The organism is Streptomyces sp. NPDC058457, from assembly GCF_042720695.1.
Lineage (GTDB): Bacteria > Actinomycetota > Actinomycetes > Streptomycetales > Streptomycetaceae > Streptomyces.
The window spans coordinates 1-56118 of sequence record NZ_JBHXLU010000016.1 but is presented as its reverse complement, the minus strand read 5'-3'; the positions used below and the strand labels follow the sequence as shown (position 1 = coordinate 56118).

Genomic DNA, 56118 nt, shown 5'->3' with positions numbered 1-56118 from the left:
GGCGCGGGGCGGGAACCGTGTCCCGCACCTCGGGGTAGTGGCAGGCGGTGAGGTGGCCGGGCTTGTTGCCATCGGCCTGGACCAGCGGCGGGGCCTCCGTCGCGCACTTCTCCGTCGCCTTCCAGCAACGGGTGCGGAAGCGGCAGCCGGACGGCGGGTTGATCGGCGACGGCACGTCTCCGACCAGGCGGATCCGCTCGCGCGGTGCCTCCTCCACCGTTGCCTCGGGCACGGCGGACAGCAGGGCCCGCGTGTAGGGGTGGCGCGGGTTGTCGTACAGGTCGTCGCGGTCGGCGATCTCGACGATCTTACCGAGGTACATCACCGCGACGCGCTGTGAGAAGTGCCGCACGATCGCCAGGTCGTGGGCGATGAAGACGAACGCGATGCCCAGTTCCTTCTGGACCTTCTGGAGCAGGTTCACGACCTGGGCCTGGATGGAGACGTCCAGGGCCGAGACCGGTTCGTCGGCGACGATCAGCTTCGGCTCCAGGGCCAGGGCGCGGGCCACCCCGATGCGCTGGCGCTGGCCGCCGGAGAACTCGTGCGGGAAGCGGTTGAAGTGCTCCGGGTTCAGGCCGACGATCTCCAGCAGCTCACGGACGCGCTTCTCGCGGCCGCCGGCCGGGTTGATGTCGTTGATCTCCATCGGGCCCGCGACGATCTTGCCGACCGTCTGCCGCGGGTTCAACGAGGCGTACGGGTCCTGGAAGATCATCTGGATCTCGGAGCGGATCGGCGCCAGCTGCCGACGGTTGGCGTGCGTGATGTCCTGGCCGCGGTAGGAGATCTTGCCGCCCGTCGGCTCCAGCAGACGGGTGATCAGGCGGCCGGTCGTCGACTTGCCGCAGCCGGACTCACCGACCAGGCCCAGGCTCTCGCCCTCGGCGACCTGGAAGTCGAGGCCGTCCACCGCCTGCACCGCGCCGACGGTCCGCCTGATCGGGAAACCGCCCTTGATCGGGAAGTGCTTGGTCAGCCCGGAGACGTCCAGGAGGGGGTTGGTGTTGCTCATGGTCGTGAAGTCCCGTCTCGTGTCCGTCAGTTGTGGCCGGCGGTGGCCGCGTAGTCGGCGAAGAGTTCCTCGCGCCGGCCCAGTTCCAGGTGGCAGGCGGAGCCGCGTCCCTCGATCAGTTCGAGGACCGGACTCTCGCTGGAGCACCTTCCGCCCGGGACCTTGTCCGCGAACGCGCAGCGCGGGTGGAAACGGCAGCCGGTGGGCGGGTTGAGCAGCGACGGCGGCGAGCCGGGGATCGGGGACAACGGAACGTCGACCGGTCCGTCCAGGCTCGGCATGGAGTTGAGCAGACCGAGGGTGTACGGGTGCTGCGGAGAGCCCAGGACCTCCTTCTTGGTGCCGCGCTCCACGCACCGGCCGCCGTACATCACCAGCACGTCGTCCGCGATGTCGGCGATGACACCGAGGTCGTGGGTGATGAAGACGATCGCGGTGCCGAACTCCTGCTGGAGGTCCTTGAGGAGGTCCATGATCTGGGCCTGGACCGTTACGTCGAGCGCCGTGGTGGGCTCGTCGGCGATCAGGAGTTCGGGGTCGCAGACCAGGGCCATGGCGATCATCGCGCGCTGGCGCATACCGCCGGAGAACTGGTGCGGGTAGTCGTCCACCCGGACGTCCGGCTGCGGGATGCCGACACGCTTCAGCATCTCGATCGCCCGCTCCCGCGACTCCTTCTTGGAGGCGCCGGTGTGCTTGCGGTACACCTCGGAGATCTGCGTGCCGATGGTGTGGTACGGCGACAGCGAGGCCAGCGCGTCCTGGAAGATCATCGACATCTTGTTGCCGCGCAGCTTCTCCAGCTCCCGCTCGGAGGCCGTGAGCAGCTCCTTGCCGTCGAGCAGGATCTCGCCGTCGATCGCCGTACGGTCGCGGTCGTGGAGGCCCAGGATCGTCAGGTTGGTGACGGACTTGCCGGAGCCCGACTCGCCGACGATGCCGAGCGTCTGGCCCTTGGCGAGGTCGAAGGAGAGCCCGTCGACGGCCTTGACGATGCCGTCCTCGGTGGAGAAGTGGACTTTGAGGTCCTTGACAGAGAGGAACGGCTGCTGATCGGTGCTCGTCACGGGGACGCTCCTGGGGGTGATGCGGGGGGTAGGGGTTAGGGGCGGAGGTCAGGCGAGCCGGATCCGCGGGTCGATGAAGGCGTAGGCGGCGTCGACGATGATGTTGAAGAACACGATCGCGGCCGCGGACAGCACCGTGACGCCGAGCAGCATCGGCAGGTCGCTCTGGTTGACGGAGGTCACCGCGAGGCGGCCGATGCCCTGGAGGCTGAAGACCTGCTCGGTGATGATCGCGCCGCCGATCAGCGTGCCCAGGTCGATGCCGAACACGGTGACGATCGGGCCCATCGCACCGCGCCAGGCGAAGCGCAGGAACACGTTCGCACGTGAGAGCCCCTTGGCGCGGGCGGTGCGGACGTAGTCCTCACTGAGCTGCTCGACAAGCTGGGAGCGGGCCATACGGGTGTAGTTGGCGGTGAAGATGATCGACAGCACGATCCAGGGCAGCAGCAGGCCGGAGAACCACGAGACGGGGTTGTCGGTCAGCGGCGTGTACGAGGGCTGGTCGAGGATGCCCGTCTTGAAGGTCAGGAAGTACAGCGCGATGTAGCCGACGAAGTAGATCTGCAGCGAGGAGCCGAGCAGCGAGGTCGAGGTCGCGAGCTTGTCCAGGAACTTGCCCTGCTTGAGCGCCGCGATCATGCCGGTGCCGACACCGAAGGTCAGGAAGATGACGGCCGAGCCGAAGGCGAGCGAGAGGGTCAGCGGCAGCCGGTCCATGATCGTGCCGAAGACGGGCTCGTTGTTGGCGAAGGAGTAGCCGAGGCACGGCGCGTTGCAGTGCCCGAAGCCGCTGTAGTCACGCCCGACGAAGATGCCCTTGAGCCAGTACCAGTACTGGACCGGTATCGGATGGTCGATGCCCAGGTTGTGCCGGATCTGCGCCAGCGAGGCCGGCGTGCAGTTCTTGCCGCAGGACATCATGGCCGGGTCACGCGGGACGGCGTAGAAGAGCCAGAACGTGATGGCGCTGATGATCAGCAGAATGACCAGCGCGCCGATCGTACGGCGGACAAGGAAGCGGAACATGGGGTCAGGACTTTCCGGACGGGGCGCCGTTGCCGGGGCGTGAGGGGTGTGGAGCCGGTGGGGGGCGGCCCGGGTGGGGCCGCCCCTGATGCCGTGTGGCGCCTACGCCTTGGCGTAGAGCCTCGTGAGCGCGATACCGGTGTTTCCGGCGTCGTAGACGAAGCCGCCGACCTTCGAACCGTGCATCCAGTTGCGGATGGCGTGGTAGTCCGGGACACAGGCCGCGAGCTCCATGACCTGCTTGTCGATGGCGCCCCAGGCCTTGTTGGCCTCGTCCGCGTCGGTGATCAGGGAGGCCGCCGCGATGGCCTTGTCGACGCTGGCGTTCTTCAGCTGGGCGTAGTTGCTGCGGCCGTCACCGATGTTGTCGCCGTCCCAGCAGGGGTAGAAGACCGAGTAGCCGCCCGGCCAGTCCGGGCTCCAGCCGGCCGCGAACAGGTCGTACTGGTTGTCGATCTTGCCGATCTGGGTGTAGAAGGTCGACTTGTCGATCTGCTTGTTGACGACCGTGAAGCCGGCGGCCTCCAGCGCGTTCTTGATCGCGACGGCCTGCTTCACCGCGTTGTCGGACGTCTGGTAGGCGATGACCAGCTTCTGCCCGAGCTTGCCGGCCTCCTTGAGGAGGGCCTTGGCCTTGACCGGGTCGCCGCCGGGCTTCGTCTTCTTGCCGTAGAGGTCGAATTCCGTGTAACCGGGCGTCACCGGGGAGAAGATCGTGGTGGCGATCTCGCTGGTGGACGCGCCGCCGCGGATGGTCTGCAGCTGCTGGTTCGGCCAGGCGTAGTTGATGGCCTGGCGGACCTTGACGTCCGTGATCCGGGTGGTGTTGATCGGCCAGTAGTAGGTGACCGTGTCGACCGCGGTGAGCACCTGTTCCTTGAGCTTCGCGTTGGTGAGGACCGTGGCGATGCGCTCGGGGGCGACCTCGTTGAAGATCGACATCGTGTACTGGTCGTTGCCCTTGTCCGCTATGTAGCGGTCGGTCGAGGCCAGCAGTTCGAAGCCGAACTGGAAGAGGTACTTGTCCGGGTAGGCGTTGCGGATCGGGTCCGTCGCCGCGTCCCAGTGCTCGTTGCGGGTGTACGTCAGGGACTTGCCGACGTCGCGGGCGGAGATCTTGTACGGGCCGCAGGAGAACGGCTGCTTGTCGTACTTCTCCTTGGTGTCCTTCGACTTCTTCACGAAGGAGTACGCGCGCTCGGCGAGCGTGAAGTTGAAGTCACCGCGGGCCTGGTTGAGGCGGAAGGTGATGGTCTTGCCGTCGATCTCGATGGAGTCGAGGTGCTTGCCCTCGTAGGGGCCCTTGTACTTGTCGCCGCCGACCAGGAACTGCTGGACGTAGCGCGGGCCCTCGGTGACGAAGGAGGCGAAGAGGCGCTCGAAGGTGTGGCGGACGTCGTCCATGGAGAGGTCGGAGCCGTCCTCCCACTTGACGCCGTCCTTGATCGTGAACGACCAGGTCTTGCCGCCGTCCTTGGCCGTGCCCGCGTCCGTGGCCACGTCGCCGACCAGGGTGGCGCCGCCCTTGGAGTCGAGCTTGTAGCCGGTCAGGCCACGCATGATCGGCGTGGTGATGAGGATCTCGGTGGAGACGTAGATCTGCGCCGGGTCCAGGTGGTCCATGTCGAACTGGTCGAGCCCGTAGATCGTCCCGCCCTTGACCGCGCCGGTGACCTCGGGGGCAGGGCCCGTCGAGTCGGCCTTCGTGCCGACCGCGATCTTGCTCTGCTTGGCCTTGCTGACCGAGGGGACCTTGTTGGTCGCCGACTTGTTGCCGCCGCCGCCACACGCGGTCAGCACCGTGCTCGATGCGGCCACCACGCCAGTGGCGATCATGAAGTTTCTACGGGAAAAAGACACAGTAACCCTGCCTTATGGGTGGGACGGGACCAGCCGGACTACTTTGACCGGACCGGCAGATGAGAGATGGGTCAGCGCTTGGACTTCGGGTCGAGCGCGTCGCGCGCCGAGTCGCCGAGCAGGTTGAACGCCAGGACGAAGATCACCATGGCCAGGCCCGGGAAGAGCATGAAGGTGAAGTCCTGGGTGTAGAACTGGGCGCCCCGCTGGATCATGACACCCCAGTCGGGGGTCGGGTCGATCATGCCGACACCGAGGAAGGCGAAGCCCGCCTCCGCGGTCACGTAGGCCGGGAGCATGAGCGTGGACTGGATGAGGATCGGGGTCCACAGGTTGGGAAGGAGTTCCTTGAACACGATGCGCGCCGGTGACGCCCCGGTCACCTTGGCGGCCTCGACGAACTCCCGCTCGCGCAGGCCGAGTACCTGGCCGCGCAGCAGACGGGCGATCGACGCCCAGCCGAAGAAGGACATCATGATGATGAGCGTGGTGGCCCGCAGCCAGGTCGGGATGTTGTCGTCGGCGGCGACGAACAGCCCGAACACCACCGGCATGAAGGCGATGATGAACAGCGTCGAGGGGATCGACAGCACGATGTCGATGATCCGGCCGACGATGTAGTCCGTCTTGCCGCCCACGTAGCCCGCGGTCACGCCGACCACGACGCCGACGACGGTGGTGATCAGGGTGGCGGCCAGGGCGATGCCCAACGAGGTCCGGATGCCGTAGATCAGGAAGGTGAAGACGTCACGGCCCAGCTGCGGCTCGATGCCGAACCAGAACTGCGAGCTCATGCCACCGTTCGCGCCCGCCGGGTACGAGAAGGGGTCCAGCAGGCTCGGGTCCTGGCTCGCGTACGTCGTGTACGGATCCTTCCCGTACAGCTTGGAGATCAACGGCGCGGCCAGCGCGATCGCGAAGAAGAAGATCACGATGATTGCCGATATGACGCCCGTACGGTCGCGTTTGAAGCGGCGCCACGCGAGCTGTCCCGGGGACCTGCTCTCGCCGGCCTTCGAGTCGGGAGAAGTGATCGACTTCTCGGCGCTCTCGGCGGTCACCTCGAGCGGGCCCGCGGATGGAGTTGGGGGGGTCATGGTGCTCCTGGCCCAAGGGAGGGTCTGATGACTCCGCAGGGCACACTCCCCTACGGGCTACGCCGGACTTTTTCAACGTAATTCATTCAAGGTCAATAAATTCTCGGTTGGCTTGGGTTTCTCTTTACTGTCTTTGCCTGGGCTTGACTATTCCGTAGCTACGCGGGTAGCGCCTCGTAATCGCACCGTGCTTTAGTTCGGGCGAACTGCGCTAAACGGGCAAGGAGTTCGTTATGCGGACGCCTGGGTGCCGAAATGCGTACATCGCCGGGTCGCAATCCAACGTTTCGGCATCGTTGCGCGGAGATCCATTGCATCGCCCCCACAAGATCCTCAAGAGGGTCCCGGAGGGGCGTCTGCAATCGGGTGACGTGTCCCCCTAAAGGTCGGCATGGGGTCCTCGGGGGGCCTCCGTTCGGGGTGGTGGGTGGGTGATATCGGGCTGTTGGGTCGATATTGACCGATAGCGGATCATCCACGGATCAAGCGATCCCGACGGACCGGGCGATCCCGACGGATCAACGGATCTGGACGGATCAACGGATCTCGACGGATCACCTTTCACGGAGGAGGCACGCCATGCGTTCAGCCACGCACGCCCGAGGGGCGGCCTGTGCGGTGGTGGTGGCGCTCGCCGCCACGGCCTGCGGGGGCGGCGGCAGTGGCGGGGGCGGCGGAGGCGAGAGCGGCGTGCTCAGCTCTTCCTGGGGCGACCCGCAGAACCCCCTGGAGCCGTCCAACACCAACGAGGTCCAGGGCGGCAAGGTCCTCGACATGATCTTCCGGGGTCTGAAGAAGTACGACCCGAAGACCGGCAAGGCCACGGACATGCTCGCCCAGAAGATCGACACGAGCGACTCGCAGAACTTCACGATCACGCTCAAGGACGGCTGGACCTTCTCCAACGGCGAGAAGGTGACCGCCAAGTCGTTCGTCGACGCCTGGAACTACGGAGCGAGCCTCAAGAACAACCAGAAGAACGCCTACTTCTTCGGCTACATCCAGGGCTACGACAAGGTCCACCCGGACAGCGGCTCGCAGAGCGCCGACACGCTCTCCGGTCTGAAGGTCGTCGACGACAGCACCTTCACCGTCGCGCTCAACCAGAAGTTCTCCAGCTTCCCCGACACCCTCGGCTACGCGGCCTTCGCCCCGCTGCCGCAGTCCTTCTTCACCGACCACGCCGGCTGGCTGAAGCAACCGGTCGGCGACGGGCCGTACCGCATCGAGTCGTACACCAAGGGCTCGCAGATGGCCCTGAAGAAGTGGGACGGCTATCCCGGTGCCGACAAGGCGCAGAACGCCGGGGTGACCCTCAAGGTCTACACGGACAGCGACACCGCCTACACCGACCTCATCGCCGGAAACCTCGACCTCGTCGACGACGTTCCCGCCTCGCAGCTCAAGAACGTCAAGAACGACCTCGGTGACCGCTACATCAACACCCCGGCCGGCATCATCCAGACGCTCGCCTTCCCCTATTACGACAGCGCCTGGAACAAGAGCGGCTCTGAGAAGGTCCGCACCGGCCTCTCCATGGCCATCAACCGGAAGCAGATCACCGACACCATCTTCCAGAACACCCGCACCCCGGCCACCGACTGGACCTCGCCGGTGCTGGGCACGGCGGGCGGCTTCAAGGAGGGGCTGTGCGGGAGCGCCTGCGACTACGACCCCGCCCAGGCCAAGAAGCTCATCCAGGAGGGCGGGGGACTGCCCGGCGGACAGCTCAAGATCACATACAACGCCGACACCGGCTCGCACAGGATGTGGGTGGACGCCGTGTGCAACTCCATCAACAACGCGCTCGGCAACGACAAGGCGTGTGTAGGGAATCCGATCGGTACTTTCGCCGACTTCCGGAACCAGATCGGGCAGCACAAGATGACCGGACCGTTCCGCGCGGGCTGGCAGATGGACTACCCGCTCATCCAGAACTTCCTCCAGCCGCTCTACTACACGAACGCCTCCTCCAACGACGGCAAGTGGTCCGACAAGGACTTCGACAAACTCGTCGACCAGGCGAACGCCCAGACCGACACCGCCAAGGCCGTGTCCACCTTCCAGCAGGCCGAAGGGGTCGTCCGCGACAACATGGCCGCCATTCCGCTCTGGTACCAGAACGGCAGCGCCGGCTACTCCGAGCGGCTGTCGAACGTGGCCCTCAACCCGTTCAGCGTCCCCGTCTACAACGAGATCAAGGTCAGCTGAACCGGCATGGGGCGCTATGTCGTCCGGCGGCTGCTCCAGATGATCCCGGTGTTCGTCGGGGCCACGCTGCTGATCTTCCTCATGGTCAACGTGATGGGCGACCCGATCGCCGGCCTGTGCGGTGAGCGGGCCTGCGATCCGGCGACCGCCGCCCAGCTGAAGAAGGAGTTCGGACTCGACAAGCCGGTGTGGCAGCAATACCTCACGTATATGGGGAACGTCTTCACCGGGGACTTCGGTACGGCGTTCAACGGGCAGCCGGTCACCGAGCTGATGTCCACCGCGTTCCCCGTCACCATCCGGCTGACCGTCGTGGCGATCCTCTTCGAGATCGTCATCGGCATCACGCTGGGGGTGGTGACCGGACTGCGGCGCGGGCGGCCCGTCGATACGGGGGTGCTGCTGGCCACCCTGGTCGTCATCTCCGTACCGACCTTCGTGACCGGCCTGCTGCTCCAGCTGCTCCTGGGCGTGGAATGGGGCTGGATCAAACCCTCCGTCTCCCCGGACGCCACCTTCGGCGAGCTGATCGTGCCGGGGCTGGTGCTCGCCTCCGTGTCGCTCGCCTACGTCACCCGGCTGACCCGCACCTCCATCGCCGAGAACAAACGGAGCGACTACGTCCGTACGGCCATTGCCAAAGGCCTGCCCCGCAGCCGGGTCATCACCCGGCACCTGCTGCGCAACTCCCTCATCCCCGTCGTCACCTTCATCGGCACCGACATCGGCGCGCTCATGGGCGGCGCGATCGTCACCGAGCGGATCTTCAACATCCACGGCGTCGGCTACCAGCTCTACCAGGGGATCCTGCGACAGAACACGCAGACGGTGGTGGGCTTCGTGACCGTGCTGGTCCTGGTCTTCCTGGTGGCCAACCTCCTGGTGGACCTGCTCTACGCCGTACTCGACCCGAGGATCCGCTATGCCTGAGCAGCCGTTCGAGCCCGACCGGGCGATCGCGGGGACCGGGGCGGGCGGGGCGATGGACCTGGCGGCGAGCGAGGCGCAGACGCTGGAGCAGTATCCGTCAGCCGCCTCCGGCGGACGGGCACCGGGCGGACCGCTGGGCACGGGGCCGGCGGCCAAGCCGCGCTCGCTCTGGTCCGACGCCTGGCGGGACCTGCGCCGCAACCCCGTCTTCCTCGTCTCCGCCCTCGTCATCCTCTTCCTCGTCGTCATCTCCCTGTGGCCGTCCCTGATCGCCTCCGGCAGCCCCCTCAAGTGCGACCTGGCCAAGGCCCAGGAAGGCTCCCAGCCGGGCGCTCCCTTCGGTTACGACGGACAGGGCTGCAACGTCTACACGCGGACCGTCTACGGGGCCCGTACGTCCGTCACGGTGGGCGTCTGTGCCACCCTCGGGGTCGCGCTGCTCGGGTCGGTCCTCGGCGGGCTCGCCGGGTTCTTCGGCGGGTTCTGGGACTCGGTGCTCTCCCGGATCACCGACGTCTTCTTCGCGATCCCGGTCGTCCTCGGCGGTCTCGTCCTCCTCTCGGTGGTGACGAGCAATACGGTCTGGCCGGTCATCGGGTTCATGGTGCTGCTCGGCTGGCCGCAGATCTCCCGGATCGCCCGCGGCTCGGTGATCACCGCCAAGCAGAACGACTACGTCCAGGCCGCCCGCGCCCTCGGCGCCTCCAACTCCCGCATCCTGCTGCGGCACATCGCGCCCAACGCGGTGGCGCCCGTGATCGTCGTCGCGACCATCGCGCTCGGTACGTACATCGCGCTGGAGGCGACCCTGTCGTACCTCGGCGTGGGCCTGAAGCCGCCCAGCGTCTCCTGGGGCATCGACATCTCCGCCGCCTCGCCCTACATCCGCAACGCCCCGCACGCGCTGCTGTGGCCCTCCGGGGCGCTCGCGCTCACCGTCCTGGCCTTCATCATGCTCGGCGACGCGGTGCGCGACGCCCTCGACCCGAAGCTGAGGTGAGCGCCGCCGTGCTGCTCGAAGTGCGCGACCTGCACGTGGAGTTCCGGACGCGCGACGGGATCGCGAAGGCGGTCAACGGCGTCTCGTACGCCGTGGGCGAGGGGGAGACCCTGGCCGTGCTGGGCGAGTCGGGGTCCGGCAAGTCGGTGACCGCCCAGGCCGTGATGGGGATCCTCGACATGCCGCCCGGGCGGATCGGCGGCGGCGAGATCCTCTTCCGGGGGCGCGACCTGCTGAAGCTGAAGGAAGAGGAGAGGCGGAAGATCCGGGGCGCCGAGATGGCGATGATCTTCCAGGACGCGTTGTCGGCGCTGAACCCGGTGCTGAGCGTGGGCGACCAGCTCGCCGAGATGTTCGTCGTGCACCGCGGGATGTCGAAGAAGGACGCGCGGGCCAAGGCCGTCGAGCTGATGGACCGGGTGCGGATCCCGGGCGCCGCCCAGCGGGTGCGGGACTATCCGCACCAGTTCTCCGGGGGCATGCGCCAGCGCATCATGATCGCCATGGCGCTGGCTCTGGAACCGGCGCTCATCATCGCCGACGAGCCGACGACGGCGTTGGACGTGACGGTTCAGGCCCAGGTCATGGACCTGCTCGCCGAGTTGCAGCGCGAGTACCGCATGGGGCTGATCCTGATCACCCACGACCTGGGCGTGGTCGCGGACGTCGCCGACCGGATCGCCGTCATGTACGCGGGGCGGATCGTCGAGTCCGCGCCCGTGCACGACATCTACAAGGCGCCGGCGCACCCGTACACGCGTGGACTGCTCGACTCCATCCCGCGCCTCGACCAGAAGGGCCAGGAGCTCTACGCCATCAAGGGCCTGCCGCCCAACCTCATGAACATCCCTCCCGGCTGCGCCTTCAACCCGCGTTGCCCCATGGCCCAGGACGTGTGCCGCACCGACGAACCACCGCTGTACGAGGTGGACCGGCACCGGGGCAGCGCCTGCCACTTCTGGAGGGAGTGCCTCAATGGTTGACCCGGTGGTTGAGCCGATCCTGGAAGTGAGTGGACTGGTCAAGCACTACCCCCTGACCCAGGGCATCTTGATCAAGAAACAGATCGGTGCGGTCAAGGCCGTTGACGGTGTTGACTTCACGCTCAACAAAGGAGAGACCCTCGGCATCGTCGGGGAGTCCGGCTGCGGCAAGTCAACAGTTGCCAAGATGCTCGTCAATCTTGAGCGGCCGACGGCCGGGTTGATCAAGTACAAGGGCGAGGACATCACCAGGCTGGGCGGCCGTGCGCTCAGGGCGGTCCGCCGCAACATCCAGATGGTCTTCCAGGACCCGTACACCTCCCTCAACCCCCGGATGACCGTCGGCGACATCATCGGGGAGCCGTACGAGATCCACCCCGAGGCGGCTCCCAAGGGCGACCGGCGCAGACGGGTCCAGGAGCTGCTGGACGTCGTGGGGCTCAACCCCGAGTACATCAACCGGTATCCGCACCAGTTCTCCGGCGGCCAGCGGCAGCGCATCGGCATCGCACGGGGGCTGGCGCTGCGCCCCGAGGTGATCGTCGCCGACGAACCGGTGTCCGCGCTCGACGTCTCGGTGCAGGCCCAGGTGATCAACCTGCTGGACCGGCTCCAGAACGACTTCGACCTGTCGTACGTCTTCATCGCCCACGACCTGTCGATCGTGCGGCACATCTCGGACCGGGTCGGGGTGATGTACCTCGGGCGGATCGTGGAGATCGGCAAGGACGAGGAGATCTACGACCACCCGACCCACCCCTACACCCAGGCGCTGCTCTCCGCGGTGCCGGTACCGGACCCGGAGGCGCGGGAGCACCGGGAGCGGATCATCCTGAGCGGGGACGTCCCCTCGCCGACGAACATTCCGTCGGGGTGCCGGTTCCGCACGCGGTGCTGGAAGGCCCAGGAGCGGTGCGCGCTGGAGGTGCCGTTGCTCGCGGTGCCCGCGGTCTTCCGGCTTGCGCCGGGGCCGGCGGCGCATGACTCGGCCTGTCACTTCGCGGAGGAGAAGCAGGTGGTGCCGCCGGAGGAGCCGGCCGGGTAGGCGTCGGACGATCTTGCCGACGGGGGTGCATAGCGGGATGAACCGGGGTCAATCGCGTTAACACACAGGCAACTTCGCCGACCCGGTCTCGATATACGGACGCGGCACGCTTAACAGCGTACGGCCGTGCGGGTGCCGTAAACGGGCCGGAGCGCGCCATGTCGCTCCGGCCCGTTGCCCCTTTTTGCGCCTAAACCGGCGCCGCTCTCGCGGACCTGGCTGGTGCTTCGTCGTGGTTCCTCAATTATTGGTTGCGGTGCTCCGTGGAGCGCTGTCGCTCAGCCCAGTCCGAGAGCGCGCCGGAGGAAGTCCAGCTGGAGCAGCAGCAGGTTCTCCGCCACCTGTTCCTGTGGGGTCATGTGGGTCACGCCCGACAGGGGGAGCACCTCGTGCGGGCGGCCCGCTGCCAGCAGGGCGCTGGACAGGCGCAGTGAGTGGGCCACCACCACGTTGTCGTCCGCCAGTCCGTGGATGATCATCATCGGGCGGTGGGGTTCGGCCGCGTCTACCAGGCCGGTGTCGTCGATCACCGAGTTGCGGCGGTAGACCTCCGGCTGTTCGGCCGGGTGGCCGAGGTAGCGCTCCTGGTAGTGGGTGTCGTACAGGCGCAGGTCGGTCACCGGGGCGCCCACCACCGCCGCGTGGAAGACGTCCGGGCGGCGCAGGGCCGCGAGGGCGGCGAGGTAGCCGCCGAAGGACCAGCCGCGGATCGCCACCTTGGTCAGGTCGAGGGGGAAGTCGGCGGCGAGCGCCTGGAGCGCGTCGACCTGGTCCTGGAGGACGATCGCCGCGATGTCGTCCTTGATGGACTTCTCCCAAGCCGGGGAGTGGCCGGGCGTGCCCCGCCCGTCGGCGACGATCACCGCGAAGCCCTGGTCGGCGAACCACTGCGAGGTGAGGTGGGCGTTGTGGGCGGCGACCACGCGCTGGCCGTGCGGACCCCCGTACGGGTCGAGCAAAACCGGAAGGGGAGTGTCCCCGCGGTAGTCCTGTGGCATAAGCACGGCGCACGGAATTCGGCGTGCGCCCCCCACGGTGAGCGTCACGCGCGGGGACAAACCGGGGTCTTCGGCGTATGACGTGACAGTCGCCAGGTGCTTTCCCTCGCGCAGCACCTGGACCCGGGCGCCCGGACTGTCCAGGGTGGCGGAGACCAGTACGGTCACGCCCCCGGCGCGCACCGCCGTGTGCACGCCGGGCTCCTGCGACACGCGCTCCACGCCGAGCTCGTTCACGCGGTAGACGTGCACCTCGCCGATCTCGGGGGACTCCGACTCCTCGCCGGCGGACGCGGAAACCAGCACGTCATCGGCGGTCACGTCGAGAACCGCCCGGATGTGCAACTGGGGTCCCGTGAGCGGCCGTTCACCCACCGCGAGCACCCGGGCACCGCCCTCGTCGGCGATCCGGACCAGCTGTCCCGAGGGGCTCCAGCAGGGCACCCCACCGAACAGTTCAAGCCATGTTGGATCTTCGTCGGCGTGCACCATCCGGGTCGCCCCCGACCCCGGGTCCACGGCCAGGAACAGCTGGCTGCGCTGGTCGCGCGCCTGTACGAGGAGCAGTGGTGCACCCGCCTCTGACCAGTGCACATGTGCCAGGTACGGGTAGCGTGCCCGATCCCAGGAGACCTCCGTGCGCTCCCCGTCCAGGCCGTGGACGAACAGGCGTACGTCCGCGTTCTCGGTGCCCGCCGCCGGGTAGGCGACATGATGTGGCTCACGCTCCGGGTGGGCGGGGTCGGCGATCCACCACCGCCGTACCGGCGTGTCGTCCACGCGCGCCACGAGCAGCCGGTCGGACTGCGGCGACCACCAGAAGCCGCGCGAGCGCCCCATCTCCTCGGCCGCGATGAACTCGGCCAATCCGTAGGTGACCTGTTCCGACTCCGGCTCGGCGAGCGCCCGGTCGCCCTCGCCCTCGGCGCCCACCACGCGCAGGGCGCCCTCCGCGACGTACGCGACATGACGGCCGTCGGGGGACGGGCGCGGGTCGATCACCGGCCCGGGGACTCGGAGTTCGCGTGCCGTGCCGACCCTGAGCTCGGCCGTGAAAAGCCGCCCTGACAAGGCGAAAGACGCCAGCTCCAGGGCTGTGTCGGTGGCGTAGCCGACGATGCCGGCGCCGCCCTCGCGGCTGCGTTCGCGACGGGCCCGCTCCTGGGGCGAGAGGTGCTCGTCGGCACCGCCGAGCAGGGTGCGCGGGTCCGCCGCGAGGCGCTCCTCGCCACTCGGTACGTCGAGAATCCAGAGGGAGTTGGCGCGGTCCGTGCCGGAGCCGGAGCGCAGAAACGCCACGCGGGAGCCGTCGGGGGCCACAGTGAACGCGCGCGGCGCGCCGAGCGTGAAACGCTGGGTGCGGGCGTGCCGGCGGGGGAATGAGACAGCCTCGGTCGTCATCCCCCGACCATATTGGCCATGCGCCCCCTTGTGCGGCCGTGCGCCGAGCGATGCGCGAGCACGCATAGTTATGATCACTACCGCTGAGTGGGTATGAACCCGCTGGCATGCGCATGGATTTGCTGTACCGATCTACAACCTGATCTACAACCCCCATAGTCCGAACCCCCCGCGTCCCTGGGATCTTTGGAGGTGAGCCGCCGTGGCACTCTCGATTTCGGCGGTGGTGCTGCTGGCGATCATCGTCTTCTTGTTGATCAAGAAGTCAGGTCTGAAAGGCGGTCATGCGGTCGTCTGCATGCTGCTCGGTTTCTATCTCGCCTCCTCGACCATCGCGCCGACGATCAGCGATCTGACGACGAACGTCGCCAGCATGATCGGCAGCATCAAGTTCTGACCCCGATCGCTTTTCGCACCGGTCGACCGGGGCTGCGCGGCACTGTCGGTGTCGTTTCGTAGGGTGGGCACATGACGGAACTGCCCGCCCCCAGCCTTCGGCCGGGGGGACCCCCATCGCGCTTCGCGCGCCGTCTGTTGCTCGTGCACGCGCACCCGGACGACGAGTCGATCAACAACGGCGCCACCATGGCCCACTACGCGGCCCAGGGCGCCCATGTGACGCTGGTCACCTGCACCCTCGGCGAGGGCGGCGAGGTCATCCCGCCCGAGCTGCGGCATCTCACCGGCCCCGCCCTGGGCGAGTACCGGCTGGGCGAGCTCGCCACCGCCATGCGCGAGCTCGGTGTCGAGGACTTCCGGCTGCTCGGCGGCCCCGGCCGCTACCGCGACTCCGGAATGATGGGCCTGCCCGACAACGACGCACCCGACTGCTTCTGGCAGGCCGACCTCGACGAGGCCGCCGGGCATCTGGCCGAGGTGATCCTGGAGACCCGCCCCCACGTCCTCGTCACCTACGACGACAACGGCGGGTACGGCCACCCGGACCACATCCAGGCCCACCGCGTCGCGATGAGAGCCGTCGAACTGGCCGCCGAGGCCGGCCACCGCATCCCCAAGGTCTACTGGAACCGCGTTCCGCGTGCGGTCGCCGAGGCCGCCTTCGCCCGGCTCCAGGAGGACCTGCCGGGGCTGCCCTTCGGCAAGTCCGCCGCCGTCGACGACGTACCAGGCGTGGTCGACGACCGCCGTGTCACCACCGAGATCGACGGCGCCGCGTACGCCGGTGCAAAGGCCGCCGCGATGGCCGCCCACGCCACCCAGGTCGAGGTGGCACCGCACGGCGCCCGTTACTTCGCGCTCTCCAACGAGCTCGCGCAGCCCGTGTTCACCACGGAGTTCTACGAGTTGGTGGGCGGCGAGCCCGGCGCCGCGCGCGAGACCGACCTGTTCGCGGGCCTGGGGGAGGCGTCATGAGTTCCGGTGGCCGCGGGTCGACACTCGCGCAACCTCTGCAGGCGCCCTCGGCCGGTCGGGTCGCGGCTCTCCTCGGGCTGGTCGTGCTCGGGGCCGTGGTCGGCGCCGCCGGGGCCCTCGTCCAGGCCGGCTGGTTCCCTGGCGGGCTGCTGCTCGCCCTGGCCGGCGCCGCCGGGCTCTTCCTCGGCGGGGCCCGGGCCATGCTGAGCCGCTCGGGGGCCGTCGCCCCCGCGTTCGGGTGGGTCGTCGCCGTCATCTTCCTCACCGCCAGTCGGCCGGAAGGCGACTTCCTGTTCGGCGCGGGAGTCGGCTCGTACCTCTTCCTGCTCGGCGGCATGGCGCTGGCTGTGATCTGCGCCACAGTAGGTTTGGGGCGGCAACCTCAGGCGGACGATGCCCGACTTGGCAAGTGACCTACCACTTCGCCGTGGGGCGCCCGTGGGAGTCCGGTGTGGGTTTCCCCAGCGGTCATGGGATAAGCGTCAGAAGTGGCCAGTATGGTGGTGCGCGCCGCCGAGCCGCCCCAGCAAGGTCGTCACAGGCGGTGGAGCCAACCGGGAGAACCTGCCTTGAGTCGTGAAACTGACACTCCGTCCTCCGGGCCCAACGGGCGCGGAGGATCCGCATACCCCTCGGGCACGCCGCCGTACGGGACCCCCATGGCTTCCGACGACGGTACGGACGCGGCCCGTTCGGCCGCTCAGCCGGAGGAGCGCAAGACCGAGACCACGCTGACGACGCGGATCCGGATCAACATCCCCGGCTCCCGGCCGATTCCGCCCGTGGTCGTCCGTACTCCCGTCGCGGACGTCGACGGCGGCGCTTCCGGTGCCGCCGGCACGGGCGGCACCAGCGAGGAGACGGGCACGCACGCGCTGCCGACGGGCGCCGCCATGTCCACCGGCACCGTCGAGCCGCCCGCCGCCGAACCGGCGCCCGCTCCCGCCGCCGAGGAGAAGGCCAGCGACTGGTTCGCGCCGCGCAAGTCCGGCCCGGCCAAGGGCGGTCCGCGCGGCGGTGCCACCAACGGCGGCGGAGCGCCCGGCGGTTCCCCCGCCGCGGCACCGAACGGCCCGGCGACCCAGGGCGGTGCGCGTCCGGGCGGCGGCCGTCCCGGCGGTGTCGTCGGCTCCATGAGCGTGCCGGGCACGTCCCGGCCCGGCGCGACCAACGGCGCGGGGCTGCCCACCGGCGCGACCGGCGGCCCGGTGGCCCCCGGGCACGGTGGCGGCACCGGCTCCTTCGACGTGACCGAGGCGCTCGCCGCGGGCCCCCTCGGCGGCTCCCGGGGCGGCGCCAAGGGCGGCGGCGACGCCCGCCGCGACGACCTGCCGTACTTCTCCGACAACGGCGGGCAGAACGGCGCCCAGGCCGGTCCCGGCGCGCCGGGCGGCGGTCCGGCCGGTCCCGGTGGCCCCAGCGGCTTCAACGGGCCGGGCGGCCCCGGCGGCCCCGGCGGACCGCAGGGCCCGGCGGGCCCCACCGGCGGCCCGGTCACCGGGAACGGCCCGTTCGTCCCGCCGGTCAACGGCGGAGAGTCCTTTGGCGGCCCGGCCGGCCCGGGCGGAATGGGCGGCCCGGGCGGCGAGGCATTCAACGGCGGTGAGCCGTTCGGCACCCCGGGCGGTCCCGCGGGCCCCGGCGGCGGCCCCGCTCGCCCCGGTGGCCCCGGTGGCCCTCGCGCCCGTACCGGCCAGGCCCGGCCCGGCGCCCGCACCGCCCCCGGCGGTCCCGGCCTGCCCGGCGGCGGTCTGAGCGACGACACCGCGATCCTCACCCCGCAGAAGTTCGCCCCCGAACCGGGCATGCCCGGCTACGGCACCCCGGCGGACAACGTCTCCGGACACACCGTAACCAGCGGCATCCCGGTCGTGCCGCCGGGCGCCAACTCCCCGTTCGCGCCGGGCGCGCCCACCGACGGGCCGCTTCCGCACACGCCTCCGAAGCTGCCCGAGCCGGTCTCGCCGCCCCCGGCCAAGGGCAAGGGCAAGGCGAAGGCCAAGAAGAAGCGCGGCAAGCTGCCGCTGCTCGGCGGTGTCGTGGTGGTCGCAGGCCTCGGCGTCTACGGCGCCGGGCTGCTCATGAACCACTCCGACGTGCCCAAGGGCACCACCGTGCTCGGCGTCGACATCGGCGGCGGCACCCGCGACGACGCGGTCAAGAAGCTCGACGAGGCGTTCGGCAACCGGGTGAACAAGCCGCTGAAGCTGTCGGTCGACGGCAAGACGGTGTCCCTCCAGCCGGACCAGGCGGGCCTGCAGTTCGACATGCAGTCCACGGTGGAGGCGGCCGCCAAGAGCGACTACAACCCCGTCTCCGTGATCGGCTCCCTGTTCGGCCAGAAGCGGGTCGTCGCCCCCGACATGCCGGTCGACGAGGAGAAGCTCCAGGCCGCCCTCAAGGGCCTCGGCGGCAGCTCCGGCTCGGTCACCGAGGGCACGATCAAGTTCACCTCCGGCAAGGCCGTCGCGGTCTACGGCAAGGCGGGCAAGGGCATCGACGCGGCCGCCTCCACGAACGCGGTCAAGCAGGCGTACGAGACGATGGTCGAGACCGACACGTCCTCGGCGGTGAACGTGCCGACGACCACCGTGCAGCCGTCCGTCTCCAACGCCGAGGTCGACCGCGAGATGAAGGCGTTCGCGAAGCCGGCGATGTCGGCGTTCGTCACGGTGAAGACGGACACCGGCGTCCAGCTGCAGTTCAGCCCGCAGAACTCCCTGTGGAAGTTCCTCCGGGTCAAGGTCGTCGACGGCAAGCTCGTCGACAGCCCCGACCTGGACGCGCTCAAGGGGCTCTACGGCAACACCTTCGACAGCGTCAAGATCGCCCGCGCCAGCGGCGAGAAGACGGCCGTCACCCCGCAGGACGTCTACGTCGCCCTGCGCCAGGCCCTGCTGAGCAAGACCAACCGGGTCGGCGTCATCGACACCAACCCGAACTGACCGGTGACGAAGGGGCGCCCGGTGCTCACCGGGCGCCCCTTCGCGCTTGTCACGCGCTGCTCATGACATCTGTCATGCGGCTCTCCGGACGGTCGGCACTGCCCCCGGCCAGGGGCCCGCCGCCAGCATGGAGGCATGACAACGACAGCGGCGACGACGGCCACCGGAACCCCGGTGGTGGTCGGGTTCGACCAAGTGAGCAAGACCTACGGGAACGTGCGGGCCGTCGACGGGCTCTCGCTGCGGCTGCACCCGGGGGAGACCGTGGCCCTGCTCGGGCCCAACGGCGCGGGCAAGTCGACCACGCTCGACCTGCTGCTCGGCCTCAAGCAGGCCGACACCGGCGCGGTGAGCGTGTTCGGTCTGAGCCCGCGCGAGGCCATCGTCGCCGGACGCGTGGGCGCGATGCTGCAGAGCGGCGGCCTGATGGACGAGGTCACCGTCCGGGAACTGGTCAAGCTCGCCTGCGACCTGCACCCCAAGCCGTACAAGGTCACCGACGTCCTCGCCCGCGCGGGTGTCTCGCAGATCGCCGACCGAAAGGTCAACAAGCTCTCCGGCGGCCAGTCCCAGCGCGTCCGCTTCGCCCTCGCCACCGCCGGTGACAGCGACCTGATCGTCCTGGACGAGCCCACCACCGGCATGGACGTCTCCGCCCGCCAGGCGTTCTGGGCCACCATGCGCGAACAGGCCGACCAGGGGCGGACCGTCCTGTTCGCCACGCACTACCTGGAGGAGGCCGACGCCATCGCGGACCGGGTGCTGGTGCTGCACCGCGGCCGGCTCCTCGCCGACGGGACGGCCGCGGAGATCAAGGCGAAGGCCGGGGCGAGAAGGATCTCCTTCGACCTGGAGGGCGAGATCGACGAGGCCCCGCTGCGGGCACTGCCCTTCCTGACGGCCGTCGACATCTCCGGCCAGACGATCCGCATCCAGTCCGCCGACGCCGACGCCACCGTCCACGCCCTCTACGGCCTGGGTCTCTACCCCCGCAACCTCGAAGTCGCCGGGCTCGGCCTGGAGCAGGCGTTCGTCGCCATCACGGAGGCCGAAGAGGCCAAGGAGGCCACCCGATCATGAACGCCCTGATCAAGCTGGAGCTCGCCCGCGCCCTGCGCAACCGCAAGTTCCTGTTCTTCTCGGTGATCTACCCCACGACCATCTTCCTGCTGGTCGCGAGCCAGGGCGGCACCAACGACACCGTCGACAACTCGGGACTGTCCGTCGCCGCGTACGTGATGGTCTCCATGGCCTCCTTCGGCGCCCTCACCGCCGTCCTGATGGGCAACAGCGAGCGCATCGCGAAGGAGCGGGAGAGCGGCTGGGTACGGCAGCTGCGGCTGACCACACTGCCCGGGCGCGGCTACGTCCTCGCCAAGACCGCCAGCGCCGCCGTGGTGAGCCTGCCCTCCATCGTGGTCGTCTTCCTGGTCGCCGCCTCGGTCAAGCACGTACGCCTGGACGCCTGGCAGTGGTTCGCTCTGACCGGCGCGATCTGGGCCGGCAGCCTGGTCTTCGCCGCGCTCGGCGTCGCCATCGGCTACCTCGCCTCCGGGGACGCGGTCCGCCCGATCACGATGATCACCTACTTCGGCCTGTCGATCCTCGGCGGCCTGTGGTGGCCGTCCTCCTCCTTCCCGACCTGGCTCCAGGACATCGCGAAGTGGCTGCCCACGCACGCGTACGCTGCACTCGGGCGGGCCATCGAGCAGAGCCGGGCCCCGCACGCCCAGGACATCGCCATCCTCGTCGTCTTCTTCGCCCTCTTCGTCGGCGGCGCGGCCTGGCTGTACCGGAAGGACACGCTGAAGGCGTGAGCACGATGACGGAAGACCTGCGGTCCGAGGACGAAGCCCGGGCGGACCGGCTGGTGCGGATCGGCCGGCCGCCCCGCACCCGGAGCGAGGCGATGCGCAAGCTGGTGTGGGTCCTGCCCTGGCTGGTCTTCCTGGCCTCCCCGGCACAGGACCTGGCCTCCGGCCATCACACCACCGCGGCCACGGCGGCCGGCTGGGCGGGCCTGACGGCCTTCGTAGGGACCTACCTGACCATCGTCTTCCGCTCCATGGGCCGGCCCTACCGCGGCTGGATCGTCACCGCCGCGATCGTCGTGGAGGGGGCGCTCGCGGTCACGCTGGCCTTCAGTCTCGGCGGCTCCTGGTTCGGCCTGTTCGTGTACGTCTCCGTGATGTGCGGGGTGACCTTCCCGCTGCGGATCGCCTACTGGACGATCCCGCTGACCACCGCCGCCATGGTGCTGGCCGGCTGGTACGTCCACGACATGGACGAGGCGTGGGGCCTGTTCCTGGTGGTGCTGCTGGTCGGCTTCTCCATGACCGGCATCCGGCAACTCGTCGCCACCACCATCGAGTTGCGCAAGGCCCGCGCCACCGTCGCCCAACTGGCCGCCAACGAGGAGCGCTTGCGCCTCGCGCGTGACCTGCACGACCTGCTGGGCCATTCGCTCTCCCTGATCACCCTGAAGAGCGAGCTGGCCGGCCGGATGCTCCCCGACCACCCCGACAAGGCGGCCCAGCAGGTCTCCGACATCGAACAGGTCAGCCGCCAGGCCCTGGTGGACGTCCGTGAGGCGGTCACCGGCTACCGGCGGCCCCGGCTCGCCGCCGAACTGGCGGGCGCCCAGGTCGCCCTGACCGCCGCCGCGGTCACCGCCGAGGTCCCGGCCGACCCCGACCTCACCGACGTGCCCGAGGACGGCGAGGCGGCCCTCGCGTGGGCGCTGCGGGAGGCGATCACCAACGTCGTACGGCACAGCGGTGCGAGCGTATGCACGGTGGAACTGCTGCGCCGGCAGACCCTGGACGGCCCGGTCCTCGAACTCGCCGTCGAGGACAACGGTTCGGGCGGCTCCGGCAAGGGCCCCGGCAACGGGCTCACCGGGCTGACCGAGCGGTTGGAGAAGGCGGGCGGCACGCTGGAGGCGGGTCGTGCGAAGCGTGGTTTCCGGCTGGTCGCCCGGGTCCCGCTCGGCTCCGGCATGGCCGTAGGATCCGGGGCATGAGCAGCACGATCAAGGTCCTCCTCGCGGAGGACCAGTCGATGGTCCGCGAGGCCCTGGCCGCCCTGCTCGGCCTGGAGGACGACATCGAGGTCGTGGCCCAGGTCGCCCGCGGCGACGAGGTGTTGCCGACGGCCCGGCAGCACGACATCGACGTCGCCCTGCTCGACATCGAGATGCCGGGCTGCACGGGCATCGAGGCGGCGGCCCAGCTCCACAAGGCGCTGCCGGCGGTGAAACTGGTCGTCCTCACCACCTTCGGCCGCCCCGGCTACCTCCGCAGCGCGATGGAGGCGGGCGCCGACGCGTTCCTGGTCAAGGACGCCCCCGCCGCCCAGCTCGCCGAGGCGGTCCGCAAGGTCCTCGCCGGCGAACGGGTCATCGACCCCACGCTCGCGGCGGCGGCCCTGGCCGAGGGCGCCAACCCCCTGACCGACCGCGAACGCGAGGTCCTCCGCGCGGCGGCCGACGGCTCGACCAACGCGGAACTGGCGGCAGCGCTGCACCTTTCGCAGGGGACGGTACGCAACTACCTCTCGACGGCGATCCAGAAACTGGCGGTACGGAACAGGGCGGAAGCGGTCCGGATCGCGAGAGAGAAGGGCTGGCTGTAGGAGGGGGACCGGTGGGGTGAGAGGGGCCGGCGGGGCTCAGTTGAGACGTGCCCGTGCCGCCCGGGCCTCCCCCCGTACCTTCTCCGCCGCCCTTTCGTCGACGACGTCGATCAGCCCCGCGTACTCCTCCAACTCCTCGGCCCCGTCCACGAAGTCGCCCCGTTCCACCAGCAACCGCGCCCGCTCGTACCGCAGTCGCGCCGGATGCGACGGCATCAGCAGGGAGAGGTCCACCCCCCACAGCCCCACGTCCGAGCGCTCGGGGCGGGCCGCCGCCCACGCCCGTACGTTGTTCAGGATCCGCCGTACGACGTCCAGGGCATCGGCCGGCTCCAGCATCGCCGGCTCCAGCGGCACCCCGGCCGCCCCCACCACCAGGAGCTCCGCGTCCGCCCCGGTCAGCACCCGCCCCCCGTCGAACGGATCGGCCAGCACCTGCTCCTCCGCCGCCCCGAACCCGACCACGAAGTGCCCCGGCAGCGCGACCCCGTACACAGGCGCCCCCGCCCGCCGGGTGACCTCCAGCCACACCACGGACAGCAGGATCGGCAGCCCGCGCCGCCGCCGCAGCACCTCGTGCAGCAGCGAGGACTCCAGCCGCTGGTAGTCCGTGGCGGCGCCCCGGAAACCGAACCGTTCGCCAAGGACCCGGTGCGCCGCGGTAGCCCACGCGTGCGGCCCGCCCGGCCGGTACGGCAGCTGCCCGGCCAGCCGGTCCAGTTCCATCTGCGCCGCGTCGATCCCGGCCTCGTCCAGCGAGCCGTCGGCCGCCGCGCCCAGCAGCAGACACAGCGTCGTCAGATCGGGCCGCTCGGACCGCGCCTCCTCGGCGAACCGCCCCCGTACCTCGGCGGCCCGCCCCGACGACGGCGGACGTGGATGTGGCTGACCGGAAGCCATAGCTGTCTCGTGCCCCTTCGGAATGATCGGTACCGCCTCGGCTCCAGGATTCAGGAGCCGTCCGTCTCCGGCGCCCGGTAGTGGTGGTAGGAGTGGTGCGCCGCGAAGCCCAGCCGCCCGTACAGCGCCCGCGCCCCCTCGTTGTCCGTCTCCACCTGCAGCCAGGCCGCCGACGCGCCCTCCTCCAGCGCCCGGCGCGCGAGCGCGGCCATGACCTCGGTGGCCAGCCCCCGCCGCCGCAGGGCCGGATCCACCTCGACGGCGGCGAACCCGGCCCACCTGCCGTCCACCACCAGCCGCCCGATGGCCGCGGGAGCTGCTGCGGAGGCCTCGCCGGGCACGGTCGCGAACCACACCGACGGCCCACTGCCGAGCACCTTCAGCGCAACCTCGCTCACTCCCTTGCGCTGGTACCGCGCCAGCCAGTCCGGGTCGGCCGCCCGGGCGAGCGCCACACCGGCTCCCGCCGCCCGGTCCGCCACCGGCGCCAGCCCTCCGGTCCACAGCTCGGCGCTCACCTCGCGCACCCACCCACGCCGCTCCAGCTCCGCACAGAGCAGCTCCTGTGTGCCCTCGGCGCCGGTCGCGGTCTGCACGTAGGCGGGCAGCCCCCGCGCGCCGTACCACCGCCGTACGGCCGCCAGCGCCGCGTCCAGCGGCAGCCCGGGATCACCGAGCGGCAGCACGCTGTTCGCCCGCCGCGTGAACCCCGCGGCCGCCCGCAGCTCCCACTCGCCGAGCCGCTCGCTCTCCACCGGCCGCCACCCGCGCGCGGCGACACGCGCGAGCTCCCGATAGGTCGCCGCGGGTCCCCGGCGGCGCGCCGGAGCGGCCGGCACCACCTTCCCCGCCACCAGCGCGGACTCCGGTATCCGGACGGTCTCCCCGTCCCGCCGTGTGATCGTCAGCATGCCGTCGTCGTCCCATGATGTGAGAACACCCACCGTGTCGGTGAACTTCTCCACGCCGACACCATTTCCGGTCAAACGGCGCACGGACACCCGTTTACCCACGTCAGCAGCGGTGATGCGGACCTCGAAGCGTCCTGCGGCAGAGATTTCCACTGGTCAGTTCACCCCTCCTGTTCGGATCATGCCCGGGAACGGAGATACTAGGGGCGGGCATCGACGACGCCGCGCTCCCGCGCGCCAGGCGGCGGAGCCTACGGAGGCCCGCCAGCGCCCAATCGAGGAGGAACGACAGCGTGACCTACGTCATCGCGCAGCCTTGTGTCGACGTGAAGGACAAGGCGTGCATCGAGGAGTGCCCGGTCGACTGCATCTACGAGGGCCAGCGGTCCTTGTACATCCACCCGGACGAATGCGTTGACTGCGGCGCCTGTGAACCGGTCTGCCCGGTCGAGGCGATCTTCTACGAGGACGACACTCCGGAGGAGTGGAAGGACTACTACAAGGCCAACGTCGAGTTCTTCGACGATCTCGGTTCCCCGGGCGGCGCCAGCAAGCTGGGCCTGATCGAGCGCGACCACCCCTTCATCGCCGCGCTGCCCCCGCAGGCCGAAGCCGAGTAACACCCGCACCGGCGGCCCCGCCGCAAGACCGTGCCGCCTCGGTCCCGTACGGCCTGATCACGCCCGATCAGCGCCTGCGGGACCGAGGCGTTTGCCGTACCGGACGTACCGGTCGTACCGAAGAAAGTGAGCAAGGAACCGTGTCCGCAGTCTCCGACCGTCTGCCCACCTTCCCCTGGGACAAGCTGGAACCGTACAAGAAGACGGCAGCGGCGCACCCGGACGGCATCGTCGACCTGTCGGTCGGCACCCCGGTGGACCCGGTCCCCGACCTGATCCAGAAGGCCCTGATCGACGCGGCCGACTCGCCCGGCTATCCCACGGTCTGGGGCACCCCGGCGCTGCGCGACGCGATCACCGCCTGGGTCACCCGCCGCCTCGGCGCCCGGGACGTCACCCACCACCACGTCCTGCCGATCGTCGGCTCCAAGGAACTCGTCGCCTGGCTCCCCACCCAGCTGGGCCTCGGCCCCGGCGACCGCGTCGCCTACCCGCGCCTCGCGTACCCCACCTACGAGGTCGGCGCCCGCCTGGCCCGCGCCGGCCACGAGGTCTACGACGATCCGCGCGACCTGGACCCGACGAACCTGAAGCTCCTCTGGCTGAACTCCCCGTCCAACCCGACGGGCAAGGTCCTTTCGAAGCAGGAGCTCACGGAGATCGTCGCCTGGGCCCGCACCCACGGCGTCCTGCTCTTCTCCGACGAGTGCTACCTGGAGCTGGGCTGGGAGGCCGACCCGGTCTCGGTCCTGCACCCGGACGTGAACGGCGGCTCGTACGACGGCATCGTGGCCGTCCACTCGCTCTCCAAGCGCTCCAACCTCGCCGGCTACCGCGCGGCCTTCCTGGCCGGCGACCCGGCGGTCCTCGGCCCCCTCCTGGAGATCCGCAAGCACGGCGGCATGATGACGTCGGCCCCGACCCAGGCGGCGGTGGTGGCGGCCCTGTCCGACGACACCCACGTCCACGAACAGCGCGAGCGCTACGCCGCCCGCCGCGGCCTCCTCCGCGAGGCCCTCCTCTCCCACGGCTTCCGCATCGAACACAGCGAGGCGAGCCTCTATCTGTGGGCGACGAGGGACGAGTCCTGCTGGCAGACGGTGTCCCACCTGGCGGACCTGGGCATCCTGGTGGCCCCCGGTGACTTCTACGGCGAGGCCGGCGAGAACTTCGTACGCGTGGCCCTGACGGCGACGGACGAGCGCGTGCGAGCGGCCGTGGAGCGGCTTTCCTGAAACCCGCCCCAGCTGGAGCGCCCCGTAAGGGGCGCGGGGCTGTATCAATTTGCGGCTCCGCCGCGTGGGCGCGACCAGCCCCCACCGGCCCGCACCCGAAACACAACGGAAAGGGACCCAGGGAAAACCCCGGGTCCCTTCCGACAGGCGGCTGGACAACTCAGCCCAGCGGCAGACCCTTGACGGGCAGCCCACCCTTGGCGAGCCCGTCCGTCGGCAGCCCACCCTTCGTCGCGGTGGACGCCGTGTCACCCAGCAGCCCACCGGCGGAGCCGGCCGCGTCGCCCGCGGTGTGCTGCACCACCGGCGCCGCCTTCTTGACGGTCTTGCCACCGGTCTTGCCCGCGGCCGGCACCGCCGACTCGACCGCCTTGCCGCCGGTGTGGCCGACGACCCCGGTGACGTGCTGCGCCGCACCGTCGGCGGTGTTGCCGACGTTCGCCCCGTCCAGCGCGGTCAGACCGCCCAGGTTCGGGGTGGCCGGCAGACTCGGGGCCGCGCCGGCGGAGCCGGCCGCACCGACCCCGGCAGCCGCCCCCGCTGCGACGAGCAGCGCGGCACGGGCGATCCGGCGGGTCAGAGGGAGGGACATGGTGCTCCATTCGACGGGAGGGAACGTGATCGCCGTGACTACCGCTCGAAGCGCGCGAAGGTTGCGGAGGCCCAAGGTAAAGAATTGATAACGCATCGCATTATCGGGTGTGGAGAAAAACGGGCAAACGGTGCCCTGTCGAGGGATCCGCAGAATCCTTACGGCTCAGTTTTCCCATGGAAATTCACGCATGTACGAGTGACCGTGCGAAAACGTGGGCACGCCACGCATGCGTCGCGTCCCCGCTGACCCGCCGGAGGGAACCCCCGAACTACTGTCCGGTCACGATCCGCACCGAGCCCGCGGACTTCTCCGCTCCGCCCGCGCCCTGCGTGCCGGACGTCGTCTCCCACTGGCTGTCCGTGCTCCCGGCCGCCCACTCCCGGCCCGCGTACGACACCCGCTGGATGTGCAGCGCCGAGGAGTTGGCCACCGCCCAGTGCGCCAGCTGCCAGCCGCGCTCGCTCTCGGTGCGGCCCGACTTGTCCTTCTTCTTCCCCTCCGGCACCGGCACGGTCACGGTCCGCCCGTGCGCCGTGGCGGTCACGCTCGGCGTCGGCGTCGGCGTCGCCGAACTCGCGGACGAGCCGCTCACCTCCGCGCCGGCCTCCTCGACCGCGTCCCGCCCGAAGTCCCGCACGAGCGCGGTCCGTACCGCGTCCGTACCCGTACCCGTACCGGTACTCGTCGCCGTCGCCGCCTCCGTGCGGGCCGCCGGGCGCCCGTCACAGGTCAGCGTGGCCGCCGCCTGCCCGGTCAGGGCCGCCGCGAGCAGCGTGGCGTCGGTCTCGTGCTTGGCGTACGCCTCCGGGTACCCGCTGCGCTGGACGCGCTGTGCGGCCACCGTCAGCGGCAGGGTCTCGTAGTCGGGCACCTTGGCGAGGTGGGCGTAGAAGATGCCCGCCGCGTACGCCGGGTCCAGGATCTGCTTCTCGGTGCCCCAGCCCTGCGAGGGCCGCTGCTGGAACAGGCCCAGCGAATCGCGGTCGCCGTGTTCGATGTTGAGCAGCCCGGACTCCTGGATCGCGGTCGCCAGGGCGATGGCCACCGCCCGCTCGGGCATACCGCGGCCGGTGCCGACGGCGGCGATCGTCGCCGCGTTCACCGCCTGCTCGGGGGTGAACTCGTAGGACTCGCCGTCGCTTCGGCCCGAGACGACCTTGCAGCCCTCGGCGCCACCGCCGCCGGTGACGTACTGGACGACCAGGTAGGCCGCGACGGCGCACAGAATGAGCAAGCCCGAGACGAAACGCAGGACGCGGCTGCGACGCTTGGGGCGGATGGGGGACGGCTCTGGCACGCGTACAACATACTGGAGAGTACGAGCCGCCCACCCCCGGGTCCGGAAGCCTGTGAACCCGCCCGCGGGTCGGCGGGCGCTAGGGTCGAGGTCATGGCCGACACCTCGCTTGACCTCACGCTGGACGCCGCCGCGCTCACCGCGCAGCTCGTCGACTTCCCCTCCGAGAGCGGCACCGAGAAGCCGCTCGCGGACGCGATCGAGAGCGCGCTGCGTGCCCTGCCGCACCTGACGGTCGACCGGTACGGCAACAACGTGATCGCCCGCACCGACCTCGGCCGTCCCGAGCGAGTGATCCTGGCCGGCCACATCGACACCGTCCCCATCGCGGAGAACGTGCCCTCCCGCCTCGACGAGGACGGCGTGCTGTGGGGCTGCGGCACCTGCGACATGAAGTCGGGCGTCGCGGTCCAGCTGCGCATCGCGGCCACCGTCCCGGCCCCCAACCGCGACCTGACCTTCGTCTTCTACGACAACGAGGAGGTCGCCGCCGACCTCAACGGCCTCAAGCACGTCGCCGAGGCCCACCCCGAGTGGCTGGCGGGCGACTTCGCGGTCCTCCTTGAGCCCTCGGACGGCGAGGTCGAGGGCGGCTGCCAGGGCACTCTGCGGGTCCTGCTGAAGACCTCCGGCGAGCGGGCCCACTCGGCGCGCTCCTGGATGGGCTCCAACGCGATCCACGCGGCCGCCCCGATCCTGGCCCGGCTCGCCGCCTACGAGCCGCGCTACCCGGTCATCGACGGCCTGGAGTACCGCGAGGGCCTGAACGCGGTCGGCATCTCGGGCGGGGTCGCCGGCAACGTCATCCCCGACGCGTGCGTGGTCACCGTCAACTTCCGGTACGCCCCCGACCGGTCGGAGGCCGAGGCCATCGCCCACGTCCGCGAGGTCTTCGCCGACTGCGGGGTCGAGGAGTTCGTGGTCGACGACCACAGTCCCGGCGCGCTGCCCGGCCTCTCCCACCCGGCCGCGGCCGCCTTCATCGAGGCGGTCGGGGGGACACCGATGCCCAAGTACGGCTGGACCGACGTCTCCCGCTTCTCGTCCCTCGGCGTCCCGGCGGTCAACTACGGCCCCGGCAACCCGCACTTGGCGCACAAGCGGGACGAAAGGGTGGAAACCGTCAAGATCCTGGCAGGCGAGGAGCGGCTGCGCACCTGGCTGACCAGCTGAGCCACACGACGGCGCTTCGCGCCCGACATGCCGACGTCCCGCGCCTGTAACCCGGGCGGATCTACGCTGGGGCGGATACACCTGCAAGCGGAGGGAGCGCACATATGGCTACCGGGAACCCCGAGGGGAAGAAGGTGCCGCCGGACGAGCAGCGCCTGGGACCGGTCCTCCGACGGCGCGGCCAGGTGACCGCGAGCACGACGGACCAGCGTCTCCTGGACGCGGGCGGCCCCTCCGACTGGGTCCACACGGACCCCTGGCGGGTGCTGCGCATCCAGTCGGAGTTCATCGAGGGCTTCGGCACGCTCGCCGAACTGCCGCCGGCGATCAGCGTGTTCGGCTCGGCGCGGACGCCGGTCGACTCGGCGGAGTACGACGCGGGCGTGAAGCTGGGCCGAGGGCTGGTCGAGGCCGGCTGGGCGGTCATCACGGGCGGCGGGCCCGGCGCCATGGAGGCGGCGAACAAGGGTGCCCTCGAAGCGGGCGGCGTCTCGGTCGGCCTCGGCATCGAGCTCCCCTTCGAACAGGGTCTCAACCCGTACGTCGACATCGGCCTCAACTTCCGCTACTTCTTCGTGCGGAAGATGATGTTCGTCAAGTACGCGCAGGGCTTCGTGGTCCTGCCCGGCGGCCTCGGCACCCTCGACGAACTCTTCGAGGCCCTCACCCTCGTCCAGACCCAGAAGGTCACCCGTTTCCCGATCGTCCTGTTCGGCAGCGGCTACTGGGGCGGCCTCGTCGACTGGCTGAAGAACACGCTGGTTGCCCAGGGCAAGGCGGCGGAGAAGGACCTCCTCCTCTTCCACGTCACGGACGACGTGCAGGAGGCGGTGGGCCTGGTCTCGAAGGAAGCGGCCCGCTGAGCCGACCGACCGTTTCCCACCCACCCACCCACCTGACTCACTCTGCCGAGAAGCCGGGGTCGAGGGATCGTGTGACCGCGCCGACCGACCGAGTCGGTCCGCGCACTCCTCGACCAACCGAGCCGGTTCGTGCACCTTTGGGCTTTCGGTCTATCGAGCCGGTCCGAGCACCTTTCGGCTTTCGGTCGGCCGAGTCGGCTCGTGCACCTTTCCGGTTTCGGTCGGCCGAGCCGGTTCGTGCACCTTTCGACCCACCGAGTCGGGTGGTGGGTGGGCGAGGGATACGGGGGTCTGGGGGCGGAGCCCCCAGGACGCTACGCCAGCCCTCGCCGGGCCACCGCCGGAGGCCGGTGGCCGGCGATCGACGCCACCATGTCCAGCACCTGCCGTGTCTCGGCCACCTCATGGACCCGGTACACCTGAGCCCCCAGCCACGCCGACACCGCCGTCGTCGCCAGCGTGCCGATCACCCGCTCCTTCAGCGGCCGGTCCAGGGTCTCGCCCACGAAGTCCTTGTTGGACAGGGAGACCAGCACTGGCCACCCCGTCTCCACCATCTCCCCGAGCCGCCGCGTCGCCTCCAGGCTGTGCCGGGTGTTCTTGCCGAAGTCGTGCCCGGGATCGATCAGCACCGACTCCCGCGGCACCCCCAGCGCGACGGCCCGCTCGGCCAGCCCCAGTGTCACCCGCAGAATGTCGGCCACGACATCGTCGTACGCCACCCGGTGCGGCCGTGTCCGGGGCTCGGCCCCGCCCGCATGCGTGCACACCAGCCCCACCCGGTACCGCGCGGCGACTTCCGCCAGCCCCGGGTCGACCCCGCCCCACGCGTCGTTCAGCAGATCCGCCCCGGCCTCGCAGGCGGCCTCCCCGACCGACGCCCGCCAGGTGTCCACGCTGATCACGACGTCCGGGAAGCGCCTGCGCACCTCCGCGACGAACCCGACGATGCGCCGCGCCTCCTCCTCGGCCCCGACCTCCTCGCCCGGCCCGGCCTTCACCCCGCCGATGTCGATGATCTCGGCCCCTTCGGCGACCGCCTGCTCCACGCGCGCGAGGGCCGGCTCGTCACGGAAGGTCGCCCCCTGGTCGTAGAAGGAGTCCGGCGTCCGGTTCACGATGGCCATGATCACCGGTTCGTACGGCCCGAATTCCCGCCTGCCCAGCCTGAGCATCGCCTGTGACCTCTCGTAGTAATTCCCTCGGTAAGACCGCCTGCGACCCTAACTGTCAGACTCGCATGGCACGATCGGACACAGACACATTCGACACCGAGCACACTGAGCACACTGCGCACAACGAGTGCTGCTGCACCGAGCTTCATCGAGCCTGGGGGCCCACCGCGATGGTTATGTTCCTGTTCCTCGTCGTCGCGCTCGCGGTCGTGGTCGCCGCGGTCACCCTCTCCGTGGTGAGCGGCGGCGAGAGCGGACCGCTGCCCGAGGCGGCGCCCGAGCGGTTCCAGGACCCGCTGCCCCCGGACCGCCCGCTGAACCGCGCGGACGTGGAGAGCATCCGCTTCCCCCTCGTCCCGCGCGGCTACCGCATGGCGGACGTCGACGACGCGCTGAGCCGCCTCGGCGCCGAGCTCGCGGAGCGCGACGCCCGGATCACCGACCTGGAGTCCGCGCTGGCCGGTGCCCAGGCCGCGCCGCACACCCAGCACACCCCGCTGGACAAGCCCGAGCCGGAGGACCGGCCATGACCGACGTGCCCGACATCATCGACGGCGCGGCGGTGGCCGGGCCGGACGGCAGGCTGCGTTGTCCATGGGCCCTGTCCACCGAGGACTACGTGGCGTACCACGACGAGGAGTGGGGCCGCCCGGTCCGCGGCGACGAAGCCCTCTACGAACGCCTCAGCCTGGAGGCCTTCCAGTCCGGCCTCTCCTGGATCACGATCCTCCGCCGCCGCCCCGGCTTCCGGGCCGCCTTCGCCGGCTTCCACATCGAGAAGGTGGCCGCGTTCACGGACGAGGACCGCGAACGCCTGCTGGCCGACCCCGGCATCATCCGCAACAGAGCGAAGATCGACGCGACGATGGCCAACGCCAGGGTCCTGGCGGAGTGGGCCCCGGGCGAGCTGGACGCCCTGATCTGGTCGCACGCCCCGGAGCCGGGCACGTACCCCGCACCGAAGACCATCGCCGACGTGCAGGCGGTGACCCCCGAGTCGACGGCCCTGTCCAAGGCCCTGAAGAAGCGCGGCCTGCGCTTCATCGGCCCGACGACGGCGTACGCCCTCATGCAGGCATGCGGCCTGGTGAACGACCACTTGGAAACATGCGTCGCCCGTAGCGCCCCCTGAGGGGCGCGGGGCCGCATCGATATGCGGCTCCGCCGCGCGGGCGCGACCAGCCCCCACCCACCCGCAGTTCCCCCCAACTGTCACCGCCCCAAATACTTGGGCTTCTCCTTGTTCACAAACGCCTGCACGGCGATCGCGTGATCCTCGGCCGCCCCGGCCCGAGTCTGCAGCTCGTCCTCCTTGTCGAGGGTTTCGTCGAGGGAGTGCGTGAGCCCGTAGGCGACGGCCTCCTTCAGCGCCGCGTACGCCACGGTCGGCCCTTCGGCCAATTTCTGTGCCACCTTCTCGGCCTCGGCCCGCAGCTCGGCCGAGGGCACCACCTTGTTGGCGATGCCCAGCTCATACGCGTCCTGCGCACCGATGCTCCGCGGAAAGAGCAGCAGGTCGGCGGCGCGCCCCGGCCCCACAACCCGCGGCAGCGTCCACGACACCCCGGAGTCCGCGGTCAGCGCCACCCCCGCGAACGACGTGTTGAAGGCAGCCGTATCGGCGACCACCCGGTAGTCCGCGGCGAGCGCGAAACCGAACCCGGCCCCGGCCGCGACCCCGTTCACGCCGGCCACCACCGGCTTCGGCGCCCCCGCCAACGCCCGCACGATCGGGTTGTAGTGCTCCCGAACCGTCGTCATCGTCTGCCCCGCCCCGGTCTCCCGGTCGGACGCGAGCAGCGTGATGTGCTCCTTGAGGTCCTGGCCCACGCAGAACGCCCGGTCCCCGGCGGCGGTCAGCAGAATCGCCCGGACGGCCGTGTCGGCCGCCGCTTCCTGCGCGGCCTCCCGAAGGGCGACCTTGGTCGCGATGTTCAGTGCGTTCATCGCCTCGGGGCGGTTCAGCGTGATCGTCGCGAGCCCGTCGCTCACCTCGTAGAGCACGGTGTCGGTCATGGTGCGTCCCCTCCGTCGTCTCCGTCGTCGCGGCTGACGTACCGCTCAGTACGTCGATGTCCGAAGGACAGCATGGCGGAGATCGCCGTCGGGGGACCGGACCCTGCGTGTGACCTGCGTCAAAGAATTCCGGAGCCGACTCGGTCGGCGTAAGGACGCAGGGCGGCGAAGTATCGCAGCCACATCGCCGAATTGGGTGGTTTTGCTCGCGTGCGTTGCCCAAGCGATGCCGACTGATGTTGGTCATCGGGTCCTGAGATGCGGGATAATGGCTTGGAAGCAATGTGTTCGATGCCGGTGTCGCGTGTCCCGTGTGGATCACGCGTGCCCTCCAGGGCCGTCGGTAGACGATGAGCTGTTTTGAGGAAGGGGACGAGCATGGCGGCCATGAAGCCGCGGACGGGTGATGGCCCGCTCGAGGTGACCAAGGAGGGGCGGGGCATCGTCATGCGCGTTCCGCTCGAAGGCGGCGGTCGGCTCGTCGTCGAGCTGACCCCTGACGAGGCCGCGGCGCTTGCCGACGCCCTCAAGAACGTCGTCGGCTGAGGCGTCAGCGACCAAACCCTTTCGGTCGCCCCGGCATCCCAGGAGATGCCGGGGCGCTGCCGTCTTTCCGGTCCGGGAACGCCGGAACCCGGTCCCTGCCCGTGAGGGCTATCGCTTGACCGCGCACAGCAGCCCGTCGCCCACCGGCAGCAGCGACGGCACCAGCTCCTGGCTCTCCCGAACCGTGCGCAGCAGTTCGCGCAGCCGCAGTACCTCGGTCGGCTGCGGCCCCGAGTCGACGGTGCGGCCGTTGGCGAAGACGCCCTCGAAGACCACCAGGCCACCGGGACGCAGCAGGCGCAACGATTCAGCGAGATAGTCCGAGTACTCCTGGCGGTCGCCGTCGCAGAAGACCAGGTCGTAGCCGGCGTCCGCGAGGCGGGGGAGCACGTCGAGGGCGCGGCCGGGGATGAAGCGGGCCCGGTTGCTGGCGAAGCCGCAGGCGCGGAAGGCCTGCCGGGCGAACTGCTGGTGTTCCGGCTCGGGATCCACGGTGGTCAGCACCCCGTCCGGGCGCATGCCGTGCAGCAGATACATCCCGGACACCCCGCACCCGGTGCCGATCTCGGCGACCGCCTTGGCGTCCACGGAGGCGGCGAGCATGCGCAGCGCGGCGCCCGTGCCGGGCGACACCGAGCGCAGCCCTGCCTCGCGGGCCCGGTCACGGGACCAGCGCAGCGCTTCGTCCTCGGCGACAAAGGCGTCGGCGAACGCCCAGCTCGTCTGCCGGTTGCCGGTAATGACCCTCTCCTGTCCCCGTGGTTGCCTGGGCGTGACTGTATCCGTTGGCACCGGGAACCCGCAGATGGGACCAGGCGTTTAGAGGGGTGGAAGACAGGGCGGGGGGACACGAATGGATCACGATGACGAGTCGGTGGTCGAGCAACTGCTGGTGCGGTCGGATGAGCCCTATCAGCACAGATCAAATTCTCGTAAAACCGCTTATCCGGTGCTAACGGGCGAGGTGGCTATGGTAGGGGCTCCACTGGACACCACCAGAGCCGACAGGGGAGGTGCGGCTGCGCCTGGGGATCGGGGAGGAGTGCTGCGGCGCTTCCTCGGATCGGCAGGCAAGCCGAAATCCGTGAACGACACCGCTGCTGACCCAAGCCACGCTGCCGCGCTCGCCACGGGCGAGGACCGGACCGCGACCTTCTCCACCGACGCGGACGGGCAGGCATGGACTCCGCCCACGTGGGAGGAGATCGTCAGCACGCACAGCGGCCGCGTCTACCGCCTGGCCTACCGCCTGACCGGTAACCAGCACGACGCCGAGGACCTCACCCAGGAGGTCTTCGTCCGCGTCTTCCGCTCGCTGTCGACCTACTCTCCGGGCACCTTCGAGGGCTGGCTGCACCGCATCACCACCAACCTGTTCCTCGACATGGTCCGCCGCAAGCAGCGCATCCGCTTCGACGCCCTCGGCGAGGACGCGGCCGAGCGCCTGCCCAGCCGCGAGCCCACCCCCTCGCAGGCCTTCAACGACGCGCACTTCGACGCCGACGTCCAGCAGGCCCTGGACACCCTCGCGCCCGAGTTCCGCGCCGCCGTCGTGCTCTGCGACATCGAGGGCCTGTCGTACGAGGAGATCGCCGCGACCCTCGGCGTGAAGCTCGGCACGGTCCGCTCCCGTATCCACCGGGGCCGCTCCCAGCTGCGCAAGGCCCTCGCGCACCGCTCCCCGGAGGCCCGCAAGGCCGAGCGCCGTTCCTTCGTACCCCGTGTTCCCGCACTGGGAGGAGGGGGCGCGACCGCGTGAGTGGATCACGACCGAAACCCGCCGAGCGACAGCTCGCCGAGCAGCACCTGGGAGACCGACTCTCCGCCCTGGTGGACGGAGAGCTCGGTCATGAGTCGCGTGAGCGCGTCCTGGCCCACCTGGCGACCTGCGCCCGGTGCAAGGCGGAGGCGGACGCGCAGCGCGCGCTGAAGAACGCCTTCGCGGCGGCCGCCCCGCCCCCGCCCTCCGAGAGCTTCCTGGCCCGCCTCCAGGGGCTGCCCGCGGGCGGCGACCCGGACGGCGGCGGTTCGCCGTTCGGCGGGGGAGATCCCTCGGGACGCGGATCCGACAGCGGGGTCTTCGACCTGAGCCGGGACGACCGCTTCGAGTTCGGCTATGTCCCCGCCCGCCCGCACGACCCGGCCGCGGCCGCCGGCCGGGGCTTCCGCATCCACCCCGTCGGCCGCCCGGACAACGACCGCTCCGCCTCGCGCGGCATGCGGTTCGCGTTCGTCGCCGCCGGCGCGGTCTCGCTGGCCGCCGTCGCCCTCGGCGGGGTCACCACCGGCCTGCCCGGAGCCCCGGCCGCCGACGCCCGCAGCGGCACCGGCGGCGGCAGTGTCGCCCCGGCCGGTACGGCGGGCTCCGGCACCAGCGGGACCGCCGACACGCAGCGCCGCCGCCTGCTCACCCCGTTGCTGTCGTCCGGCACGCTGCTCGGCGGCGCCCCCGCCATGCCCACCTCGGTGTCCGCGCCGCTGCTGCCCGGTGTGCCCTCCCCGGCCGCCGCACAGCAGACGCTGCGGGAACTGACCGCGCCGGTGATGGCCGGCGCGGCCGCGGTCTCCCCCTTGATACGGCCGCTGAGCGCCAACCCGCCGTTCGCCCTCACCTCGTGGACCAGCACCCCCGAGGCGACCGGCACCGGCCTGCTCGCCGCACCCGTCCCCGACGCCACCTCCGCACCCTCCCCGTCCCGCTCCTACCGCGCCGCCCCCTGACCGGGCCCTGCCCACCTGCTGAACGGCCCTGCGCGGCGACTCGCGAACCTGGTTGAATCCTGTGAACCAGCCATGCCCGTGGCACCACCGCGGGCACGGAGCCGACCTTCCGCGAGCCGCCGGTGCACGGGGCCGCGGTGAGCCCGCGAGGAGACCATGGACGAGGGGATACCGACGTCACCGACGACACCCGGCGACACCACCGGCAGCGCCCCGTGCCTGCCGCAGGGTGATGCGGCCGGGGCCGCGGCACAGCGACGGCGGTCGCGGAGCCGGCGGACGCTCGTCATGGGGGCGCTGGTGCTCTCCGTGCTCTCCGGTGCGGCCGGCGGGCTGATCGGCGGCTATCTGGAGCGCACCGGCGGCCTGGAGGCCGTACAGCTGCCCCAGCCGGGCCCGCCGCCGCCCGGCGATGCCGCCGGGATCGCCGCGCGGGCGTTGCCCAGCGTCGTCACCCTGCACGTCACCGCCACCGGCACCCGCGAACAGGCCACCGGCACCGGCTTCGTCCTCGACACCCGAGGGCGCATCCTCACCAACAACCACGTCGTCGCCCCCGCGGTCTCAGCGGGCGGCCGGATCACCGTGACGTTCAGCAGCGGAGCCACCGCCCGGGCGACCGTCGTCGGCCTGGACGCCGGCTACGACCTCGCCGTCGTCCAGGTGCACGGCGTGCACGGCCTCACCCCGCTGCCGCTCGACGGCCCCGGCGACCGCCCCGGTTCCTCGGACAGGAACTGACAGAAACCTCACAGGCAGGGCCCCACTCGTGCCCCGACTAGGCAAACAACCCGGAAAACCGGTCGTACACACGCAGTCGGACACCTCGGGGCAGTACCGGTCGGACAGGTGCGCCGGGTACCGTGGACCCGGCCCGGACCACGGAACACCCGCAACAGCGACCGGAGGGCCGAGGACCGAGGACATCGCAAGGAGCTTCAGGTGTTCAATGACATAGGACCACTCGAGCTGGTGACGATCATTGTGCTCGCCGTGCTCGTCTTCGGTCCGGACAAGCTCCCGAAGGTCATCCAGGACGTCATGCGGACCATCCGCAAGATCCGGGAGTTCTCGGAGAGCGCCAAAGAGGACATCCGGCAGGAACTCGGCCCGGAGTTCAAGGACTTCGAGCTCGAGGACCTCAACCCCAAGACCTTCATCCGCAAGCACCTGGACAGTGACGAGCTGGGGCTGAAGGAGATCCGCAACGGCTTCGACCTGAAGAAGGAGATGGCCGAGGTCACGGACGCGGTGCACAGCCGCGAGACCGACACCTCGTCGTCCGGAAGCGGTTCTTCGGGAAGCGGCCGGATCGACATGACCAAGAAGCCGGACGACCCGGGCAAGGAAGACCGTCCGCCCTTCGACGCGGACGCCACCTGAGCCCGGAACACCGACCCGCGCATGAGCGGCGCACGTGACGCGTTTCATACCGCGTGTGCGCCGCGCATACGTCTTTTACGGCCCGAACCCGCCGCCCGTGCGACCCACGCACCGGGCGGTTTCGCTGCTGGTCCCAGCGGTGTCGATATGCTGCCGAGTTGTTGTGCGGACCGGACGAGTGCGCCCGAAGGGGGGCGGGCCGCCCCGGACCGACCAGAGCTAGGAGGCGTCGGGGCATATGGAGACGACAAGTCGGGTGGACGGACAGGCGCCGGTCGCGGAGGGCGTACAGCAGGTCCCCTCCGTACGCCGCACGGTCGACGGCTACCTGGAGGCGACCTTTCCCTGGTACGGCCTCGACGAGGCGTTCACGGGGCCGTGCTGGCTGATGCAGGTGGGTGCGACGGCCGACGGTGCGGTGGAGCACGGGTCGATCGGGCACGGCGACGAGCCGTCGGTGCGCAACGAGCATCTCGCCTCGGCCGTCGGTGAGCCGCGGGAGAAGTTCGCGGTGGTCGTGACCGTCGCGGCGAGTCCGTCCCGGCGGAGCGCCGACGGGACGGGGCTGCTGGAGGCCACGTCGGTGTCGTCCGCCGCGTGGCTGGCCGGGGTCGGGCTGCTCTCCTTCACCTGGCCGGGGCAGATGGACCACAGCCTGCGGGACGACTGGCTGGAGCAGCAGACCGAGACGGCGTGGGAGCTGGCGGACGACCTCGGCGGGCCGGAGTGGTCGACACTCTCGCTGCCGGTGGACGGGGTGTCGACGCCGTTCCACTACCGGGAGTCGGAGTTCGGGTGGGTGCTCGCCGGGTCGACGGGGGAAGGCGTGCATCTGGGGGCGTACGGGCGGGGGATGAGCGCGTACGGCCTCGGCTTCGCCGTGATCAAGGACATCGCCGAGTTCGCCTGAGAGTTCTCGGCACCCGGTGCTCCAGCGGCGGGCTCCGGGAAAGGCCCCGGCCCACCGCCCCGCGACCTTGCGACGCGGGGCGGTCACCAGTCGGCGGCACAGCCCCTCATTTGTTGATCAATGTCTTCACGATCGCCACGACCACCGCCACCTGGGCGAGAAGCCAGGCGACCTGTCCGGAGAGGCCGCGTAGCCGGTGGATCGACAGCAGCAAGGCGAAGCGGCTGGGCCAGTACTGCCGTTCCTCCCGCAGCGTCGACGTATCCATCCAGAGGCTGGTGAGCGTCAGGATGAAGAGCATGAGCACGGAATAGAGGAGCAGCATCTTGACGCCTGCATCGGTGTATCGGGCGAACAGACCGACCAGAACGGCCGGAATGCCGTAGGCAAAGGTGAGGCTCCATGCGCGGGCGGCACTGCGGCGGCCCGGTAGCAGACGCCACAGGGCGCCCAGGACGAAACCGGCTCCGGCCCATGCCGTCTGATAGGCGATGAACCCCGCGGCAAAGCTCGGAATCGCGGTGGGTTCAACGCGGAGCTGGCCCCCCTTGAACAGGTCCGTCATCTCCAGATAAATAAGGGTGCCACTGGCCGGAACCCCGAAGCAGAACGCCAGGCGCGCGCCCTGCAAAGCATTGGGCCACCAGTAGGATTCCGGCCCCCAGGCCAGGGCGACGTCCAGGATCGAAATCTGGCTGGGTGGGTTTTTCTTGAGGCATCTGGACACCAGCCACTGACGCAGCTCGCGCAGCTGGGCTTCCAATTGCTCGCAGGTGACGCCGCTGGAGCGCCCCTGGTCCAGTAGTTGCAGTTGATGGTTGAGGTTGCGGTACTGATGTACTTTTTCCATCAATTCAGTCCGCTTATTGGTTCCTGGTTTGTGCAGGTAAAACAGGTCTCCCATCCGGCTCAGTACCGACCACCGTCGTCCCACTGCGAGGACCGCGAAGAGTGCGACGATGTTCAGCGCGAACCACACGCCGTACTGTGCGTTGATGCGCGCGAATCTTGCACCCCTCATCCCCACGGTCAAGGAGAACAGCGCGGCGATCAGCAGGAGATCTGGCTTGTCCGGACCCAGTGGAATGTTCTCCATGGCACGGACGGCCTGGGCCCGTTGGGCGACGAAGCGGAAGTGCAGCAACGCGAGGAGTGCGATACCCGTCAGAAGCCAACTGTAGGCGAAGATCCAGGTGAGATCACTGAAGAAGAAATTTGACAGGTAATGATTGACGTATTTCGCGTGCTTTGAAGGGCGGTTTTGGTTGACGAGCCAAGCGGCCCGTTTCCACTGATTTTCGGTTGCCCAGCGGAGGCACCAGAGGAGGCCGCCCGCGACCGTCCCCAAAAGGGTTGCGACGGCTGCGACGCAGAGAATCGGTGCCTTGTCCCATGCCCGGGTCCAGCGAGCGGGGACCAGTCCGCCGTCGCGTGCGAAGCGCCATGCCCACGCGGCCATGGCGGCCAGCCACAACCACACCGTCGTCAGGCCCATGAGCACGTACCCGAACTTGCCGGTGAGGGTTGTCGGCGCGTCGGTGTCCAGGCCCCGTGGCAGGCCGAAGAGCCCGTGGCCGAGCACCACCAGCAGGCCGGTCCCCGCAGCCGCCGAAGCGGTTCCGACAACGGCGTATTTCTGCCGGCGGCCTTCGGGACCGTCGGTCCCGGGTTCCGGGTCTGTGGATGACGCTCCGCTGTGCCAAGGTCGGGCGACGAGGGTCAGGGTGAGGCCGGCGGTGATGCAGATGATCGCTTTCCCTCGAAGGGTGACAGCGAGTTCCGGGATGAGCAGCACCAGTGTCAGGGCGACCGCCCCGCTGAGCAGGGCCCAGTGCAGAACGGGGCGTGCGAGGCCTTCGCCGAGGCCGCTGCCGAACCCGCCGACTCGCCACCGGGATCCCCGCGTCCAGGACGCGGCGGACGCGGACCGGCGCTGGGCGCGGAGCGCGGCCAGCGCGAGCGCACCGGAGGCGAGCACCCACCACGTGGCGATGCCCGCTGGTTTCAGCAGTGACTCGTCCCAGCTCAGCGTCAAGGACCGTTGCTTCGGCAGATCGGCCTCGATGCAGGGGTGCTCGGGGCAGAGGGCTTCAGGCGGCTGTTTGGTCCATACCACCGTGGTCTCGTCGGCAGACGATGTCCGCCCGTAGTATTTGAATTTGAGGCCACCGAGATCAGCCTTGATAGCCCAGCTGGCCTTAGTCAGCGTCGACGGCCGGAGGGTCACCTTCCATTCCTCTTTGTTTTCCCTGTCTCTCGTGATCACCCAGGGGCCGAGACGGTAATCCTGGTACTTGTTGATCCAGGTGAACGAATTGTACTTCACCGTGACCTTGTCGTCCTTGGCGGTGGCGACTGGATTGTGGTCGCGCCATTCGGTGCTGCGAAGTTCGTTGTCTCGTCCACGTAGTAGGCAGTGCATGGCTGCCTGGTATTCTTTCGATTTCTCGCTGAATGTCAGCTGGCTTGCCATGCCCCATGTCCGTGCAGGCACCTCGATCGTCATGTCCGAAAAGACCTGGATGTAAGTCTTGCCGTGCTGACGGAAACGGATCGTGGCGTCCACCTTGCTGGAATTGAGCTGATTCTCTTGGCAGGCATCATGGCTGTTCTGCCGTGCCTCCGCGGGAGCGCATCCCCACCACATCACCGCCAGGACCACCAGGGACAACAGCCGCCACCACCGTCGGACAACCGTCATAGAGTCGGCACCTCCTCCTCGGTGAATTTAGTGAAGGCGCCCTAAGTGTCATGCACAGACACACGGTGGAAGATGCTGCAGCCACCCCTTCGCCTCAGTCCGCGGAATTGAAGGAAAGCAGTCAGTGGCTGATAATGGAATCCGATGACCGTCAACCGTTCGACGGAGGGATTATGGCCGACCTAAACGTTTCCGCTCCGAGAACGTCACTTCCCCGCTTCGCGGAAGCCGAGGCGCTGGGCCCCCAGGACGCGGAGTTCGTCCGGGATCTGGTGGCGGTGCTGGCCAAGCACGACAACCTGAACCGTTTCGGGTTGTGCCTCCTGCACGATCACTTCCCGCTCGCCGCGGACGAGGTTCTGGTGGAGACGAACGACCCCGGAGCCCGCACGCTGCACGCTCGTGTGGAGAAGGCGGCCGGGACACGGCACATCAAGGCCTCGCAATGGCGGTTCCTGCCGCACACCGAGGGCGGGCAGGGCGGGGAGACCGAAGGCGGCTCCTTCCAGGTGCTCATGCTGTGCCTCACACAAGACCTGTGCCCGGGGAGCGAGCGAGAACGCGACGGCTGACCGCGACCGACGCGACCACGGCAGGCATACGACGAAGGGGGGCGCCGTCCCTGAACGACAGCGCCCCCCTTCGTCGTAGCGGCTCTAGAACTTGTTCCTCGGGGTGATCCCCAGCGAGAGGCCCGACAGGCCCCGCTGCCGTCCCCCCAGCTTCCCCGCGATGCCCCGCAGTGCCGCGCCTGCCGGGCTGTCCGGGTCGGTCAGGACGACCGGCTTGCCCTCGTCGCCGCCCTCGCGGAGGCGGACGTCGATGGGGATGTTGCCGAGGACGGGGACGGCCGTGCCCGTCGTACGGGTGAGGCCGTCGGCGACCAGCTGGCCGCCACCCGTGCCGAAGATGTCGACCATCTCGCCGCAGTGCGGGCAGGGCATCCCCGACATGTTCTCCACCACGCCCACGATCTTCTGGTGGGTCTGGACCGCGATGGAGCCGGCCCGCTCCGCGACCTCCGCCGCCGCCTGCTGAGGCGTCGTGACGACCAGGATCTCCGCGTTCGGGACCAGCTGGGCGACCGAGATGGCGATGTCGCCGGTGCCGGGCGGGAGGTCGAGGAGGAGGACGTCCAGGTCGCCCCAGTAGACGTCCGAGAGGAACTGCTGGAGGGCGCGGTGCAGCATCGGGCCGCGCCAGACGACCGGGGTGTTGCCCGGGGTGAACATGCCGATGGAGATGACCTTCACGCCGTTCGCCGACGGCGGCATGATCATGTTCTCGACCTGGGTCGGGCTGCCGTCCGCGCCGAGCATGCGCGGGACGGAGTGGCCGTAGATGTCCGCGTCGACCACGCCCACCTTGAGGCCGTCGGCGGCCATCGCGGCGGCGAGGTTGACCGTGACCGACGACTTGCCGACGCCGCCCTTGCCGGAGGCGACCGCGTAGACGCGGGTCAGGTTGCCGGGCTTGGCGAAGGGGACCTCGCGCTCGGCCTGGCCGCCGCGCAGGGCGGTGGCCAGCTCCTTGCGCTGCTCGTCACTCATCACGTCCAGGGTGACGTCTACCCGCGTGACGCCCTCGACCCGGGAGACCGCCTCGGTGACCCGCTGGGTGATCGTGTCCCGCATGGGGCAGCCGGAGACCGTCAGGTACACGGTGACCGCGACCGCGCCGTCCTCCCCGATCGCCACCGATTTGACCATCCCCAGTTCGGTGATGGGTCGGTTGATCTCGGGGTCGTTCACCGTCGCCAGTGCCTCGCGCACCGCGTCTTCGCTAGCCATACAGACGATGGTACGGCGAGGCGCACTGCCCCTATAACGCCCCTCAGCGGTCGTCTACGTCACGCCCCGCCGACCGTTCTGCCGGGAATACGACCTGCCCGTGCCTGCGCTCGTCCATCTCCTTCAGCAGGTCCAGGAGCTCGGAGCGGATCCAGTCCCGGGTCGCCACCTCGCCCAGGCCCATGCGCAGGGCGGCGATCTCCCGGGTCAGGTACTCGGTGTCGGCGATGGACCGCTCGTTCTGCTTGCGGTCCTGTTCGAGGTTGACCCGGTCCCGGTCGTCCTGCCTGTTCTGGGCGAGCAGGATCAGCGGGGCCGCGTAGGAGGCCTGCAGGGACAGGGCCAGGGTCAGGAAGATGAACGGGTACTCGTCGAAGCGGAACTTGCCGGGCACCGCGATGTTCCACAGCACCCAGAGGATGATCACGAACGTCATCCAGACGATGAACCGCCCGGTGCCCAGGAACCGCGCGATGCGCTCGGAGAGCCGTCCGAAGGCCTCCGGGTCCCACTCGGGCAGCAGCCTGCGCCGCGGCGGGCGCGGCTGGTCCAGGCGGGTGCGTGACCGGCCGGCGGCGGTGGCGCCGGCCGGCGTCCGCTCTCGCGTGCTCTCCCGCTCAGCCGCCATGGATCCCCGCCCCCTTCTCCGGTGCCTTCTCCTGCGTCGGCTCCCCTTCGTCCAGGTGGAACTCGGTCTCCCGCCAGTCCTCCGGCAGCATGTGGTCGAGCACGTCGTCCACGGTCACCGCGCCGAGGAGCGACCCCGCCTCGTCCACCACGGGCGCCGCGACCATGTCGTACGTGGCGAAGAACCCGGCGATGACCGGGAGCGTGGCGTCGGGGTCCAGGGGCTGCAGGTCGTCGTCGGCCACCAGCGAACTGACCAGGGTGTACGGGGGATCGCGCAGCAGCCGCTGGAAGTGCACGGTGCCCAGGTACTTGCCGGTCGGGGTCTCGTCGGGCGGCCGGCAGACGTAGACCTGGGCGGCGAGGGCCGGGGAGAGGTCGGCGTTGCGGACCCGGGCGAGGGCGTCGGCGACGGTGGCGTCGGGGCGGAGGACGATCGGCTCGGTGGTCATCAGACCGCCCGCCGTGTGCTCCTCGTACGACATCAGGCGCCGCATCTCGGCGGCGTCCGCCGGCTCCATCAGGCTCAGCAGCCGTTCCTTGTCCTGCTCGGGGAGCTCGGCGAGCAGGTCTGCCGCGTCGTCCGGATCCATGGCCTCCAGGATGTCCGCCGCCCGCTCCTCCTTCAGCTTGCCGAGGATCTCGATCTGGTCGTCCTCGGGGAGTTCTTCGAGTACGTCGGCCAGGCGGTCGTCGTCGAGGGCCGCGGCCACCTCGGCGCGGCGCTTGGCGGAGAGGTGGTGCAGCACGTTGGCCAGGTCGGCGGGGCGCAGCTGCTCGAAGGTGGCGAGCAGGCTCTCGGCGCCCTGGCCGTGCTCCTCCAGGGAGAACCCGGTGACCTGCGACCACTCGACGGTGAGCGTCTCGCCCCTGGTCCGCCGGAAGGTGCCGGTGCGGCCCTTGCGGACGAAGACCCGGTCGATCTCCCAGTCCCGGCGGGCCGGCAGCTGCTGCACGGCCAGGTCCAGGACGGTGACCTCCTCGCCGGTCTCGACCAGCTGGACGCGGCGGTCGAGGAGCTCGCCGAAGACCAGGCGTTCGGTGGGGCGCTGCTCGAAGCGGCGGACGTTGACCACACCGGTGGTGATGACCTGGCCGGACTCGATGCCGGTCACCCGGGTCATGGGCAGGAAGATGCGGCGCCGGGTGGACAGTTCGACGACCAGGCCGAGCAGCCGCGGGGGCTTGCGGCCGACGCGCAGCATGACGACGAGGTCCCGGACGCGGCCCACCTGGTCGCCGTTGGGATCGAAGACGGCGACACCGGCGAGGTGCGAGACGAAGATGCGGGGAGCGCCGGCTGCCATGGGGTTGCTTCCTTTGCCTGCCGAAGTGCTGCTTGCGTTGTTTTCAGTCCCTTTTGCCCGCTCGGTGGGCTTCAGGCTAGCCCGTACCGATCGGATATGCCCTGGTGGGCGGTCCGGACGGACTGGCTCCGCCGGGCGAGTGGGGCACCGGTACGCTGCGGTACGCCGTGCCGGACCCCTCAGAAAGGTGGCCCTGTCTGTGACCGCGATTGCTCCGGGCCGAACTCGCCACGCCGCACTGGTCACCGCCGTGTGCGCACTGGCCGTCCTCACCGGGTGCAGCGGGGATCCGGACGCGGGGACGAACGGGGTGGGCAAGCTGTCGCCGGCCGTGATCCAGTCGAAGACACGGGCGGCGGCCTCGTCGGTGGCGACGGTACGGATGGCGGGGACGGTGGTGACGAGCGGGCGTACGTACCAGCTGGACATGCGCCTGAACAAGGACGGCGGGACCGGGTCGGTCACGTCGAAGGGGTCGACCTTTCAGCTCCTCCGGGTCGGCGGCACGCTGTATCTGCAGGCCGACTCGGGGTTCTGGAACCACGCCGACGGCAGCGACACGACCGCCGCGACCAAGCTCGACGGCAAGTACGTCAAGGTGCCGCGGACGGACCCCGCGTACAAGAAGTTCAGCGGCTTCACGGACAAGGACCTCCTCCTCTCGGGCCTCCTGACCCTGCACGGCTCGCTCTCGACGGCCGGTCACCACGAGCAGTCCGGTACCCGCACGATCCGCATCGCCGGTGACAAAGGCTCCGGCGGCACCCTGGACGTCTCCCTCGAAGGCAAGCCGTATCCCCTCCGCCTGGAACGCGGCGGCGGCGCCGGCACCCTCACCTTCTCGGACTGGGGCAAGGGCTTCAGCGTGCTCGAACCGGAGAAGGGCGAGACGGTCGACTACGGGAAGCAGCTGCCGACGTCGTAGGGGGGCGGCGGCGCGGGGGCGCGGGGGCGCGGGGGCGCAGGAGCTTCGGCGGGTTCGGCACTGCCGACCAGCGCCGCGGGGGCTGAGCGCCGTTGCGGTGGGTTCAGAGGACCGGCGGATCCGTGGGAGCGGTAGGTCTGTGGGGTCTGTCGGACTGGCGGGGACGTGGTCGGCAGGTCTGTCGGGCTGGTGGAGCTGTGTGGCCGGTGGTTTCGCGGGTTGGGTCAGTGGGCCTGTGGAACGGGCGGTTCGAGACGATGGCCGGCGGTCCCCCGAATCCCGCCGCAACGGTGATGCGCCACGGCGGTCCTGTTCGGTGGTGCCGAACTTGGCTCAGGTGTCCGTTACTTGCGTTTCCGGCGGCTCGAAAGCAGCCGGGGCAGGGCGGCCGGGATCGGGCGCCGGGTCGTTGCCGGGGAGGGGAGCGGGGCCGCTGCCAGGTTCTCCTCCGGCAGTGGCGATGTCGCTCCCGTCGGGGTCAGGCGCAGCACCCTGCACTCCCTCGCCCAGCGGCCGGTCATCGCCTCGCCGTCAGGGGCGTTGAGGCGCTTGCCCTTCAGTTCCGCGACCGCCGCGTCCCACTCCGGGGTGCCGGCGGGCAGTTCCGTGACCGTCGCCGTCCAGGTGACCAGCCGGCCGCCCTTGTCCTTGCTGCGGACGGTCACCTCCGCCGACCCCCCGTCGGCCAGCTCACCCAGCGGCTGCTCGGCCCCGTCGCCGACCAGGCACACGCCCCCGTCGGCCCACGCGTGCCACACCGCACGCGCGGCCGATGCCCCGGCGCCCCGCACCCAGATGAGGCCGGACTTCTTCGTGGCCTCCTCGACGAGGGCCTGGTCGAGCAGCTCGCTTGTCATGACGCCAGCCTATCCAGGGCCGCTCAGAGCCAGCCGTTGCGCTTCAGCGTCCGGTGGATGCCGAGGCAGATGCAGACCGTGATGCCCATGATCACCGGGTAGCCGTACTTCCAGTGCAGCTCGGGCATGTACTTGAAGTTCATGCCGTACACCCCGCACACCATCGTCGGCACGGCGATGATCGCGGCCCAGGCCGTGATCTTCCGCATGTCCTCGTTCTGCGCCACGGACGCCTGCGCGAGGTTGGCCTGGAGGATCGAGTTGAGGAGTTCGTCGAAGCCGACGACCTGCTCCTGGACGCGGGCGAGGTGGTCGGCGACGTCCCGGAAGTACTTCTGGATGTCGGGGTCGACCAGCCGCATCGGCCGCTCGCTCAGCAGCTGCATGGGGCGCAGGAGGGGCGACACGGCGCGCTTGAACTCCAGGACCTCACGCTTGAGTTGGTAGATGCGTGCCGAGTCGACGCCTCGGGAGACCCCACCCCTGCGGCCCGGCGTGAAGACCTCGGTCTCCACCTCGTCGATGTCGTCCTGGACGGCGTCGGCGACCGCGACATAGCCGTCGACGACGTGGTCGGCGATGGCGTGCAGCACGGCCGAGGGGCCCTTGGCGAGCAGTTCGGGGTCGTCCTGGAGCCGGTGCCGCAGCGCCCGCAGCGAGCCCTGCCCGCCGTGCCGGACGGTGATGAAGAAGTCCCGGCCGGTGAAGCACATGACCTCACCGGTCTCCACGACCTCGCTGTTGGCGGTGAGCTGGTCGTGCTCGACGTAGTGGATGGTCTTGAAGACGGTGAAGAGGGAGTCGTCGTACCGCTCCAGCTTCGGGCGCTGGTGGGCCTGGACGGCGTCCTCCACGGCCAGCGGGTGGAGCCCGAACTCGCCGGCGATACCGGCGAATTCGGCCTCGGTCGGCTCGTGCAGGCCGATCCACACGAACCCGCCGTCACGCCGCACCAGCCGCATCGCCTCGTGCGGGGTGAGCGGCTTGCCCGTCTCGACACGGGCGCCGTCGCGGTAGACGGCACAGTCGACGACGGCCGATGGCGTACCGGGGTCGCGGGTGGTGTCGTACGCGCCGTTGTCCGGACGCAGGCTCTTGCGCAGTGAGGGGCGGGAAGGGCGGACCACGGCACGGAGGTCGCGGATCATCGACATGGGCAGGCTCCTTCGCGACAGGCAGCGGAAGATCGCATGCGAACGGGTGGAACTACCCGGAATGAGGACGTCCTGACTGCGGATGTTTGGCACGTCCACAAAGCGGGGAGCACCGCACCGTTGCGGTGGCGACTTCGCTACTGGTTCAGATCAGACGAACGGATCCAGACAGATCCGGAACGGACCGGTCTAAGGGATCAGGCAAGCGAAACGAAGTGCTCTTCCGAACGACAACGCGCACGAGAAGGCGGCAGCCAGCCAGAGAAGAAATCAGAGGCCGGAAGAGCGAGTGGTACTGCACGGGTGACTTCGATCCATGACAGCCCCACCTCCTCCAGCCGGTCCCTCGTAAGGGAGTCCTGTCGGCGTCGGGTCCGGCCGCGACGTGCTGCGTGCTGCCCCGAACCGCCGCGGCCAGAGTAGCAGCAGCCCTCAGTGTCAAGGCGCCGCTTTGCCCGGTACTGACGAGTTCTATGCTCACGACATGGCTGAAGTTCTTCCTCTGGTCGAGGCCCGGTTGACCACCACGCTGGGCGAACCGGACGCGCGCGCGGCGGTCACCTTCCTCGGTACGGACCGCATCGAGGTGCTCCGTTTCCACGAGGACCTCCAGGGCGAGGACGTCGTCCGCTACGCCACGCTCGGCATGTCCGCGCACCCCATGGCCGACCCCACCGCGATGGTCGCGGACCCCGTCAAGGGACCGCGTGCCGAGCTGGTCCTGTCGGTCCGGGCCGGGCTCGCCGAGACCGACAAGGTGCTTCGCGCGCTCGCCGTACTTGCCGCGTCTCCGCAGGTGGAGGGCCTGGTCGTGACGCCGGGTGCGTCACTGGACGTCGGCGGTCCACTGTGGCCGGGCGCGCCCTTCACCTCCGTCCTGGTCGGCGAACCGGGCGGTCTCGTCGAGGATCTGGAGCTGGACGAGCCCCTCGACCCCGTACGGTTCCTGCCGTTGCTGCCGATGACGCCGAACGAGGCCGCCTGGAAGCGCGTGCACGGTGCCGGGGCCCTCCAGGAGCGCTGGCTCGCGAACGGGACGGACCTCCGGGACCCGCACCGGAAATCCGCCCCGCTGGACTGAACGGGCGGGGTGAGCAACCTCACCAAGCTCCGCTCGGCGAGAGTCAGTTGGCAAAGACCGTGACGCCGTCCTCGGTGGCGTGCCGCGGTTCCAGTTCCTCGGCGTCGTACGCGAGCGCGTTGCGTCGTACGAGCACCACCACCGCGCCCAGGACCGCCGTGACCGCCGCCACCACGAACGGGATGTGGATGTCGCTCCACTCCTCGATCTTCGGCGCGAAGTAGGGGGCCGCCGCCGCGGCGAACCAGCGGACGAAGTTGTAGCCCGCGCTCGCCACCGGGCGCGGCGCGTCCGACACGCCGAGGGCCAGTTCGGTGTAGACGGTGTTGTTCACGCCGATGAACGCGCCGGACAGGATCGTGCAGACGACGGCGGTGGTGTGGCTGCCGTAGCCGAGGACGAGGACGTCGGCGGCGAGCAGGACGAGCGAGCCGCCGAGCACCTGCAGGGAGCCGAACCGCCGCTGCAGGCGCGGGGCGACCACCACCGAGAAGAGCGCGAGCAGCACGCCCCAGGCGAAGAACACCGCGCCCGAGCGGTACGGGGTCATGTCCAGCACGAACGGGGTGAAGGCCAGCACCGTGAAGAACGTGTAGTTGTAGAAGAAGGCGGAGGCCGCCGCGGAGGCGAGGCCGCCGTGGCCCAGCGCCCGGATCGGGTCCAGGACCGACGTCCTGCGGGCCGGCTTCGGCTGCTCCTTCAGGAACGCCGTGATGCACAGGAAGCCGACCGCCATCAGGGTCGCGGTGCCGAAGAAGGGATAGCGCCAGCTGATGTTGCCGAGCACCGCGCCCAGCAGCGGGCCGCACGCCATGCCGAGGCCGAGCGCGGACTCGTAGAGCAGGATCGCGGCGGCGCTGCCGCCGGCCGCCGCGCCGACGATGACGGCGAGGGCGGTGGAGACGAAGAGGGCGTTGCCGAGGCCCCAGCCGGCCCGGAAGCCGACCAGCTGGCCGACCGTGTCCGAGGTGCCGGCGAGTCCGGCGAAGACCACGACGAACGCGAGGCCGAGCAGCAGCGTCCGGCGGCCGCCGATGCGGCTGGAGACGAAGCCGGTGAACAGCATCGCCACGGCGGTGATCAGGAAGTACGAGGTGAAGAGCAGGGAGACCTGGCCGGCCGTGGCGTCCAGGCCCTTGGCTATGGAGGGCAGGATCGGGTCGACGAGTCCGATGCCCATGAAGGCGACGACGGATGCGCCGGCGGTCGCCCACACGGCCTTCGGCTGCCGCAGGATGCTGCCCGCTCCCGCGTCGAATGGGTCGTCCATGCGCGTCCTCCGCTCAGACGGATTTAGTTGGTGTATACACATAGTAAGTTAGGGCAGCTAATTAATGCAAGGCGCATCTAGTTCTCTCCGGTGAACCGGTCCGTCCGGACGGGTGATCGTCCTTGACGTGGGCGATTCCGGGTAGGACCGTGGGGCCCTATGAGGGGCGAACCCAGTTGCCCGAAGTGTGGTGGCCGGGTCAGGGCTCCCGGACTCTTCGCCGACACCTGGCAGTGCGATGTGCACGGGACCGTGCATCCGGTGCAGCCCGTGATCCCGCCCAGCGTGGAGGCCCTCGGTGTGGTGGTGCACCGCACCCAGGTTCCGGTGTGGATGCCCTGGCCGCTGCCGGTCGGCTGGCTGTTCACGGGTGTGGCGTGCGCCGGTGACGACCGCAGTGGGGGGCGAGCGACCGCCGTCGCCTGCTCCGGACCCGCGCCGCTCGGCGGCATAGGGGAGATGATCCTGGTCGCCGAGGAGCTGGGGGTCGGCCTCGGAGCCCGGTACGCGGGGATCGACGGGCCGGATCCCGGGCCGTCGATGAACGTGGAGAAGCCACCGCAGGCGAAGGTGCTGGCCGCGGGGCGGCCGACGCCGCTGTGGCATGTCTCCGGGGCGCCGGACGACAGGGCCGTCTTCGCGGGCGAGGCGCGGGGGCTGTGGCTCTGGATCGTGGTGTGGCCCGAGCAGACGGGTCTGCTGATGTACGACGAGTTGGTGCTGACGGACCTGCGGGACGCGGGGGCGGAGGTGGACCTGGTGCCGTGCGGGGCGTTGTCGCCGCGGTTGCTGGAGCCGTAGGGGGGTGCCGTACGTGGGTGGCTGCGGCGCCGTCGGGGCTTGTCGCGCCCACGCGGCGGAGCCCGCATATCGATACAACCCCGCGCCCCTTTGGGGCGCGTTGTGCTGTGTGTTGGCTGTATAGGGGCGCCCGCAGGCATTGAGTGTGACAGGGGCACCCCCTGTCGGCCGTTATCCTTGACGCGTTCCCTTCCGTTCCGTCCCGCTGGAGTCCGTGTCGTGCGTATCGATCTGCACTGCCACTCCACCGCGTCCGACGGTACGGACACCCCGGCCGAGCTGGTGCGCAACGCCGCCGCTGCCGGTCTTGACGTCGTCGCGCTGACCGATCACGACACGACCCGTGGGTACACCGAGGCCGTCGCCGCGCTGCCCGAAGGGCTCACCCTGGTCACCGGGGCCGAGCTGTCCTGCCGTGTCGACGGCGTCTCCATGCACATGCTCGCCTACCTCTTCGACCCCGAGGAGCCCGGTCTGCTCGCCGAGCGCGAGCTGGTCCGGGACGACCGGGTGCCGCGCGCCCAGGGCATGATCGCCAAGCTGAACGGGCTGGGGGTGCCGGTCACCTGGGAGCAGGTGAAGCGGATCGCCGGGGACGGTTCGGTCGGGCGGCCGCATGTCGCCTCCGCGCTCGTCGAGCTCGGTGTCGTACCGACCGTGAGCGACGCCTTCACGGAGGAGTGGCTGGCCGATGGCGGCCGGGCCTTCGTGGAGAAGCACGAGACCGACCCCTTCGAGGCGATCCGGCTGGTCAAGGGTGCCGGCGGAGTGTGCGTGTTCGCGCACCCCGCGGCCGCCAAGCGCGGGCGTACGGTGCCCGAGTCGACGATCGCCGAGTTGGCCGCGGCCGGCCTCGACGGCATCGAGGTCGACCACATGGACCACGACGAGGACACGCGCACCCGGCTGCGGGGGCTCGCCGGGGAACTGGGGCTGCTGGTCACGGGGTCGTCCGACTACCACGGCAGCCGCAAGACGGTGACGCTGGGCGAGTACACCACCCACCCCGAGGTGTACGGCGAGATCACGCGCCGGGCGACCGGTGCGTTTCCCGTCCCGGGGACCGGCGGACTCTGAGGCTCGGCCCTCGCCCGTCCAAGTCCCTCACTCCCGCAAGGCCTGTGCACCACCATGTTCGATCTCGCCGTCTTCGGCTCTCTCTTCCTGACCCTGTTCGTCATCATGGATCCCCCCGGGATCACCCCGATCTTCCTCGCCCTCACCGCCGGCCGGCCCGGCAAGGTGCAGAAGCGGATGGCCTTCCAGGCCGTGTGCGTGGCCGGCGGTGTGATCACGGTCTTCGGGCTGCTGGGGCACCAGATCCTGGACTACCTGCATGTCTCCGTGCCCGCGCTGATGATCGCGGGCGGGCTGCTGCTCCTGCTCATCGCCCTGGACCTGCTCACCGGCAAGAACGACGAGCCCAAGCAGACCAAGGACGTCAACGTGGCGCTGGTGCCGCTGGGCATGCCGCTGCTGGCCGGTCCCGGCGCGATCGTGTCGGTCATCCTCGCCGTGCAGAAGGCCGACAGCGTCGCCATGCAGGTGTCCGTGTGGACCGCGATCCTCGCCATCCATGTCGTGCTGTGGCTGGTGATGCGCTACTCGCTGCTGATCATCCGGCTCATCAAGGACGGCGGCGTGGTCCTGGTGACGCGGCTCGCGGGCATGATGCTCTCCGCGATCGCCGTGCAGCAGATCATCAACGGCGTCACCCAGGTGATCAAGGGCGCATAGGGGCGGGCGCGGGGCTCCGAACGCAGAACCCCCGCACGGCATCGGTGCCGTACGGGGGTTCTGAAGACTGTGCGGTGCTCCGCGTGTCGTCGGTGTGGCTGCTGTTCGTCTCTCGTGTCGCGTCGTCTTGTTGCGAAGCCTCGTTACGAGGCCTGGGTCTCGGCCGGTCGGATCCACAGGCGCTGCCCCACGGCGGCGGCCTGCTGGACGATCCTGCTGACGGAGGCGGCGTCCACGACAGTGCTGTCCACGGTGGTGCCGTCGACCTCGTCGAGTCGCATGATTTCGAAGCGCATGGCCTCTCCCTTCGTCGTCTTGTTCCGTAGTAGTCAACGGCTTGCGTGTTACAAACATTCCCTACGCTAAAGAAATTTTTCGAACGCCTAATTACCGACCGGTACGAGTCTCAAGGAGACTGACCGGGACCGGTTGTGTTCGCAGCGTGACCGCCGGGACAATGGAGGCGATGAACGACGACCTCGCTGCCCTCCAGGCCCGTATCGACCGCACGAACGAGCTGCTCACCCGCATGCTCGCCGAAGTGGCCAAGACGCCCTCGACGCACGCCATCTTCGTGGACGCGGGCTACCTCTACGCGGCCACGGGCCGGCTCGTGGCCGGGACGGAGGACCGCCGCGCCTTCGACCTCGACGCCGAGGGGCTGATCGAGGCTCTCATCGACAAGGCGCGCCAGATCTTCGCCGACAGCCGGCTGCTGCGCGTCTACTGGTACGACGGTGCCCGCCGCCGTATCCACACCGCCGAGCAGCAGACCATCGCCGAGCTGCCCGACGTCAAGGTGCGCCTCGGCAACCTCAACGCCAACAACCAGCAGAAGGGCGTCGACTCCCTGATCCGCACGGACCTGGAGTCACTCGCCCGGCACCGCGCCATCAGCGACGCGGCCCTGCTGGGCGGCGACGAGGACCTGGTCTCCGCCGTCGAGGCCGCCCAGGGGTACGGCGCCCGCGTCCACCTGTGGGGCATCGAGGCTCCCGAGGGCCGCAACCAGGCCGAGCCGCTGCTCTGGGAGGTCGACAGCCAGCGCACCCTCGACCTCGAGTTCTTCAAGTCGTACGTCTCCAGACGCACAGCCCCCGCCTACGAGGCCGGCACCACCAGACCCACCCGCGAGGACGTCCGTTTCGTCGGTGCGCAGATCGCCGCGAAGTGGCTGTCCTCGCGGGGGCGCGAGGCGCTCGTCGAGCTGCTGCCCGGCCACCCCTACCTGCCGGGATCCGTCGACCAGGACCTCCTCGTCGAGGCCGAGGGGATGCTCCAGTACTCCCTGCGCGGCCAGGCCGACCTGCGCCGCGCCTTGCGGGACGGCTTCTGGGAACACCTCCAGACGCAGTACTAGCCCTGGTTCTGGTCCCGTCCTGGTCCCGGTTCTGGTCCTACTTCTGTTCCTGTTCCTGATTCTGGTTCTGGTCCGTGGGGTCGGTGCTGTCCCAGAAGGCGGCTATCGCCTCGGCGGTGGCGGCCGGCCGGTCGGTGTTGGGCGAGTGCTCCGCCCCCTCGATGACCGTCCGGTGCGCGCGCAGCCGCAGCGCCATCTCGTCCAGCAGCGGCACCGGCCAGGTGTCGTCCCGGGCACCCGACAGGACGTGGAACCGCAGCGGTACGGCGGCGAGTTCCGCGACGCGGTCCGGCTCGGTGCACAACTGGCGGCCGGTGGCGATGAGTTGGGCAGGCTTGTTGCCCAGCCAGCGGCGCCGCAGATCCTCGCCGTCCTCCAGGCCCTCCGCCGGCGCGTCCGGTTCCTCCAGCTCCTCCGGTGCCTCCATGGCCTGCATGGCGTCCCACACCTCGGTCATCGACATCACGGCGAGCGCGTCCCGCAGCAGCTTCACGCGCTGCTGCTGGGAGGAGGAGATCTGTGCCGGGCCCGAGGACATCAGGGTCAGCGAGCGGAACGGTGTGCGGTCGAGGAGCACGGCAGCACGCGCGATCTGACCGCCGAAGGAGTGCCCCAGCAGATGTACCGGCCGGCCCCCGCCGACCGCCGCCGCCTGCGCGAGCACGTCCCGCGCCAACTCCTCCTGGGCGTAAGCCGATTCGTCGTCCTCGGGCCCGTCCGACTCGAACTGCCCGCGCCCGTCCACGGCGACCGTCCGGTAACCGCGCCGGCCCAGTGGCTCGTGCAACCGGTTGAAGTCCTCCTTGCTCCCGGTGAACCCGGGCAGCAGCAGCGCGACCCCCATCGGCTCGACCCCGGCGGCCACGGGCGCGTCGACGACGGCGAACTCACCCCGGTCGGTGGCGAGCGCATACGCACGGGCACCGGCGGGCGGGACGAAGGTACGAGGCCTGCTCATGGGGGAGAGGGTATCCGGAGCGGGGTGACCGACCGGGAGCCGGTGGGTGAATCCCGGCACCGGGGCGCGCGAGCGCCGCGGAGGGGGTGGCGACCCGGGTCGTGTGAGGTCGGGCGGGGTGGGGTGGGGTGAAGCGGGGAGGGGCGGGGTGAAGGGGGGAGCGTTGCGGAAATGCCGACGGCCCGGACCACACGGGGTGGTCCGGGCCGTCGTGACGGGCTCAGGCCTCGGGGGCCGCGGCGGTCGCCTTCCGGGTCCGGCGGGCCTTCGGCTTCGCCTCCGCGTCGGCCGCCTCGGCGGATGCGACGGTCTCGGCGGCCTCGGTGGCCTTGCGGGTGGTGCGTCGCCTCGGCTCGGCCGCCGGCTCCTCGGTGGCCTGCGCCGGGATCTCCGCGGTGACGGCGGCTGCCGTCGCCTTGCGGGTGCGGCGGGGCTTGGCCTCGGTGCCTTCGGCGGTGTCCACCGCTGCCTCGGCAGTGGCGGCCGTCTTCCGGGTCCGGCGCGGCTTGGGCGCGGCCTCGGCTTCGGCCTCGGCGGTCTTCTCCGGGGCGGCCGCGGCCGTCTTCCGGGTCCGGCGGGGCTTAACCTCGGCGACTGCCTCGGCCGTCTCCGTGTCC

The 56118-nt window shown here is 69.9% G+C and carries 54 protein-coding genes and 1 pseudogene (1 of these 55 only partly in view); 32 read left to right on the top strand and 23 right to left on the bottom strand.

Annotated features, from left to right (window positions below):
- The 5 genes from ACFWPS_RS15765 to ACFWPS_RS15745 form a co-directional block, all read right to left on the bottom strand.
- Positions 1–1015 carry the 5' portion of an ABC transporter ATP-binding protein gene (locus tag ACFWPS_RS15765; RefSeq protein WP_383705216.1) on the bottom strand. The gene continues 29 nt to the left of window position 1, outside the view, so 1015 of the gene's 1044 nt are visible here — the first part of the coding sequence; its start codon is at positions 1013–1015; the stop codon falls past the left edge of the window.
- 26 nt (positions 1016–1041) lie between these two features.
- Entirely contained in the window at positions 1042–2082 is a 1041-nt protein-coding gene (locus ACFWPS_RS15760; protein ID WP_383705214.1) for an ABC transporter ATP-binding protein, read from the bottom strand.
- A gap of 48 nt (positions 2083–2130) precedes the next feature.
- Positions 2131–3111 carry an ABC transporter permease gene (locus ACFWPS_RS15755; RefSeq protein WP_217557398.1) on the bottom strand — a complete coding sequence of 327 codons (981 nt, stop codon included), beginning with the start codon at positions 3109–3111 and terminating at the stop codon, positions 2131–2133.
- Between the two features lie 102 nt (positions 3112–3213).
- On the bottom strand, positions 3214–4947 hold the full coding sequence (locus tag ACFWPS_RS15750; RefSeq protein ID WP_383705212.1) for an ABC transporter substrate-binding protein: 1734 nt from the start codon (positions 4945–4947) through the stop codon (positions 3214–3216).
- Between the two features lie 95 nt (positions 4948–5042).
- Positions 5043–6068, bottom strand: a complete 1026-nt coding sequence (locus ACFWPS_RS15745) for an ABC transporter permease (RefSeq protein WP_383705210.1) — start codon at positions 6066–6068, stop codon at positions 5043–5045.
- A 579-nt stretch (positions 6069–6647) separates the two neighbouring features.
- Here ACFWPS_RS15745 and ACFWPS_RS15740 point away from each other — a divergent pair.
- Genes ACFWPS_RS15740 through ACFWPS_RS15720 form a run of 5 tightly spaced genes read left to right on the top strand, consistent with a single transcriptional unit; the run spans position 6648 to position 12237 of the window.
- Positions 6648–8279 (top strand): ABC transporter substrate-binding protein, encoded by a 1632-nt coding sequence (locus ACFWPS_RS15740; protein WP_383705208.1) that lies wholly within the window; start codon positions 6648–6650, stop codon positions 8277–8279.
- A 6-nt stretch (positions 8280–8285) separates the two neighbouring features.
- Entirely contained in the window at positions 8286–9209 is a 924-nt protein-coding gene (locus ACFWPS_RS15735; RefSeq protein WP_383705206.1) for an ABC transporter permease, read from the top strand.
- A complete protein-coding gene (locus ACFWPS_RS15730; RefSeq protein ID WP_383705204.1) occupies positions 9202–10209 on the top strand; it encodes an ABC transporter permease in 1008 nt (335 codons plus the stop codon). The genes ACFWPS_RS15735 and ACFWPS_RS15730 overlap by 8 nt, the downstream gene beginning before the upstream one ends.
- An 8-nt stretch (positions 10210–10217) precedes the next feature.
- Positions 10218–11192, top strand: a complete 975-nt coding sequence (locus tag ACFWPS_RS15725) for an ABC transporter ATP-binding protein (protein WP_383705397.1) — start codon at positions 10218–10220, stop codon at positions 11190–11192.
- Positions 11185–12237 (top strand): ABC transporter ATP-binding protein, encoded by a 1053-nt coding sequence (locus ACFWPS_RS15720; protein WP_383705201.1) that lies wholly within the window; start codon positions 11185–11187, stop codon positions 12235–12237. Before ACFWPS_RS15725 ends, ACFWPS_RS15720 begins: the two co-directional genes overlap by 8 nt.
- A 278-nt stretch (positions 12238–12515) precedes the next feature.
- Here the strand turns inward: ACFWPS_RS15720 and ACFWPS_RS15715 are convergent, their stop codons facing one another.
- The gene (locus ACFWPS_RS15715; protein ID WP_383705199.1) at positions 12516–14636 is read right to left on the bottom strand and encodes a prolyl oligopeptidase family serine peptidase; all 2121 of its coding nucleotides are present in this window, start codon (positions 14634–14636) and stop codon (positions 12516–12518) included.
- Between the two features lie 202 nt (positions 14637–14838).
- On the opposite strand from ACFWPS_RS15715, the gene ACFWPS_RS15710 reads away from it, so the two are divergent.
- The 8 genes from ACFWPS_RS15710 to ACFWPS_RS15675 all read left to right on the top strand — a co-directional run bounded on the left by ACFWPS_RS15710 (position 14839) and on the right by ACFWPS_RS15675 (position 22588).
- Positions 14839–15033: a hypothetical protein gene (locus ACFWPS_RS15710; protein WP_089098958.1), complete on the top strand. Its 195-nt coding sequence runs from the start codon at positions 14839–14841 to the stop codon at positions 15031–15033.
- A gap of 71 nt (positions 15034–15104) precedes the next feature.
- Complete coding sequence (mshB, locus tag ACFWPS_RS15705; RefSeq protein WP_383705197.1) at positions 15105–16010, top strand: N-acetyl-1-D-myo-inositol-2-amino-2-deoxy-alpha-D-glucopyranoside deacetylase; 906 nt, start codon at positions 15105–15107, stop codon at positions 16008–16010.
- On the top strand, positions 16007–16423 hold the full coding sequence (locus ACFWPS_RS15700; protein ID WP_383705196.1) for a DUF6113 family protein: 417 nt from the start codon (positions 16007–16009) through the stop codon (positions 16421–16423). Before mshB ends, ACFWPS_RS15700 begins: the two co-directional genes overlap by 4 nt.
- A gap of 156 nt (positions 16424–16579) precedes the next feature.
- Positions 16580–18955, top strand: coding sequence for a hypothetical protein (locus tag ACFWPS_RS15695; RefSeq protein WP_383705194.1), 2376 nt, complete (start codon positions 16580–16582; stop codon positions 18953–18955).
- 135 nt (positions 18956–19090) lie between these two features.
- Positions 19091–20035, top strand: coding sequence for an ABC transporter ATP-binding protein (locus ACFWPS_RS15690; RefSeq protein ID WP_383705192.1), 945 nt, complete (start codon positions 19091–19093; stop codon positions 20033–20035).
- Positions 20032–20772, top strand: coding sequence for an ABC transporter permease (locus ACFWPS_RS15685; protein WP_383705190.1), 741 nt, complete (start codon positions 20032–20034; stop codon positions 20770–20772). The genes ACFWPS_RS15690 and ACFWPS_RS15685 overlap by 4 nt, the downstream gene beginning before the upstream one ends.
- Positions 20773–20777: 5 nt before the next feature.
- Complete coding sequence (locus tag ACFWPS_RS15680; RefSeq protein ID WP_383705394.1) at positions 20778–21977, top strand: sensor histidine kinase; 1200 nt, start codon at positions 20778–20780, stop codon at positions 21975–21977.
- The gene (locus tag ACFWPS_RS15675) at positions 21974–22588 is read left to right on the top strand and encodes a response regulator transcription factor (RefSeq protein WP_217553866.1); all 615 of its coding nucleotides are present in this window, start codon (positions 21974–21976) and stop codon (positions 22586–22588) included. The genes ACFWPS_RS15680 and ACFWPS_RS15675 overlap by 4 nt, the downstream gene beginning before the upstream one ends.
- Before the next feature lie 36 nt (positions 22589–22624).
- Here the strand turns inward: ACFWPS_RS15675 and ACFWPS_RS15670 are convergent, their stop codons facing one another.
- Together ACFWPS_RS15670 and ACFWPS_RS15665 are read right to left on the bottom strand one after the other, a co-directional pair.
- Positions 22625–23488, bottom strand: coding sequence for a transglutaminase-like domain-containing protein (locus ACFWPS_RS15670; RefSeq protein ID WP_383705188.1), 864 nt, complete (start codon positions 23486–23488; stop codon positions 22625–22627).
- Positions 23489–23538: 50 nt separating this feature from the next.
- Positions 23539–24552: a GNAT family N-acetyltransferase gene (locus ACFWPS_RS15665; protein WP_383705186.1), complete on the bottom strand. Its 1014-nt coding sequence runs from the start codon at positions 24550–24552 to the stop codon at positions 23539–23541.
- Between the two features lie 140 nt (positions 24553–24692).
- On the opposite strand from ACFWPS_RS15665, the gene fdxA reads away from it, so the two are divergent.
- Positions 24693–25019 carry a ferredoxin gene (gene fdxA, locus ACFWPS_RS15660; RefSeq protein ID WP_046730523.1) on the top strand — a complete coding sequence of 109 codons (327 nt, stop codon included), beginning with the start codon at positions 24693–24695 and terminating at the stop codon, positions 25017–25019.
- Positions 25020–25159: 140 nt separating this feature from the next.
- Positions 25160–26254, top strand: a complete 1095-nt coding sequence (locus ACFWPS_RS15655) for a bifunctional succinyldiaminopimelate transaminase/glutamate-prephenate aminotransferase (protein ID WP_383705183.1) — start codon at positions 25160–25162, stop codon at positions 26252–26254.
- Positions 26255–26414: 160 nt separating this feature from the next.
- Here ACFWPS_RS15655 and ACFWPS_RS15650 read toward each other — a convergent pair whose 3' ends face one another.
- Both ACFWPS_RS15650 and ACFWPS_RS15645 read right to left on the bottom strand, forming a co-directional pair.
- Entirely contained in the window at positions 26415–26846 is a 432-nt protein-coding gene (locus ACFWPS_RS15650) for an ATP-binding protein (RefSeq protein ID WP_383705181.1), read from the bottom strand.
- A 271-nt stretch (positions 26847–27117) separates the two neighbouring features.
- Positions 27118–28146 carry a heavy metal transporter gene (locus ACFWPS_RS15645; protein ID WP_383705179.1) on the bottom strand — a complete coding sequence of 343 codons (1029 nt, stop codon included), beginning with the start codon at positions 28144–28146 and terminating at the stop codon, positions 27118–27120.
- Positions 28147–28239: 93 nt separating this feature from the next.
- Here ACFWPS_RS15645 and dapE point away from each other — a divergent pair, with 93 nt between their 5' ends.
- Together dapE and ACFWPS_RS15635 are read left to right on the top strand one after the other, a co-directional pair.
- The gene (dapE, locus tag ACFWPS_RS15640; protein ID WP_383705177.1) at positions 28240–29319 is read left to right on the top strand and encodes a succinyl-diaminopimelate desuccinylase; all 1080 of its coding nucleotides are present in this window, start codon (positions 28240–28242) and stop codon (positions 29317–29319) included.
- 104 nt (positions 29320–29423) lie between these two features.
- Positions 29424–30182 (top strand): TIGR00730 family Rossman fold protein, encoded by a 759-nt coding sequence (locus ACFWPS_RS15635; RefSeq protein ID WP_383705174.1) that lies wholly within the window; start codon positions 29424–29426, stop codon positions 30180–30182.
- Positions 30183–30496: 314 nt separating this feature from the next.
- On the opposite strand, the gene folP is transcribed toward ACFWPS_RS15635, so the two are convergent.
- The gene (folP, locus tag ACFWPS_RS15630; protein WP_383705171.1) at positions 30497–31357 is read right to left on the bottom strand and encodes a dihydropteroate synthase; all 861 of its coding nucleotides are present in this window, start codon (positions 31355–31357) and stop codon (positions 30497–30499) included.
- A gap of 170 nt (positions 31358–31527) precedes the next feature.
- Between folP and ACFWPS_RS15625 the strand changes: the two genes are divergently transcribed.
- Both ACFWPS_RS15625 and ACFWPS_RS15620 read left to right on the top strand, forming a co-directional pair.
- Complete coding sequence (locus tag ACFWPS_RS15625; protein ID WP_383705168.1) at positions 31528–31887, top strand: DivIVA domain-containing protein; 360 nt, start codon at positions 31528–31530, stop codon at positions 31885–31887.
- A 14-nt stretch (positions 31888–31901) separates the two neighbouring features.
- Positions 31902–32489 (top strand): DNA-3-methyladenine glycosylase I, encoded by a 588-nt coding sequence (locus tag ACFWPS_RS15620; protein ID WP_383705392.1) that lies wholly within the window; start codon positions 31902–31904, stop codon positions 32487–32489.
- Positions 32490–32569: 80 nt separating this feature from the next.
- On the opposite strand, the gene ACFWPS_RS15615 is transcribed toward ACFWPS_RS15620, so the two are convergent.
- Positions 32570–33373 (bottom strand): enoyl-CoA hydratase/isomerase family protein, encoded by an 804-nt coding sequence (locus ACFWPS_RS15615; RefSeq protein ID WP_383705165.1) that lies wholly within the window; start codon positions 33371–33373, stop codon positions 32570–32572.
- A 378-nt stretch (positions 33374–33751) separates the two neighbouring features.
- On the opposite strand from ACFWPS_RS15615, the gene ACFWPS_RS15610 reads away from it, so the two are divergent.
- Positions 33752–33919, top strand: coding sequence for a DUF3117 domain-containing protein (locus ACFWPS_RS15610; protein WP_069751535.1), 168 nt, complete (start codon positions 33752–33754; stop codon positions 33917–33919).
- A 108-nt stretch (positions 33920–34027) separates the two neighbouring features.
- Here ACFWPS_RS15610 and ACFWPS_RS15605 read toward each other — a convergent pair whose 3' ends face one another.
- Positions 34028–34711: an O-methyltransferase gene (locus ACFWPS_RS15605; RefSeq protein WP_383705162.1), complete on the bottom strand. Its 684-nt coding sequence runs from the start codon at positions 34709–34711 to the stop codon at positions 34028–34030.
- Between the two features lie 250 nt (positions 34712–34961).
- Between ACFWPS_RS15605 and sigE the strand changes: the two genes are divergently transcribed.
- From sigE to ACFWPS_RS15580, 5 genes are all read left to right on the top strand, one after another.
- Positions 34962–35678 (top strand): RNA polymerase sigma factor SigE, encoded by a 717-nt coding sequence (gene sigE / locus ACFWPS_RS15600; protein ID WP_383705160.1) that lies wholly within the window; start codon positions 34962–34964, stop codon positions 35676–35678.
- Positions 35675–36640 (top strand): zf-HC2 domain-containing protein, encoded by a 966-nt coding sequence (locus ACFWPS_RS15595; protein ID WP_383705158.1) that lies wholly within the window; start codon positions 35675–35677, stop codon positions 36638–36640. The genes sigE and ACFWPS_RS15595 overlap by 4 nt, the downstream gene beginning before the upstream one ends.
- A 156-nt stretch (positions 36641–36796) precedes the next feature.
- The gene (locus tag ACFWPS_RS15590) at positions 36797–37381 is read left to right on the top strand and encodes a trypsin-like peptidase domain-containing protein (RefSeq protein WP_383705155.1); all 585 of its coding nucleotides are present in this window, start codon (positions 36797–36799) and stop codon (positions 37379–37381) included.
- 201 nt (positions 37382–37582) lie between these two features.
- On the top strand, positions 37583–38023 hold the full coding sequence (locus ACFWPS_RS15585; protein WP_383705153.1) for a sec-independent translocase: 441 nt from the start codon (positions 37583–37585) through the stop codon (positions 38021–38023).
- Between the two features lie 238 nt (positions 38024–38261).
- Complete coding sequence (locus ACFWPS_RS15580; RefSeq protein WP_383705150.1) at positions 38262–38933, top strand: hypothetical protein; 672 nt, start codon at positions 38262–38264, stop codon at positions 38931–38933.
- Between the two features lie 106 nt (positions 38934–39039).
- On the opposite strand, the gene ACFWPS_RS15575 is transcribed toward ACFWPS_RS15580, so the two are convergent.
- On the bottom strand, positions 39040–41634 hold the full coding sequence (locus ACFWPS_RS15575) for a DUF6185 family protein (protein ID WP_383705148.1): 2595 nt from the start codon (positions 41632–41634) through the stop codon (positions 39040–39042).
- 65 nt (positions 41635–41699) lie between these two features.
- Between ACFWPS_RS15575 and ACFWPS_RS15570 the strand changes: the two genes are divergently transcribed.
- Complete coding sequence (locus tag ACFWPS_RS15570) at positions 41700–42206, top strand: hypothetical protein (protein WP_383705146.1); 507 nt, start codon at positions 41700–41702, stop codon at positions 42204–42206.
- Between the two features lie 84 nt (positions 42207–42290).
- Here ACFWPS_RS15570 and ACFWPS_RS15565 read toward each other — a convergent pair whose 3' ends face one another.
- The 3 genes from ACFWPS_RS15565 to ACFWPS_RS15555 are packed head-to-tail and all read right to left on the bottom strand — an operon-like array spanning position 42291 to position 45358.
- Positions 42291–43424, bottom strand: coding sequence for an Mrp/NBP35 family ATP-binding protein (locus tag ACFWPS_RS15565; protein ID WP_383705144.1), 1134 nt, complete (start codon positions 43422–43424; stop codon positions 42291–42293).
- Positions 43425–43467: 43 nt separating this feature from the next.
- A complete protein-coding gene (locus ACFWPS_RS15560) occupies positions 43468–44052 on the bottom strand; it encodes a DUF1003 domain-containing protein (protein ID WP_383705141.1) in 585 nt (194 codons plus the stop codon).
- Positions 44042–45358: a magnesium transporter MgtE N-terminal domain-containing protein gene (locus ACFWPS_RS15555; protein WP_383705139.1), complete on the bottom strand. Its 1317-nt coding sequence runs from the start codon at positions 45356–45358 to the stop codon at positions 44042–44044. The genes ACFWPS_RS15560 and ACFWPS_RS15555 overlap by 11 nt, the downstream gene beginning before the upstream one ends.
- 199 nt (positions 45359–45557) lie before the next feature.
- Between ACFWPS_RS15555 and ACFWPS_RS15550 the strand changes: the two genes are divergently transcribed.
- Positions 45558–46283 carry a hypothetical protein gene (locus ACFWPS_RS15550; protein ID WP_383705137.1) on the top strand — a complete coding sequence of 242 codons (726 nt, stop codon included), beginning with the start codon at positions 45558–45560 and terminating at the stop codon, positions 46281–46283.
- Between the two features lie 344 nt (positions 46284–46627).
- On the opposite strand, the gene ACFWPS_RS15545 is transcribed toward ACFWPS_RS15550, so the two are convergent.
- Together ACFWPS_RS15545 and ACFWPS_RS15540 are read right to left on the bottom strand one after the other, a co-directional pair.
- Complete coding sequence (locus ACFWPS_RS15545; protein WP_383705135.1) at positions 46628–47140, bottom strand: hypothetical protein; 513 nt, start codon at positions 47138–47140, stop codon at positions 46628–46630.
- Between the two features lie 23 nt (positions 47141–47163).
- A complete protein-coding gene (locus tag ACFWPS_RS15540; RefSeq protein ID WP_361292212.1) occupies positions 47164–48294 on the bottom strand; it encodes a magnesium and cobalt transport protein CorA in 1131 nt (376 codons plus the stop codon).
- A gap of 484 nt (positions 48295–48778) precedes the next feature.
- Here ACFWPS_RS15540 and ACFWPS_RS15535 point away from each other — a divergent pair, with 484 nt between their 5' ends.
- Positions 48779–49375, top strand: a complete 597-nt coding sequence (locus ACFWPS_RS15535) for a suppressor of fused domain protein (RefSeq protein WP_383705132.1) — start codon at positions 48779–48781, stop codon at positions 49373–49375.
- 43 nt (positions 49376–49418) lie between these two features.
- Here ACFWPS_RS15535 and ACFWPS_RS15530 read toward each other — a convergent pair whose 3' ends face one another.
- On the bottom strand, positions 49419–50645 hold the full coding sequence (locus ACFWPS_RS15530) for an MFS transporter (RefSeq protein WP_383705130.1): 1227 nt from the start codon (positions 50643–50645) through the stop codon (positions 49419–49421).
- 159 nt (positions 50646–50804) lie between these two features.
- On the opposite strand from ACFWPS_RS15530, the gene ACFWPS_RS15525 reads away from it, so the two are divergent.
- From ACFWPS_RS15525 to ACFWPS_RS15515, 3 genes are all read left to right on the top strand, one after another.
- A complete protein-coding gene (locus ACFWPS_RS15525) occupies positions 50805–51446 on the top strand; it encodes a DUF6758 family protein (RefSeq protein WP_383705128.1) in 642 nt (213 codons plus the stop codon).
- Between the two features lie 219 nt (positions 51447–51665).
- A complete protein-coding gene (locus tag ACFWPS_RS15520; RefSeq protein WP_383705126.1) occupies positions 51666–52523 on the top strand; it encodes a PHP domain-containing protein in 858 nt (285 codons plus the stop codon).
- Between the two features lie 54 nt (positions 52524–52577).
- Positions 52578–53183 carry a MarC family protein gene (locus tag ACFWPS_RS15515; RefSeq protein WP_383705124.1) on the top strand — a complete coding sequence of 202 codons (606 nt, stop codon included), beginning with the start codon at positions 52578–52580 and terminating at the stop codon, positions 53181–53183.
- Between the two features lie 143 nt (positions 53184–53326).
- On the opposite strand, the gene ACFWPS_RS15510 is transcribed toward ACFWPS_RS15515, so the two are convergent.
- Complete coding sequence (locus ACFWPS_RS15510; RefSeq protein ID WP_089098921.1) at positions 53327–53479, bottom strand: hypothetical protein; 153 nt, start codon at positions 53477–53479, stop codon at positions 53327–53329.
- 161 nt (positions 53480–53640) lie between these two features.
- On the opposite strand from ACFWPS_RS15510, the gene ACFWPS_RS15505 reads away from it, so the two are divergent.
- Positions 53641–54543 carry an NYN domain-containing protein gene (locus ACFWPS_RS15505; RefSeq protein ID WP_383705390.1) on the top strand — a complete coding sequence of 301 codons (903 nt, stop codon included), beginning with the start codon at positions 53641–53643 and terminating at the stop codon, positions 54541–54543.
- A gap of 37 nt (positions 54544–54580) precedes the next feature.
- Here the strand turns inward: ACFWPS_RS15505 and ACFWPS_RS15500 are convergent, their stop codons facing one another.
- Both ACFWPS_RS15500 and ACFWPS_RS15495 read right to left on the bottom strand, forming a co-directional pair.
- The gene (locus ACFWPS_RS15500; protein WP_383705122.1) at positions 54581–55501 is read right to left on the bottom strand and encodes an alpha/beta fold hydrolase; all 921 of its coding nucleotides are present in this window, start codon (positions 55499–55501) and stop codon (positions 54581–54583) included.
- Positions 55502–55721: 220 nt separating this feature from the next.
- Positions 55722–56118, bottom strand: a pseudogene (locus tag ACFWPS_RS15495) (DEAD/DEAH box helicase); the annotation flags it as partial.

Bases quoted from the DNA above. Each gene is read 5' to 3' on its own strand.
- ACFWPS_RS15530 (WP_383705130.1), bottom strand. From the start codon at position 50,645: ATGGACGACCCATTCGACGCGGGAGCGGGCAGCATCCTGCGGCAGCCG.
- ACFWPS_RS15625 (WP_383705168.1), top strand. From the start codon at position 31,528: ATGGTTATGTTCCTGTTCCTCGTCGTCGCGCTCGCGGTCGTGGTCGCC.
- ACFWPS_RS15730 (WP_383705204.1), top strand. From the start codon at position 9,202: ATGCCTGAGCAGCCGTTCGAGCCCGACCGGGCGATCGCGGGGACCGGG.
- ACFWPS_RS15590 (WP_383705155.1), top strand. From the start codon at position 36,797: ATGGACGAGGGGATACCGACGTCACCGACGACACCCGGCGACACCACC.
- mshB (WP_383705197.1), top strand. From the start codon at position 15,105: ATGACGGAACTGCCCGCCCCCAGCCTTCGGCCGGGGGGACCCCCATCG.
- ACFWPS_RS15735 (WP_383705206.1), top strand. From the start codon at position 8,286: ATGGGGCGCTATGTCGTCCGGCGGCTGCTCCAGATGATCCCGGTGTTC.
- ACFWPS_RS15700 (WP_383705196.1), top strand. From the start codon at position 16,007: ATGAGTTCCGGTGGCCGCGGGTCGACACTCGCGCAACCTCTGCAGGCG.
- ACFWPS_RS15740 (WP_383705208.1), top strand. From the start codon at position 6,648: ATGCGTTCAGCCACGCACGCCCGAGGGGCGGCCTGTGCGGTGGTGGTG.
- ACFWPS_RS15560 (WP_383705141.1), bottom strand. From the start codon at position 44,052: ATGGCGGCTGAGCGGGAGAGCACGCGAGAGCGGACGCCGGCCGGCGCC.
- ACFWPS_RS15500 (WP_383705122.1), bottom strand. From the start codon at position 55,501: ATGAGCAGGCCTCGTACCTTCGTCCCGCCCGCCGGTGCCCGTGCGTAT.
- ACFWPS_RS15555 (WP_383705139.1), bottom strand. From the start codon at position 45,358: ATGGCAGCCGGCGCTCCCCGCATCTTCGTCTCGCACCTCGCCGGTGTC.
- ACFWPS_RS15575 (WP_383705148.1), bottom strand. From the start codon at position 41,634: ATGACGGTTGTCCGACGGTGGTGGCGGCTGTTGTCCCTGGTGGTCCTG.
- ACFWPS_RS15515 (WP_383705124.1), top strand. From the start codon at position 52,578: ATGTTCGATCTCGCCGTCTTCGGCTCTCTCTTCCTGACCCTGTTCGTC.
- ACFWPS_RS15675 (WP_217553866.1), top strand. From the start codon at position 21,974: ATGAGCAGCACGATCAAGGTCCTCCTCGCGGAGGACCAGTCGATGGTC.
- ACFWPS_RS15755 (WP_217557398.1), bottom strand. From the start codon at position 3,111: ATGTTCCGCTTCCTTGTCCGCCGTACGATCGGCGCGCTGGTCATTCTG.
- ACFWPS_RS15525 (WP_383705128.1), top strand. From the start codon at position 50,805: ATGAGGGGCGAACCCAGTTGCCCGAAGTGTGGTGGCCGGGTCAGGGCT.
- ACFWPS_RS15580 (WP_383705150.1), top strand. From the start codon at position 38,262: ATGGAGACGACAAGTCGGGTGGACGGACAGGCGCCGGTCGCGGAGGGC.
- ACFWPS_RS15745 (WP_383705210.1), bottom strand. From the start codon at position 6,068: ATGACCCCCCCAACTCCATCCGCGGGCCCGCTCGAGGTGACCGCCGAG.
- ACFWPS_RS15680 (WP_383705394.1), top strand. From the start codon at position 20,778: ATGACGGAAGACCTGCGGTCCGAGGACGAAGCCCGGGCGGACCGGCTG.
- ACFWPS_RS15670 (WP_383705188.1), bottom strand. From the start codon at position 23,488: ATGGCTTCCGGTCAGCCACATCCACGTCCGCCGTCGTCGGGGCGGGCC.
- ACFWPS_RS15685 (WP_383705190.1), top strand. From the start codon at position 20,032: ATGAACGCCCTGATCAAGCTGGAGCTCGCCCGCGCCCTGCGCAACCGC.
- ACFWPS_RS15540 (WP_361292212.1), bottom strand. From the start codon at position 48,294: ATGTCGATGATCCGCGACCTCCGTGCCGTGGTCCGCCCTTCCCGCCCC.
- ACFWPS_RS15715 (WP_383705199.1), bottom strand. From the start codon at position 14,636: ATGACGACCGAGGCTGTCTCATTCCCCCGCCGGCACGCCCGCACCCAG.
- ACFWPS_RS15505 (WP_383705390.1), top strand. From the start codon at position 53,641: ATGGAGGCGATGAACGACGACCTCGCTGCCCTCCAGGCCCGTATCGAC.
- ACFWPS_RS15615 (WP_383705165.1), bottom strand. From the start codon at position 33,373: ATGACCGACACCGTGCTCTACGAGGTGAGCGACGGGCTCGCGACGATC.
- ACFWPS_RS15510 (WP_089098921.1), bottom strand. From the start codon at position 53,479: ATGCGCTTCGAAATCATGCGACTCGACGAGGTCGACGGCACCACCGTG.
- ACFWPS_RS15545 (WP_383705135.1), bottom strand. From the start codon at position 47,140: ATGACAAGCGAGCTGCTCGACCAGGCCCTCGTCGAGGAGGCCACGAAG.
- ACFWPS_RS15635 (WP_383705174.1), top strand. From the start codon at position 29,424: ATGGCTACCGGGAACCCCGAGGGGAAGAAGGTGCCGCCGGACGAGCAG.
- dapE (WP_383705177.1), top strand. From the start codon at position 28,240: ATGGCCGACACCTCGCTTGACCTCACGCTGGACGCCGCCGCGCTCACC.
- ACFWPS_RS15690 (WP_383705192.1), top strand. From the start codon at position 19,091: ATGACAACGACAGCGGCGACGACGGCCACCGGAACCCCGGTGGTGGTC.
- ACFWPS_RS15750 (WP_383705212.1), bottom strand. From the start codon at position 4,947: ATGATCGCCACTGGCGTGGTGGCCGCATCGAGCACGGTGCTGACCGCG.
- ACFWPS_RS15610 (WP_069751535.1), top strand. From the start codon at position 33,752: ATGGCGGCCATGAAGCCGCGGACGGGTGATGGCCCGCTCGAGGTGACC.
- ACFWPS_RS15650 (WP_383705181.1), bottom strand. From the start codon at position 26,846: ATGTCCCTCCCTCTGACCCGCCGGATCGCCCGTGCCGCGCTGCTCGTC.
- folP (WP_383705171.1), bottom strand. From the start codon at position 31,357: ATGCTCAGGCTGGGCAGGCGGGAATTCGGGCCGTACGAACCGGTGATC.
- ACFWPS_RS15565 (WP_383705144.1), bottom strand. From the start codon at position 43,424: ATGGCTAGCGAAGACGCGGTGCGCGAGGCACTGGCGACGGTGAACGAC.
- ACFWPS_RS15720 (WP_383705201.1), top strand. From the start codon at position 11,185: ATGGTTGACCCGGTGGTTGAGCCGATCCTGGAAGTGAGTGGACTGGTC.
- ACFWPS_RS15535 (WP_383705132.1), top strand. From the start codon at position 48,779: ATGGCTGAAGTTCTTCCTCTGGTCGAGGCCCGGTTGACCACCACGCTG.